Source organism: Paenibacillus sp. IHBB 3054 (assembly GCF_051594305.1).
Taxonomy (GTDB): domain Bacteria; phylum Bacillota; class Bacilli; order Paenibacillales; family Paenibacillaceae; genus Paenibacillus_AQ.
The window spans coordinates 1-57,671 of the sequence record NZ_JBOFBG010000009.1; the positions used below are offsets into that span (position 1 = coordinate 1).

Below are 57,671 nucleotides of genomic sequence, written 5' to 3' on the forward strand. Positions count from 1 at the left end.
ATTCTGTACAACTAAATAAGAGGATTTTGGCATGCTGTAGGCGTTAATTGTATTCCGTACAGCTATAAATGAGGATTTGCGTCTGTAACGGCCTTTCTTGCGATTATAATTGCTGGAAGTGCAACTAAACCGTGACAAGAGGTGATTTCTGCCTATTTAGTTGTACGAAGTACAATTATGGGTCCAGAGTCTAAGCTGAACCCCGGTCGCAGCAGTCAGCACCAACCCGGAAAGCAGCCGCAATAACCAGTGCCAACTGGCCCGCACCGCGGGGGCAACGCAGTGCAATAAAAAAACACCCTGTAGGTTAAATAGGGTTTTGAAACGAATTATTTCTGTTTCAAAACCCTATTTGCTTTGTCAAATTTATTGTGAACCTGTTTTAAAATCATACTATATTCCCTCCAGTCGTGTATTGGTTATTTAATCAATTATTTTGACAATGTTGAAATAGAAACAAAAATATACTATATTATATTGTTAATGCACTGAGCGGGTGGGAGGACAGGCCATGAACAAAGAAGAACAGGTCATAATGGGCTTCAGGGACGTATATAACAAGATGGTTTGGCTTAATAAGGATAAGATGGAGGACAGTCTTAAGGGTTATAAGTCTTCTGAAGTACATTGCATCGAATACATTGAAAGAAATGTAGATTCCAACGTAACAAAACTTGCGGAGTCCTTTTATATGACCCGCGGTGCCATAAGTAAAATGACTAAGAAGCTCATAAAAAAAGGCCTTATCGAAAGCTACCAGAAGCAGGATAACAAGAAAGAAATCTATTTTAGGCTTACTGAGCAAGGGAAAGTAATTTATAAAATCCATGAGGACCTGCACAAAGAGTTTCAAGAGCGGGATAAAGCCGTATTTGAGCAGGTAACCGAGGAACAATTCGACAGCATGCTTAGCTTCGTGGAAAAGTATAGTAGGCATTTGGATGCAGAAATAAAAAAACTGGGTATAGATTGTAAGTCGGAATAACTTTGAATAATGAAAATGAAACCACAGGCAGCCGGGCTCTATTGAGAAAGGGCTGCCTTTTTTTGCTGTTTAATTTGTTGACAAGGAAACAAAACGGGGATATTATTTTGTTGACGAGGAAACGAAATAACAGCTTTTGAGGAGAGAATTTAATGTCCATATTTAGATCACACAATGAACAGAACACAGAACAAACCGTAGATAAACACGCTTTAATATTCGGTCTTATCTCTGTGTTTCTTTGCGGAATAGGCTTCAGCATCATAATGCCTGTCGTCCCATTCTTAGTGCAGCCTTATACAAGCAATCCGGGAGAGCAAGCTATAGTTGTTACGCTGCTGACCTCTGTTTATGCCCTCTGTGTGTTTTTTGCGGCCCCCGTACTTGGGGCTTTGAGCGACAAATATGGCCGTCGTCCATTGCTCTTAGTATGCCTTTTGGGTTCCGCAATCGGGTACTTCATTTTTGGCATAGGCGGAGCTCTATGGGTACTATTTGCCGGGCGCATAATAGAAGGTATAACAGGCGGGAGCATAAGCACGATTTTCGCATATTTTGCAGACATCATTCCTCCAGAGCAGAGAACCAAATACTTTGGATGGGTAAGTGCGGTTGTAGGTGTAGGCACCGTTATTGGCCCAACTCTAGGCGGATTACTTGCCAAGTTTGGTTATGCTGTACCCATGTATTTTGGAGCAATAATAACTTTATTGAATGTTGTTTATGGATTCTTTTTTATGCCTGAGAGCCTTGGCAAGAATAATAGACTGAAAGAGATTACCTTTGTTAGACTGAATCCATTTACACAGCTTGCTAACCTGCTTTCCACGAAAAACTTAAAAAGGCTACTTGTCTCGGCGTTCTTACTTTGGATACCCAACGGATCTTTACAGGCAGTTTTATCCCAATTTACAATGGATACTTTCAGTTGGAAGCCTGCACTAATCGGACTTGTGTTTTCAATTATGGGCGCTCAAGACATCATTTCACAAGGGTTCATAATGCCAAAGCTTTTGACAAAACTTAGTGATACACAGATAGCAGTTCTTGGAATGATTTCAGAGATTGTAGGCTACAGTTTTATTGCGCTATCTGCTTTGTTCTCACTCTATCCTCTTTTTATCGCTGGCATGTTTATATTTGGTTTCGGTGATTCGATCTTTGGGCCTTCATTTAATGGGATGCTCTCCAAGTCTGCCGATTCTAGTGAACAAGGAAGGATTCAAGGGGGGAGCCAATCTATTCAGGCTTTAGCAAGAATGATTGGGCCTGTCATTGGAGGTCAAATCTATGTATTACTTGGTCATGCCGCACCCGCTTTTATGGGTATGATCCTTATAGCAGCGGCAATACCAGTTTTATATAAGAGAACGCAGGTGAATATGTGAAAAAATATATAATAGGGTTTCAGAACTCAGGGACAAGTTCTGAAACCCTATTGGTCTACAGTCTGAAACACCCTGCACGTTAAGGGTGTTTTTCTTATTTTGGCGCTCAGGCAAGCCCGGCAGTTTGAGTATACGCCGTCTGTTAAGTCTCGATCAGCAACAGGATGATCGAGGACAGCGACAGGCACACGCTGACCAGATAAAGCACGGCAACAACCTGCTTCTGGTTAAGACCGGCCTTGAGCAGGCGGTAATGCACCTGGGTGGCGTCGGCCTGATAGATCGATTTGCCTTGGATGAAGCGTTTGACGACGACAAAGATATTATCGAAAATCGGCACGCCAAGCGCTAAAATCGGGATGAACAACGACAGTACCGTTGCCTGCTTGAACGCGCCGTCCAGCGCAATCACGGCCAGAATGAAGCCGAGGAAGGTGGCGCCTGCGTCGCCCATGAAGATTTTGGCTGGTGCCTTGTTGTAGCGCAGATAGGCAAGTGTAACTCCGACGAGAGCAATAGCCATGATTGCGGAAGTAGATTGCCCTTTGGTCACAGCGACAATAAACAGGGTGACTGCCGAAATGGCCGTGAGTCCCCCGGCTAATCCGTCCATGCCGTCAGAGAAGTTAATGACTGTAGTTACGCCGAAGATCCAGATGATCGTCAGCACGAACTGCAGAATAACCGGCAGGGAGATGTAATCCCCGGAGAACGGATTAATGAACCCGGTAAAGGCATTACCCGAGAGAAAAACAAGGATCGCCGCTGCAATCTGTACGATAAACTTGGGCAGTGCCGGGAAATCCTTGCCCTTGGTTTTGTACCAGTCATCAATGGTGCCTATAGTCAGTAGCAGCACACCGCCGATGAACAGGGCTAGTGTCTCCAATGAGAAGTCACGGGCAAACAGCAGATATGTAATGAAAAATCCGATAAATATGGCATAGCTGGCTGTCAGAGGGATGGGCTCCCTATGTATTTTGCGTTCGACATCCTGACGGGGCTTGTCCACAAAATCAAGCCGAAAAGCCAGTTTGCTAAGCGGAGGAATCAGCCAATAGACGATGAAAAATGACACCAGAAACGATAAAACGTATAAAATGACAATCACCACCGTTGATTTTTTTAAGCAGGTCTGTCTAAATTATATCGCAGAAGCAGATCGTTTGTCGACGAAACATAAAACAGGAGGGGAATTATGAAATACGAGGTTATTTTATTTGATGCCGATGATACGCTGTTTGACTATGGAATGGCGGAAGGACAGGCTTTTCTAAATGTGTTTGCCCATTTCGGGCTGCCGACGGGGGCGGAGGAATATGCGGCCAGCTACCGCGAAATCAATCAGGCGCTGTGGAAGGATCTGGAGCAGGGGCGGATTACCTCGGCGGCGCTCAGGGTGGAACGGTTCAACCGGTTGTTTGCGCACCACAAGCTCGAATACAGTCCGGAGGCCTTCAGCGAAGTCTACTTGCGCTTTTTGGGTGAGGGGACCTATTTGATTCAGGGGGCGGTGGAACTGTGCGGCGAGCTTACCGGCTGCAGACTTGCGATTATCACGAATGGAATCAAAGATGTGCAGTTGTCCAGAATTCAAGGTTCGCCACTCTGCAATACGTTTGAGCAGATTATTATTTCCGAGGAGGCAGGCTCGCAGAAGCCGGAGCCCGGGATTTTCGATTATGCTTTTGCCAAACTTGGGATTACGGATAAAAGCAAAGTATTGATTGTGGGCGATTCTTTGACATCGGATATCCAGGGCGGGATGAATTACGGGATCGACACCTGCTGGTTCAATCCGTTGGAGAAAGCCAATGAAGCGGGGATTAAGCCTACATATGAAATCCGGGATCTGTCCGAGCTTCTTGGAATTATCGCCTGAAGTTGGAGACTTAGCAGGTTGAAAAGCTCTCCCGGTGTTAAATAGTATTAAGACGCAAAATTCAATTCCACATCATTCTAATATACGGGAGAGGATTGCTATGAATAAAAAATGGCTGATTGCCACAATTGTAGCCGGCATGGCCGTAACCGGTTCTGCTGGCGTATACGCAGGAAGTAAATTGCAGCAGATCAAGGCTTACTTGAACCATGGACTGGGTATTGTCGTGGACGGCACTCCCTACTGGCTGAAGGATGCCAACGGCAAAACCTTGGCTCCGATCACCTATGAGGGGACGACGTATTTGCCGATCCGCTCCATCGCAGATGCCCTGGACGTGCCTGTTGCCTATGATGCGGTTAATTCCAAAGTGAGAATCGGCAGCGGGACCGAAACTGGAGCAGCGTCAGGAAGCTCTGGAAGCACCGAAGGTACTGCGGGTTCCGGGAACTCCGGCAGCGGCACAAGTACTCCGGCGGCGGGTGTGAAACGGCCTGCTAATCTGCCGAAGGATTTTCCGATTCCGGCAGATGCCGTGGTTACAACAACAGTGGATACGGATTCGGGCGGAGTCATGAAGGCCTCCTTTACTTATATGACCCAGGAGACATTGGCTACGATGGGGTTCGTGTATAGTGAATATGCCCGGATTAAAAGGTCGGAGAATGCATCAGAGACGGTAACTGCAACAACTGTAAAGATTACCGGCAAACTGGGCGGAATCAGCCCGGTCTCCATCTCGGGCCGAGCTTCGACAGCACAGCCCGGCTATAACGTTTTCACCGTTACCTGGTCGGAAATCTAAATATCCAGCTGCAGAACTCAGCAGTATGAACAAAGCCGCATTCACAGAGAATGCGGCTTTGTTATATAAGAGGCGTGCCTCAGTATTTAAAAACTAACAGACAGCCGGATTAAGACTGCTGGCGGGTATCAAGCGGCTTCAGATGGGCTTCAATCTGTGCACGCTTCGATTCCAGAAACGGCGGCAGGGCAAGCGATTCCCCCAGGTGCTCAAGCGGTTCGTCCGTGGCAAAGCCCGGACCATCCGTAGCCAGCTCGAACAAAATGCCATTAGGCTCGCGGAAGTAGAGGGAGCGGAAGTAGAAGCGGTCAACGAACCCGGAATTGGGCAGCTGTACTGTGCGGATGCGCTCGATCCATTGCTTTAATTCCTCTTCGTTGTCCACGCGGAAGGCCACATGGTGTACACCGCCCCGTCCGAGGTGTTCCTGGGGAAGGTCATTGCGTTCCTCCAAATGCACCTCTGTGCCGGAACCGCCTTCTCCGGTTTCATATACAATGATGTCCGGCTGCCCGGCTGCGGGCGAAGGATAGCTGCCTTTGCGGCGGAAGCCAAGCAGATCTTCCAGCACCAAGGCGGTGTGTTCTGCTGTTTCGACGGTTAAATGTGCGGGGCCCAGACCGACAATGGCATGCTCTGCCGGAACAGGACTCTTATCCCAGGGCTTGCCGCCGGGCACGCCCTGATTGTTCTCGTCCGAGACCAGATTGAAACGCTGTCCCTCAGGATCACGGAAGGCCAATGTCTTGCGGCCGCCCCGCTCGGTGATTTCATCATGCTCTACGCTGAACTCGGTTAAACGCTGTTTCCAATAATCAAGTGCCTTATCATCCGGCACACGCAGTGAAAGGGCAGAGATGCTGTTATTGCCGTCACGGTTGCGTCCAGCATTCGGAAGCTCGAAGAAAGTCAATTCTGTCCCCGGATTGCCCAGCTCATCCCCGTAGAACAAATGATACACGGAGATGTCATCTTGGTTTACGGTCTTTTTAATCAGGCGCAGACCAAGCACTTCGGTGTAAAATTTGAAATTTTCCGGTGCTTTCTTTGTAATCGCGGATACATGGTGAAGTCCTTTTAATGTTAAACTCATGGTATATTACCTCCTGTTAGTTGCCTAAGCATGTATTGGAATCGTTCGGTTCATATGAAAATCGGATAGAACACAACGGCGAGTATACAGATTTGAACCTTTATGAATATTATTAAGTTACTATAATTTTATCAGTTAATAACCTAATTTGCAATAGAGGATTTATGATCTGTAAAATTTCGTGAAGGAGAGAAGCGAAAATGCATACCAAAGCAGGCTTGTTTGAACAGTTGAAGGCACTTGAAATCAATCCGTCAGGGACACTGCTCGTTCATTCTTCGTTAAAAAGCATCGGTGAGGTGCAGGGAGGCGCGGACACGGTACTGGATGTGCTCAGTGAGTATATGAAGGACGGGCTGCTTGTGCTGCCGACACATACCTGGTCGTATATTAATGCCACTAATCCGCGATTTGATGTATTAAACTCCCCTGTCTGCGTCGGGATTTTGCCGGAATTGTTCCGCCGCCGTCCGGGAGTAATCCGTTCCTGGCATCCGACCCATTCCGTGGCCGCCTTGGGCAAGGATGCGCAGGCGTTCATTGCCGGAGAGGAAAGCCGGGATACGCCTTGCTCACGGGATTCAGTTTATGGCAAGCTGCTCGACCGCAAAGCCGACATTATGCTGCTTGGCGTCGATTTACGGCGGAATACGTTCATCCATGGCATCGAGGAATGGGTGGATATTCCCGGCAGAATGACAGATGACCATGAGCTGCTCTACACGGTTACGCCCGAAGGCGAAGAAATCGCCGTGCCTTCCCGCAGACATTGCGGACTGTCCTGGTCGCAGCATTTTTGGAAGGTGGAGCAGGTGCTTCAAGAGGGCGGTGCTTTACGCAAGGGCAGCTTTGGGGATGCCGTGGCAATGATCTGCGGCACAGTAGAAACAACTGAAATCCTAAGCCGGATGCTGGCTGTGAATCCCGATCTCTTCTCGGATAACGAACCGCTGAACGGCGAAGCAGTGCCAGAGGCGCTGCCGAAGACCAAGCGTCAGATACCTTGATGACTGTATAGTGGCTGGAAAACCTTTGTTTATGGAGTTCAACAGCGATCTTAAGTTCAAACTATATAGCGGTTGACATCATCTGGAATAACATGGTAAGCTGGCAACAAATTTACGGGTCGGAATGGGCCAGGGGGTGTAGGAACAATGATGATACTAAATCGCTTTGAACAGAATGATCAACCAGGCTTCAGCGAGAGAATTCTATCCGGTGATGAGCCATCATTTGTCTCCTATAGTGACGATACGATTGTATTGCGCAGCTCCCCCTTGCTCGGCAGTATGCAGGCATAACCTGCAACTGTTCAGAGAGTTTTTGGGAACCCAGGCTGCGTATCTCGCAGCCTTTTTCTTGTGCGCCTTTTGACGGCTGAAGAAAGAGGCGGCGGGACGCAGTCTTTTTGTAAATATAAAAATTTATATGCTTCACGCTATACATTATCCTTCTATTTCTCGCTGAAACGGATACCGTCCTTTTGAGGACGGCAAAGCCGTTTCCACTTGTGTATGAGCTAGCTTTCCCTAAATTTAAGCATTCCAGCACGGTTGAACCCATTCGTGAAAGGAGAGAGAACCATGAACGCAGAGATGAGTTGGCATGAACAATTTATAAAAAAACAGAGTCAGGAAAAGAAACAGGAGCAACCGCAACCGCTACAGCTATTGCAGCCGCAGGATCCCGCCTGCCCGCTATATGCTGTTCATCGAGATGAGCGTTATGTTTACTTGTCCGGCGACATCTATCTTCCCGGTATCTCTCCTGCGAGGCGTAAGGCAAGGGGGATTCCAATTGCAGAGCGCAGCATGGCTGCGCCGCTGCAGCTATGAGGAACAAGAGATGAGACTGCCGGATTACGCTGGATTTTGCTGCTCCTGAAGAGGACGGCGAACCGCGTGAACCGGCAGTTTTTTTTAGGATCAAAAAATAAGCTTTGTGTTCAGGAGGAGAATGAAATGAATTGGAACAGCAAAACCCATGGCGGCAATCATTATGAACTGGAGCTTCCGCACGGAGCGCTGCATGTGTTCGCCAACAAGGAAATTTACGGATCATTTGAAGACAAAATCTTTGAGATGGCTGATAACAACCTGCGGATTCCGCGCAATAAGTATATGGGTTACACCCCTGATGCGCATGTGGGCGTAGGAACCTGCATCGGCACCACGGCAGTCTGGAATATGAAGGACGGTATGGTCTCCCCTTCGATTGTCGGCGTGGATATCGGCTGCGGGATGCGGGTCCACACCACACCGCTGCACAAGAAGGATTTGCAGGACAAAGCGGTCCGCTGCAAGCTGATTGAAGCGATTGAAAAGTATGTGCCGACGAACGAGCGCGTCAACAGCAACTATGCCGACATCGACATTATGGAGGTTGTGCGGAACGGCCTAAATGGCCTGCCCGGCAAATATATTCCTTCGCCGCAGTGGATCACACATGTGGAGGAAAGTAATTTCCGCTATGACCATGCGGCGCTGGAGCAGCTTCCGCCCAAAATCCGCAAGAACGCCCACGGACAGCTTGGCACACTGGGCAGCGGCAACCACTTTTGCGAGATTCAATATCTGGAGATTGCCGAGGAGCATAAGGAGCTGGCGGCGAAGTGGGGGCTGTTTGACGGCGGGGTTGTCGTGATGATTCATTCCGGCTCCCGGGCCTGGGGCGCAACGGTGGGCCGGGAGCATACGAAAACCATTAAGGAAGCGATGCATCTGTGGGGCGTAAGTAATCCTGATCCGAACCTGAATTACGCGCCGATCAGCAGCCGGGAAGGGCAGGCCTACCTGAACCTGATGTACTCTGCGCTGAATTTCGCCGTAACCAACCGGCATATGATCGCTTTCGGGGTGCAGGAAGCTTTCCGGGAACTGTACGGGCCGCAGTTTGAAATGCCGGTGCTGTATGACCTGATGCATAACTACGCGCTGAAGGAGTTCCACCGCGGCCAGCCGATGCTGGTGCACCGTAAAGGGGCAACCCGTGCGCTGCCGCCGGGCCATTTCCTTAACACACCTGTGTATAAGGAAACAGGACATCCCGCACTGATTCCCGGCTCCATGGGTACCTCCTCGTACATCATGCTCGGGCGGGAGGAAGGCGTGAAGAACTTCTACTCCATCTGCCACGGCGCGGGAAGAGTGCGCTCCAGAAGAGCTACCCGGCTGGCAGTGACAGTTGATGAGTTCAGCCAGTCACTGAAGGTGGGCACGGAGGAGGAGATCATCGTCAACCACCGTTCCCTAGAGACGATTCTGGATGAATGCCCGCAAGCCTATAAGGATGTGGACCAGATCATCGACAGCATTACGGGGGCGGCTTTAGCCGATGTGGTCGCGAAGTGCAAGCCGATGGCTGTGATTAAAGGAATTTAGCTTTATTAATGAGGTACTTACAAATTATAATAGATTTGGGTATTTACGATCTGCGTGCTTAGCGGGGATTTCTGATGATCCCGCAGTGCCCGCCATTGTATGGCCGGGTATACTGCAGAGCAGATCCGGGACTTATCCTCCTTCGGGGTTCGAATCCCCATCGCCTTTTAAGCGACTTTGGTAAAATTTGAGCATTGCACATGAGTAGACCTTTGCCGGAGATTCTCGGCCTGTCCTTCGGGCAGGCGCCGGAAGCGCTTCTATGCAGCCGGCGGATACCGGAGCCGGGAACGGGCACGGATAGAGGGTCAGGCATTGCATAACTTTTCAGGCTGCAGGCGGGCCAAGATGTTATGCCGTGAACCTTTCCTTCGAGAACTTGCCTCTCCCGCTCCTTAAGACCGGCTCCGCAGCCGCAACCGGGAGAATCTCCTTGCCGGGGTCGACGATCAGAGGAACCGTCTCAAGTCAGAGAATCAAGGCGGATTCGGGAGGAACTAATGTTAAATAAAATCACGATTGCTGCCGATGAACGCGGACTACTGTTCAAGAAAGGCAGCTACGACAAATATTTAGAGCCCGGTACATACTGGTTGACAGGTTTTACGGATCAGGAAATCAAAAAGTTGAAATTAAGCGAGCCGTTCAGCGTCCCCGGCAAAGCGTTGAAAGTTTTCATGCAGGACGAAGCGCTGCTGCATGACCTGGAGATTGTGAATGTAACGGATTATGAATATGTGCTGCATTATGAGGACGAAAGATTCAGAACCTTGCTTCCTCCCGGCCAGCATGCTTTCTGGACGAAGCTCAGCACACACCGGTTCATCCGCGCCGATAGCCGCCAGCCGGAGATTCCGGCGGAGATTGACCGCTCCATCCTGCCGTGTTTTCCATATGCGATTCAGAGCTTTGAGGTAGCCGCACATGAAATCGGCATTCTTTATTTCAATAACATGCTGCAGCGGGAGCTGCCGCCGGGCAAATATGATTTCTGGAGAGGTCCGGTGAAGGTGGCGGTAAAAACCGTTGACCTGCGCCAGCAGCAAATGGATATGACCGGTCAGGAGATGCTGACAGAGGATAAGGTTAGCCTCCGGCTCAATTTTGTCTGCCAGTATTCGATTGTGAATCCGCAGCGGACGCTGGCGATCAAATCGGTGGAGGAACAAATGTATATCAGCCTGCAGCTCTTGCTCCGTGAATACGTCGGCAGTCTGAAGCTCGATGATCTGCTGCGGATGAAGCAGGAGGTGGGGGCCTTTGTACTCTCCCGGCTGCAGGAGCAGAGTGAAGGGTATGGCGTACAGTTCCACTCCGCCGGAGTGAAGGATATTATTCTGCCAGGAGAGATCAAGGATATTCTCAATACCGTGCTGCTGGCAGAGAAGAAGGCACAGGCCAATCTGATCACCCGGCGCGAAGAAACAGCCTCCACCCGCAGTCTGCTGAACACGGCAAAGCTGATGGACGAGAACAAAACGCTATACCGTCTGAAGGAGCTTGAATTTCTGGAGAAAATCAGTGAGCGGATCGGCAATGTCTCTTTGGTCGGCGGAGGTACGCTGGCGGAAAGGCTCGGCCAGCTGCTGATCCATGACGGTGACGGGAAGCAGTAGTACGGCATTTTTATTCTGCATTTTCATTTCAAACTTAAGTTCTGCCGCACAATCTGGCTAGTCCCTATCAATGTATGGTATATTATTCTCACAAAAAACAAAGTAAGGAGATTGGAAATGGAAAAAACATTGATCTTTGGACACAAAAATCCGGATACGGATACGATTTGTTCAGCAATTGCTTATGCGGCACTGAAAAAAGAACTGGGCTGGGATGCCGAGCCGGTTCGTCTGGGAGAAGTAAGCGGCGAGACGCAATTTGCGCTCGATCAATTTGGAGTGGCAGCTCCGCGTCTGGTAGAGAATGTGGCAGGCGAAGCTAAACAGGTTATTCTGGTTGACCATAATGAACGGCAGCAAAGCGCAAATGATATTGATCAGGTGCGGGTTGTCGAGGTTATCGACCATCACCGGATCGCCAACTTTGAAACGGCTCATCCGCTGTATTACCGTGCCGAGCCGGTTGGCTGCACAGCAACAATCCTGAACAAGCTGTACAAAGAAAACGGAGTAGCGATTCCGAAGGAAATCGCCGGTCTGATGTTGTCCGCCATTATCTCCGATTCTTTGCTGTTCAAATCGCCAACCTGCACCGGAGAAGATGTGGCAGCTGCGCGTGAGCTGGCTGAAATTGCCGGTGTGGATGCAGACAGCTACGGACTTTCCATGCTTAAAGCTGGAGCAGACCTCAGCGACAAGAGCATTGCACAGCTGATTTCCCTGGATGCCAAGGAATTCAAAATGGGTGAATACAAAGTGGAAATTGCCCAGGTAAATGCGGTGGACGTGAACGATGTGCTCTCCAAGCAGGTAGAGCTGGAAGCCGCGCTGAACACGATCATTGCTGACAAAGGACTTGATCTGTTCCTGTTCGTCGTTACAGATATCCTGAACAACGACTCCGTAGGTTTGGCTCTGGGCCGCGTTGCAGGTGCTGTAGAGCAGGCTTATAATGTAAAGCTGGATGATAACAAAGCCATTCTGAAGGGTGTAGTTTCCCGCAAATCGCAAATCGTGCCAGTGCTTACTGAAACGATTGCCAAGCTGTAACAATTGCATGAAAGACTGGACGTTGTCCTGTTCCTAATCATATGATTTCAGAGAAACCGGCTGTGCCATCCTTAACAGGACGGGTGCAGCCGTTTTTTTTGGCAATGCACATCTGCCGCCGTTTGGATCTACCAAATGTTCGGCTATACTGTTTTCTAATATTATGCAACTAATTGCCCTCTGAAGGGTATAAACAGCATAGTCACAGAGAGGGGGAGCAAGAATGGGGAAGATGAAAAAGAGAGTTTTGGCAGCACTTTGTGTAACGATGATTTCAGGCGGAACCATGCTTTATGCCGCGCCCGGCAAACCGGATATAGCGGTCTATTTGAACAATGTGCTGCAAAAACAAGCAGGATTATCAGTTGAAGGAGAGACCTATCTGCCTGCCCAGCAGCTGATTGGGGGACTGCAGGCGCTTATGTTCTGGGACGAATCCGCCAAAGCTGTCCGTGTCTATAAGCCGAATGTTAACATAGCGTTGCTTGATGATCAGGGGAAGATCTTTGGAAAGGTCAGAAGCGGTGTCAGCAATAAATTTTCGGTCTTGGTGCAGGTGGACAGCCTGAAGACGGATATATCGGATTTGAAAATAATCATCAGCGATCCGGAGGGCAAAACAGAAAATATTGATGCCGCGTCGGTCAAGGACAAGAAGGACAGCTTCTGGTTCAAATCCGCTGAATTCTCCAGCACATTTAATGCAAAGGGAAACTATAAGATCCAGGTGTATCTGAAGGATACTACTTCCAAGGAATGGGCGGTTGTTTCTGAAATCCAAATCTCTACAATCTAAACGAAACGTACCGATATCAAGAAATTCCGGTTCCGCGAACGGCCAAGCTCTCCCGAGATCGTATTGCGATGCCGGCAGGGCTTTCTCTTTGCCAAAATTGGGGATGGGCTCTATACTAAGCTTACATGAATGTGCCGAAAGGAGCGGGAATAATGACAAAAACACGAAACAGCGGAGCTCTTCAATATAAATCGTTTGGATTGGTATTGCAGGCGCTTGTGATCCTGGCGAAAAAGGGCGACACCTGTTCAAGCTGCGAGATCGCCGAGCTTCTCTCGTCGGAGGCAACGCTGTTGAGACGCACGATGGCGAAGCTGACCAGAGAGCATATCCTGGTGACCCGGGAAGGCAGGGATGGCGGATATTTGCTGAACCGTGCCCCGGAGGAGCTAACGCTCGCGGAAATATACCTGGCGCTGGAAGTGGGGGAATCCCGCAATAAAGCGGTAAAAGATACGATGTGCATCAATGCTTTTGGAGAGCAGATGAAGGCGGCCTGCGGAGATGTTTTGGAGGAAATGGATCGCAGTGTGCTTGGCGTGCTGGAGCAGTATACGCTTGCCGATATGGTGCGCAAAGCAGGTTGTTGACAGGATTCATTTATTTGAATTATACTGTGCATATTAAAATACAGTTAAATGCGTCATGATGAGTTGGCGCAGGGAGAGTATATTTTTTTGCTTTTAACTGTGTGTTAATAAACACAGAATATAAACCGGATTAGGAAGAGGAGGAGTAGTGTGATGTCAACGGAATTGAAAACGGAAGTGGAATTTAACAAGGTGATCCGCGAACGGCATTCGGTGCGCAAATATGATCCATCCTGGAAGATTTCCGAGGAGGAGCTCAAGGAGATTCTAGGAGAGGCGGTTCTGGCACCATCCTCCTCCAATCTGCAGCCATGGCGGTTCATCGTCATTACGGATCAGGAGCTGAAGGCACAACTGCTGCCTATCGCCAACAACCAGCAGCAGACGGTAGAAGCTTCTGCCGTTATCGCCGTGCTTGGCGATTCCGAGGCATACCGCAATGCAGAGGCTATTTACGAGTACGCGGAGGCTGCCGGATATGTGACTCCGGAAGTGGGAGCTGCCATGGCGAAGAGAAGCCGGGATGGATATTCCAGTATGCCGGTTGAGGTGCTGAACAACATCGCGCGTGTTGACGGCGGCCTGGTATCCATGCAGCTTATGCTTGCAGCCAAAGCGAAAGGCTATGACACTGTGCCTATGGGCGGCTTCAACCCCGATGGCTTCAGAGAGCTGTTCCAGATCCCTGAGCGTTATATAACAGTGATGCTGATTGCTCTAGGCAAGGCAGCGGTGGAAGGACGGCCAACCGTCAGATTGCCGCTGGAGCAGGTTACCCATTGGAACGGATTTCAGGGTTAAATAGCATCACCTGTCAAGGGAAGCAGGGGCTGGTCAGCGTAAGCTGGCTGGTTTTTTTGTTTTGCGGTGCTTTCTGCTAAAATATTGTTAGCAGATGCTTTCGAAGTCAGTTTTGTCCGAAGCAGATCTTTGAAGGAATGCTCACAAAACTTTCAGGAGGGGATCACATGATTCAAGTCTATCCGGCACAATCCGCCCACCGTTTTGATCACGGCTGGCTGCAAGGCAGCCACAGCTTCTCATTCGGTGATTTCTATGATCCTAATAATACCTCGTTTGGTCCGATGCGCGTCTGCAACGATGATACCATCGCGCCGGGCAGGGGCTTCGGTGCCCATCCGCACAGCGACATGGAGATCGTCTCCATCGTGCTTTCCGGCAGGCTGCGCCATGAGGATAATCTGGGCAATGTAGCAGAAACAACCTTTGGCGGCATTCAGCGCATGTCGGCTGGAACTGGCGCTATTCATACGGAGCATAATCCTTCGGACAGTGAGCCGGTACGGCTGCTGCAGCTGTGGTTCATGCCGCGTACCCGCGGAACGGCACCTTCTTACAGCACCGGCCGCTTTGATCCGGCGAAGCTTGAAGGAAAACTGCTGACTGTGGTGGCTGCAGAACCTTCGGAAGAGGTCGTGGGTATTGCCCAGGATATGACGATTTATCTCGGCCGGGCGGAAGCCGGTCAGGTATTATCTTTTCAACAGGAGCCGGGACGGCGCATTTTTACATATCTAATTGAAGGACGGCTGAAGCTGCAGGGGGATGTCGAGCTGCAGCCAGGGGATTCGGCGCGGATTGAAGAGGTCAGTGCATTAAGTCTTGCCGCTGAAGAGAATACCCTGGTTATGGTGATTGATCTACCGTAGCTGCTTGCGAAGTACAGTTACAAGGAGGGACATATAATGGCGCAGCAGGAGAGAGTGCTGGTTAAGCATTCGGTAACAGGACGTTTGCTGGTCAGCAGCACGGACGGCCCGACCTATACGTTTGATCCGCAAGGCGAATTGACGGTAATTACGATCTGCGGGGTAGCTTCCGATAAAGGGGCAGCAGTGGTGGAGTTGAAGTCCGAGCTCAATGTGTTCCGCTTCGAGGAGCCTGCGGAGGGGCCGGTTATCAAGCATTGGTATTATGTAGGCGACAACGCTGTTCATTACGACGCTTCTTCAGGATGTCTAACGATAGCGGTCCAGTCCGAGATTGAGTACCGGCCCGACCAATACTGGGAATAGCAGAGTCAATTCTGCTATTTCTTTTATTAATATCACATCGCAGGTGAAGTTAGTGTTTGAAAAAGTCTTTTTTATCATGAAATCCATGGTGTGAGGACAAATGATATTGACAATCCGCTCCTGGTGTACTAGCTTTGTTATGAAACGTAACACGACCAAAGAGATGAGATAGGAGAAATGAACAAAATGGAATTGTTTGCAGCAATGCAGCGGGACGATTACGAAGAGCTGTTGTTTTGTCAGGATCAGGCATCAGGTTTAAAGGCGATCATTGCGATTCATGACACAACACTGGGGCCCGCACTGGGCGGAACAAGAATGTGGACTTATGCTTCCGAGGAAGCGGCGATTGTCGATGCGCTGCGGCTGGCCAAAGGCATGACGTACAAGAATGCTGTGGCAGGGCTAAATCTCGGCGGCGGGAAGACGGTGATTATCGGCGACCCCAAAAAAGACAAAAACGAGGCGATGTTCCGGGCCTTCGGCAGATACATACAAGGTTTGAACGGCCGTTATATCACAGCGGAGGATGTAGGCACCACGGAAGAGGATATGGATATTATTCATCAGGAGACGGATTATGTTACCGGGATTTCGGCGACTTACGGTTCCTCCGGCAATCCTTCACCGGCTACAGCTTTCGGTGTGTATCAAGGGATGAAGGCCGCAGCCAAGGTGGCTTTTGGCAGTGATTCGCTGGCTGGCAAGACGGTGGCAGTACAAGGTGTAGGCAACGTGTCCTTTACACTGTGCAAATATCTTCACGAAGAGGGAGCACAGCTTATTGTAACGGATATTAACAAGGAAGCTGTGGCCCGGGCAGTAGAGGCCTATGGGGCCAAAGCGGTTGATCCTGCGGACATCCTCTCGGTAGCGTGCGATATTTATGCCCCTTGCGCACTCGGTGCAACCATAAATGATGAGTCGCTGCCGCTGCTTAAGGCGAAGGTTGTCGCAGGTGCGGCCAACAATCAGCTGAAGGAGCCGCGTCATGGTGATGCCTTACACGCTAAGGGCATTGTTTACGCGCCAGACTATGTCATTAACGCCGGTGGCGTAATCAACGTTGCTGACGAATTGAACGGCTATAATAAGGAACGCGCCTATAAGAAAATTGCCAAGATCTATGGCAGCATTACCCGTGTGCTAGAGATTTCACAGGCCAATGGAATACCGGCTTATGCCGCAGCAGACCGGCTGGCAGAAGAGCGGATTGCTCTGCTGCGCACAAGCCGCAGCACTTTCCTGCGGAATGAGCATCACGCCATCAGCAGAAGATAGCGGTTGTTCTATATAAATAAGCAAAAGCCCATTTCCGGTTAAGCGGAGGTGGGCTTTTGGCTTTCAGAGCAGATGAACCATCAAAGGCTACTGTACCTTCTGCGGTTCCGGATAAGTGACGCCGAGCGTATCTACGGTAACCTTTTTCATCACCGGAGGTGCTTCCGGACGGTCCGAATCGTCACGCGGCAGGTTGACGATGGATTCCACTACCTCAAGGCCCTCTGTAACTTTGCCGAAAGCTGCATAGCTTCCGTCCAGGCTCGGATAAGCGGCTGCCATAATAAAAAATTGCGAACCTGCAGAGTTGACATCCTGGCTTCTGGCCATCGAAAGAACACCCTCTGTATGCAGCAGGTTGTTGGTGAACCCGTTGCCGGAGAATTCGCCGGAAATGCTGTAATCCGGTCCGCCCATGCCTGTACCGTCAGGATCGCCGCCCTGAATCATAAAACCGGGAATCACCCGATGAAATATGGTTCCGTCGTAAAATCCCTTTTTAATGAGGGAGATGAAATTATTGACGGTATTTGGAGCGACTTCCGGATAGAGCTCTGCTTTGATAATGCCGCCGTTATCCATCTCTATAGTTACGACCGGGTGGCTGGCTGTTGCAGAAGGGACGCCTTCGGTAGCCGCAGCAGCATCTTCTTTTTGCGGAGCGGGGCTGGCTTCACTGTTTGCAGTATTGCCTGACGTTTTGTTGTTGCCGGAATTAACTGCTTCATTGCCGTTAGCTGGTTTGTTGCCGCATCCGGCTACAATGATCAGCAGCAGTGTCATCATCAGAAGGATGACGGGTTTTTTTCTTGTTAGCTTCACGTTCGTAATCTCTCCTTTTTCCTTGTTCATCTCATGTTCTTCTTCATTATCATACCTTCTTTGTCCCACTTCTTGCAAAGTGAGATGCGAGGGTCGGGATTGGCACAAGTTCAAAAGAGGGGTAGAATAGGTAGATGCTTCCAAGGTATAACAGAAGGGATGTGTGCTTCATGCAGTTTTCGTGGAAGCGGAACCTGATCGTGCTTTGGGTGGGTGTTTTCTTTTGCAGTACGGCCTATTCGATCTCGATTCCGTTCCTTTCAATTTTTTTGAGTGACCAATTAGGGGTCACGAGTCATTTGGAGATTTGGTCGGGGGTCAGCTTCGGCATCACCTTCCTGGCCAGTGCACTGATTTCGCCTTATTGGGGTTCACTGGCTGATAAATATGGCCGCAAACCGATGCTGATCCGCTCGGGCTTCAGTCTGGCGGCCTTATACTTAATTAATTTCTTCGTCCATGACCCATATGTATTTCTGATCGTACGGATTTTTCAGGGGCTGCTGGCAGGCTTTGTTCCGGCAGCCATCGCCATGGTGGCCACCAATACGCCCGAGGATAAGACCGGTTATGCGCTGAGCATCATGTCGACTGCGGGAGCTACCGGCAGCATCATCGGACCGCTCATTGGCGGCGTGGTGAGTTATTATACCAGCAACCGCAGCGCTTTTTTGTTCTCGGCGGCGATCGTTCTGGTCTCGGCCCTAATCGCTACTTTCTTCGCCAAAGAGGAGAACTACGACCGCTCTGCACCCAGATCACGGGTCAGGGATGACATCCGGGAGGCGAGAAACAACCGCGCCTTTATTACCCTGCTGTCACTGGCCGGCATCAGTACTTTTTCGGTAATGATCCTTGAACCGCTGCTGCCGATTTATTTGCTTGATATGGGCATTTCCAAAAGCACCGCTACACTAAGCTCGGGAATTGTATTCTCCGCCGTAGGGATCGCTACTGTGATTATGGCACCGCAATGGGGGAGAATAGGCAGCCGCAAAGGCTTCGGACTTGTCCTGTTTATTGGCCTGATCGGCGGGGGGATTGGGAACATCCTTCAGTATTTTGTCTCAGGTTATGTAGAGTTTGCGGTACTTCGTTTTGCCTATGGCCTGTTCTATGCCGGGGTGCTTCCTTCGGTTAACGCAATGATAGTCCAGACCATTGAACCGGGATTCCGCGGGCGGGCATTCGGACTGAATCAGGCGGCTTCGCAGCTGGCAACGATGGCCGGTCCGATTATCGGCGGTTTGCTCGGCGCGTTCATTCCCATCCGCTGGGTGTTTGTCATCAACGGTGTGATGCTGCTGGTAGCGGCGGTGCTGGTGAAGACCCGTAAGCTGGAGGCGAAAGTCATCGCAGCCCGTCATTCTGGAGAACCGGCAGCGATGCCGAAATAGCAGCCGGATTACGCTGCCGTGAGATGCGGATTAGGATAAGCTGTCGGCTTGGTCCATTTTTAATGGAAAAAGCGCCGCCGGAACAAGTTCCGGCGGCGCTTGGCGTCAGTCCTACATTACTCTTCTTCTCCGTTTGATCCGTTCAGGACATCGGTCCCGGGCATTACATCCAGGGGAGGTGAGGCAGGGTCCACAGCGGTTCCGGGCTGAAGCTCGTCGGCGTCGGGAATATCCTCCAGTGGCAGATCCTCCTCCTTATCGTCCAGGATTTCGTCGTCACCGGCATAATCAATGACGCTGCCCGTCAGTCCTGCAACTCCGGCGGCGAAGACGGCATCGGATTCAAGCAGCTCATCTCGCCCGCTTCCCGGTGAAGCAGCTATCTCTCCGTGCCGTTCAGCCCGCGGACGAAGAGCAGGTTCAGGTGCACTGAGGCCAATGTCAGCAGCCAGAATGTGGTCTTCTACGAGCGCCGGATCGGCACCGTCATCCACTACGCCATCGAAATCAATGGGAGCGGCACCGACGGGTTCGTGGCTGGTGAATGCAGATTCGAGCGGCCGTCTATCTTCCTGATCCGTGCCGCTGCCGCTTGTGCTCTGTTCAGTAATCGTGCCGAGCGGCCGTAGTTCTTCCAGCGGAATATCCTGCTCCGGGGAGATTTCTCCCATCTTTGTATAACGCTCATATGCAAAATCGGCTTCAGTTTTATTAAATTCATTACCCATAGCCGTTCAACTCCTTTGCTTAAGTCTGTCCCTTTTTAGGAACAGCATGGTCAATTGCTGCTTGCTGGTCGTCGTCCGGCAGGGCGCCGGGAAATGACCCTTCCTGAAACAGGCCGAACTGTTCATCGATATCCCGCTCGGTTACCAGCCCCTCCGCGTCAGAGGGTTGGTCTGCAGTGATGTCTTCCTTCTTGTCCATAGCCTATCCTCCTCGACTTCTATAATAGTTCTTTACCCGTTTATCCGGCGCCGAATCTGTACACCCCGGCGCAGCCTGTCCATTAGAAATCAGAACGGGTATAGAGGAGATTCTCAGCCTGATCTTAATATATTCAATCCAGGCGCCATTTAACCGTGTAACCAAGGGTAAACTACTTATTTCGAGGTTTTTTGCAAGATTAGGCAGGTATAGTGCGAAGGTTGTCGAAAATAAGAATCATATGAACTATATAAATACCACTAATGATTTATTGAGGAGCCAAGATGAAGTTGCCATCACCAAAGAGAGTAGTTGCGATATTCATGCTGCTGCTTTTGATCGCTATAGTGCCTATCGGTATCGTCATGGAGTGGGACGAGCGGTCAGGCGTTGCCTTGCCGGAATGGGAGCTGAAGTGGGGAAGTTCAAATATACAGGATGTTGAAGAGGCTGCGTCTGCACCTGATGAGGATTGGATAAAGCAGACAGCAAGTTCATCCAGGCCGCTCACCTTTGAAGGGATGACGGGAGCCTGGATGCGCTTCACTTTACCTCCGACAGCGGCAAATTCGGCACTGCTTATAGATAAAGTGTATGGAAATACGCTTAAAGCTTACAAGAATAACGTTCTTATTTACGATTCGACAGATATGGTCAATTATAATGGCAGCAAAGTGCTGATTCCTTTGCCGGCAGAAGATAAAAGCGGCCAGCTTTATTTGTGGAGCAGCGGCGGCAGCAAAGGTTTCGGTATAGAAGGCGGGATCAGGGTAGGGAGCTATGACAAGCTCCTTGCCCATTATGTTAAACAGGATCTGATCGATCTTGTCATTGGTGCGGCCCTTATATTTATGGCTGTTGCGCTGCTGATGTGCCTGCTGTTTTTCAGGCTGGAATTTTTCTCGGGCGGCTTATGGCTTGTGCTTGTTATTGCTTCCTTCGGCATGCTGCTGATCACCTACTCACCTTTTCTGCAGCTCGTCTTGCGCGGCCATGACCAATGGATTGAGGTTTGTTTTGATCTGGCCTTACTCACACTGCTGCCGGCATTTACATTGTATTTTGAACGGATATTCGGACGTGGAAAAAGCCTGTGGCTGGTCCGGTTTCGTAATTTTCAACTGGTTTATTCGGGATTCTGTCTCGGCTTTCTGCTGCTGAATACATTACTTTCCTACCGCTTGGACCACCTGTATAGACTGATGAGTGTTCAAGTGATCGGCATCATGATGATCCTGCAATTCTTTTACTTGCTGGTCCTTGCGGTTATTCATGCTCTTAGAGGCAATCGGGAAGCTCTTATCTTCACGATAGGCTTTGTTATTTTCGCGGTTCCTTCGCTTAGTGAGCTGATCCTGTACTTTTCATCCACACATAGATACCACTTGTATTGGTGGAAATGGGGAGTGGTTGGGTTCCTGCTTTCTCTGATCATTATCCTCGGGAGAAGGCTGGCCCGGAATTATGAACAGACCGTGGAATATTCCCGGGATCTGGAGAAATTCAACAACGACCTGCAGCGTTCGGAGAAGATGGAGATCATCAGTGAGCTCGCTGCTTCGGTTGCCCATGAGGTTCGTAATCCGCTGCAGGTAACCCGGGGGTTTCTGCAGATTCTGGGTGAACGCTCCGGCAAGAAGGAAAAGGAGTACCTGGAAATGGCCATGGAGGAGCTGGACCGGGCTTCCTTGATTATTACGGATTTTCTGACCTTCGCCAAACCGGGGCAGGAAACCGTGGATGTATTTGAGGTTTCGGAGGAACTGAAGCATGTGTCCGGCATTTTGATGCCACTGGCTAATCTGCAGGGTGGTGAGATAGAGCTCCGCCTGCAAAGCGATCTTCAAGTGAAGGGCAGCGCCTCCAAGTTTAAACAGGCTTTTATCAATTTGATCAAGAACAGCATTGAATCGCTTCAGGAGGATGGGTTGATTCAAGTAACCGCCTGGAAATCAGGTCAGCATATTATTATCAGTGTGCAGGATAACGGGGAAGGCATGAGGGTTAGCGAACTTGCCCGGCTGGGAGAGCCGTACTATTCGAACAAAACCAAGGGAACAGGGCTCGGGCTCATGGTTACCTTCCGTATTATAGAAGCGATGGACGGGTCCATTCAATTTCATAGTACAAAAGATGAAGGTACCGAAGTGATTGTTAAATTGCCATCAGCCGGAAGAATTTAGAATTTTTTTGGTAAATTTCGTTTTTATGAAGGGATAGGCAACGGCCAGCGCGAAATAATACCAATACAGAACACTTTGTTTCTGAAACTTTCTTCTGAGGTGCTTACATGCGCTTGATCGTCAAAAGTTTACATATAATAGCAGCATTTTTTTTGCTTTTTATGATCTGCGGTTCGCTCACGGTATCAGCGGAAAGTCATTATGCTTCTAAAGAAATCACAAATTGGCAAATCAAATGGGGCAACAAGGCAGGGGACAAAGGGTATATGGTTCCTGTTTCGGTTAAAGAAGGGTGGCTGAGCGCCGGGTCCGGCGGGAAAACAACGGAGCTTCCAGACGGTATCTCTTCTATATGGACACGAATTAAGCTTCCGGAATTCAAGTATGTCTCACCCTCAGTCTATATCGATACGTTATATGCACTGCATGTTAAAGTGTACGTGGAGGATCGCCTCCTATTTGAAGCTGACCGCAGTTATATTAAGGATAATTATTCACTGCTTGTGCCCCTAAGCAGCGGGGACAACGGGAAGAATCTGTACATATGGACTGAAACGCTTAAGGATCGAATCGGGATCAAGGATCAAGTGATCATCGGGGAACACGGAGTTCTGATTAAGGACTATATCAAAAACGGGCTTATCGACGTTATTCTGGGCGGTGCCTTTTTGTTCGTGGCGATAGTCCTGTTTGTGTGCGCTTTTTATCTCAACAAGGATTACTTTTCGATAGCGGCCTCTTTATCTATCGTCATTGCCTCCACCGGAGTGCTGTCGATCACCTATTCCCCGTTTATTTATACCTTTTACAGCTATTTCGGTCCGGTAAGCATAGTCTTTCTGGATTTGGCATTACTGTCGCTTCTGCCTGCGCTGACCTATCTGTTTGAGAAAATATTCGGCGGCGGAAGGTTTGGCATCATCCGTAAGTTCCGCAAATTCCAGACAGCCTATTCTTTATTCTGCATCGTTTGTCTAGTGATCAATGGACTGTCGGATAACCGCTTTGTTGAACTGTACTATTTTATATCTGTCACTATCATCGGATTTCTAATGATCCTTCAATTCATTCTCCTCATTGCCTGTGTCATTATCTATTCTTTGAAGGGAAATAAGGATGCGATCATTTTTGCCATCGGCTTCGGAACTGCAGCCTTTACTGGAGTAGCCGAACTGGTGTGGTATTATATCCGCCAAGGCAATTATGATCTGTTCTACTGGAAATGGGCGCTGGTTGTGTTCATTCTCTCGCTCATAATTATTCTCGGCCGCAGGCTGGCCCTGAACCATCAGCAGGTGGTCAAATATTCCCGGGAGCTGGAGCTGTTCAACAATGAACTGCAGCGTTCGGAAAAAATGGAAATTATCAGCGAGCTTGCCGCATCCGTAGCGCATGAAGTCCGCAATCCGCTTCAGGTTACGCGAGGATTTTTGCAGCTGCTGATGGAGAAATCGAACGGAGATGAAGAGAGGTTTCTGTTCATGGCCCTTAGCGAGCTGGACCGCGCAGCGAACATCATTACGGATTTCCTGACCTTTGCCAAACCGGAATTCGAGCAGGTCTCGATCCTTAATGTTCATGATGAATTTAAGCATATCGAGAGCATCCTGCTTCCGTTATGCCATTTGAACGGGGGAAAGATGGTGCTGGACGTGAAGGAGCATTGTTGGGTGAAGGGCAACTCCTCCAAATTCAAGCAGGCTTTTATTAATATCATCAAGAATAGTATCGAGTCTCTCGGGGAGGAAGGGACCATCCATATGTCGGTATATGCCAAAGGGGACAGGGTGTATATTCATGTGAAGGATAACGGGGAGGGAATGGAACCGGGCGTATTGAACCGGCTTGGCGAGCCGTATTTCTCGAACAAGTCGAAGGGCACAGGCCTGGGACTTATGGTCACTTTCCGCATCATTGAGGCCATGAATGGTGAAGTCCGCATTATAAGCAAAAAAGGAGCAGGAACCGAATCCATCATCATTCTGCCGCTGGCAGAAGCTCCGGATGATTCCAACTCCTTATGAAGTCTTAAACCTGATGTTCTACCAAGAACCGAGTGTAGTAACGTCGGTCTTCAGTATGCCTGAAGAAGGACTGGGAGGAATGACCAGATAGAACTCATTGGAGCCTTCCTCTACCGTCTTGAGCGTAATATGGTCGGGAAGATTGATGCCTAGTGCTTCTTTGAGGGCTGCTTTTGGGTCTGAGAGCAGTTTCTGCTTGAAACTTGGATCTTCCCATGCTTTCTGAATCACTTGATTTCTAAGAATTGCTTCTGACAAAATAATCATCCTCCCTCAAAATGGTTATATTTACCTCATGAGCATAACATAGGATTTTGTATAAATCTATTTCTATTTCTATGAAAATAATAGAGTTGGAGACTTCTTATGTATTCCTATTTTTGGATGATAACCAGTAACTGAGCCCTCCTCCCTGCAAAAGCTGTTTCTCCGCTTCGATAGCTGCTGCGATATGCTGGAGATTCTGGACCAGCACATGGTGGAAGGCTACCAGATGGGGAGCCTTCAGCCGGTATTCTGCGAGTTTGCTGTGGTTGGCGAGTGCTGTTTCAGCATAGGACGCCAGCCCGCCTTCCGTAAAGATGAAATCTTTGACCTTCCCCGCTGTAAGCGGGCCTTGACCCTCCTGAAGCTGGCAACGGGCCAGAGACAGCAGGCAATTATAGCTGCCCTCCGCCAAATCCTGCTCCCAATCCTCGTAATCATCAAGCATTTGCAGTGTAATCAGTACCTTATGCAGCATCTCTTCCGAATCCGCAATCAGAAAAGCATGATCCGAGAGCAGCAGGACGGCTGTACTGCAGAGCTTAAGCGGACTGGCTTTGTGGGCAATTTTGACACGGTCGTTCAGGAAATAGTCACTGCTGGCCTCGCCTGCCACACTGTCTGCCCATTCAAAAAGATAACGTTTGAAATAGGACCAGAACGAGGAGTCCGGGGCGAAAAGAGGCCGGTAAATATGGAGGAATTCCACGTACAGCAGGTTCGCAAGCGGCAGCTGCTCTGCGGCGGCCGGCTCTTTGCTGTCCATCAGATCATCCTGCAGGAAGAAATAGAGCATAATTAAGACGTTCCCCAGAGACATCTGACGCACTTGCTCTGACGTAAGACCGTATTCTGAGCGCAGCCAGAACGGGAGTAAATAACATATGTAATTTTTGTGGCTTCCTGCTTTAAATACGTTAAACTGATGAAGATAGGCCAAACCTTGTGTACGAAGCGGTTCCGGAAATCCTGTGATGATGACACTGGCATCGCCAAATACCGCGCGGAGCTCCTCATCGTACTCATGAAGCCAATCCATAGGCTGCCCCCTGTCAATATTTTATTTTTTTAGAAAAAATGGGGTTATCCGTCATGATTATAGTCCTACTAACCTGGGATTTCAATGACAATTTATGGAGCGATATAGTAATGGAGTACTATAATTCATCTTATCCACGGATTGAGAATTGCTAAAGGGGGATGGACATGGAGAAGATTGTGTTTGGGCTGGTCGGCGGCGGCTGGCGGGCGGAATTGTATCTGCGTATTGCCAAACAGTTGCCGGATCAATTCGCTGTGGGCGCCATGTTTGTGGCAATAAGGAGAAAGCCGATGTCCTAAGCAGGGAGTGGGGAGTGAAGGTCTACACTTCAATTGAAGAGTTTATCTCAGCGGATACTTATTCCTTTGCGGTAATTAGTCTGAAACGCGAGGTCAGCAAAGCGTATATCATCCGGCTGGCGGAAGCGGGTATTCCGGTGCTTGCGGAGACGCCGCCAGCGCCAGATCTGGAACAGCTGACGGAGCTATGGAATAGGGTGGGCCGTTCCGCCGTCATCCAGATTGCCGAGCAGTATCTGTTCCAGCCGATGCATGCGGCAAGAATCAAGCTGGCCGCTTCCGGCAGGCTTGGCCCGATCAGCCAGGCCCAGGTATCGGCTGCACACGGATATCACGGAATCAGCCTCATCCGGCAGCTGCTGGGCATCGGCTTCGAGAATCCAATAATTCGTGCACAGAATTTTTGTTCTTCTATTATAAAGGGACCGCAGCGGCGAAGCGGACCTCCGGTTGCCGAGGTGATGGTTCAGACCGGGCAGACGCTGGCCACTCTGGATTTTGGAGCCCGGCTAGGCGTGTTCGATTTCACCGGCGACCAGTATTTTTCATGGATCCGCAGCAACCGGATTTTGGTGCGCGGGGAGCGGGGGGAATTGTTGAACGATGAGGTGTCCTGGCTCCAGAGCTATGATACGCCGCTCTACTGCAAGCTGCGGCGGATGGATGCCGGGCATGGCGGAAACCTGGAGGGCTTTTATCTCAAGGGGATTATGGGAGACGGCGAATGGCTGTACCGGAATCCATTTGCCCCGGCCCGGCTCACGGACGATGAAATTGCCATTGCAGAGAGCCTTGTCCGAATGCAGAGACATGTTCAAGGAGGACCTTCTTTCTACAGTTTGGCCGAAGGATGCCAGGATCAGTATTTGGCACTGCTGCTGGAGCAGGCGGCGGCGAGCGGAGAAACGGTGACTTCCCATAGTCAGCCGTGGTCAGAGCAGGGCTGAAGCAGCGGATGTAATTCAAAAGCACGGCAGGGCGGAGATGCTTATCGCCTGCCGTGCTTTTTGGCATGTGATCGTACGAGCTTACAACGGCTGCGAACCGGATAGTTGTGCAGCTAATTGTGCATACTCGCCGCGCAGCCGGAGAAGTTTCGCGACACTCTTCTCCAAGCCGCCGAGCCGGTTGCGCCGGGTCCATAATTGCCGGTATTGATGCAGCAGGAGGTCGAGATCATGGATCTGATGGTCCACCAGTGCCGGATCAATCCCGGCAGGTTCCGCAGCCAGCAGCTGTTTGATGCGGCCAAGCTGCACGGCATGCTTTACAAAATGAATGCCGTTCTCAAGCTCTTGGATGACAAGTTCGGCATCCGTGCATTCCAGCGCAAGATCTTCAAGCTGATCCTCAATACGGCTGATGTACTGCTCCAGATTATCGAAATGCTCAGCGGTGAGTTTATTTACGATCCCCATGTTGTCCAGATTACTGCGCATCAGCATGGACATTTCTGAATCATTGGGGCGGGAGATGCCGGATTCAAGCTTGTAGTAATTTCCAAGATCGAGCAGCAATTGCCCAATCTTCCCCGAACGGTCGTGAAAGACCGAGGTATTGAGATATCCTGCAACATCGGCATCAAGATTGTTGTCGACATTCCAGGCCAGCGCAGCGCCGTAGACAAATCCGGCATAACTCACCGGAAGATGCTGCCAATGTCCGAAATCACCCCAGTCCGTAATGAGGTAGCCGATAGCCCCGTTGTTTTTGCCGTGTACAGCAGCGTTATGCAAGTTGGCGAGCATATTGCCGGTGCGTCCGGTAAGGGAATTCCAGGAGCTGGTTCCCGGGCAGACATAGAACGGGATTTGCGCGTCGCGGAATTTCAGTGTATCCGCTTCGAATGGGTGGTCTGCGCTGTAACCCCATTCCATGGCAATAATGTCTTTTGGCAGCTGGGGGATCAGCTCAGGATGCTGGATGATGATATCACCCCAGAACTGCATCGTTTTGCCCCGCTGCACAACGAGCTCATGAATCTTCTGCAGAAATGACAAGTAGAGCGTGCCTTTGCCTGCTGCATCTGCCGCGGCTTTGCTTTTGCCAAGTCCCAGTTCATAAGTCTCGTCGCAGCCAACATTGAACTGATTCGAGGTGAAATAAGGAAGAAGGTCATCATACATTGTGCCCAGCAGCTCGAGTACTTTAGGGTCTTCAGTATCGAAGGTTCCCGGCTCCATGAAGAGCCCATCCGGATATAAATCACTGTCATACATATGGTCTGGCAGCATGAACCCCTCAGGACTTTCGGCCAGTGCGTTGAATTCCGGCCGGGTCAGCCATCCTTCCATATGGCCGAAGCTGTTCTGGTTGGGAACCAGCTCGATATAACGTTCGCGGCAGTAAGCATCCAGCAGCAGAATTTCTTCACCGGTTATAGGCGTTTCGAGCTCCCAAACCTGGGGAAACGACTCATAGGCAAAAGGAGAACCTTCTATATATAACTGCAGTTGGTTCAGCTTCAGATCGGCCATAAGATCAACGATCCGGTAAAGGGTTTCGAGCTTGGGCGTTTTGTTGCGGCTGATATCAATCATCAGTCCTCTTGCGGCAAAGTCCGGTTCATCCTGGATATGCAGACAGGGCACGTTTCTGCCGGATTGTTCCAGAATCTGTTTCAGGGTTGCCACTGCATAATAGGCCCCTTCAGGAGAGCTGTAAGTAATGAAGATTCCATGCTCTTCGATGACAAGCTCATAACCGCTTGCAGGCAGCAGGCGGTTGTAGCTAAAGCTGCATGCGGAGGAAACGGCCGGACGTGTACCTACTGACAAAGGCAGGCTGAGCTGAAGAACTTGAGAAATGACAAGCTGAAGCTTACGGGCTGCAGGGAGAACGGAACGGTTCGCCTCACCGGAGAGAACAATGCTTGCTTTGGCCGGAAGGCGGAAGTAGCCTTCTGAGCGCGTGATTGTCCGTGGATGGGGAAGCAGCTGTAAAGTGCGAATTTCAGGCATAGTGTGGACACCTCTTATTCATGTAGAATATGATCATCTTCCTAACAACCATATCACCCCTAAACAGAGGAAGGAATGCAAAGTATGTCCAAGGTCATGGATTATATAATCAGTCCTTACCCATTACAATACGTCGATCGCAAGGTGACACGGTAGAGGGACTTTTGGAGCAAAGGTAATGTTTAACTATGTGCTTTATAATGATCTTTTTTATTTCTAAGCAATTCTAAGTATCTATATATAAGACGACATATTTCTTCTTTTGTTGCGGACGAATGTCGGATCATGCAGCTTTATGTTGACACTCACAAAAATCAAATGCTATTATTTAGATAATATTAGTAATTTTTATGATAGTTCTTAAAGACTATGTTATGCCGGAGATGAAGCCATGAGAGAATTTTACTGCATCAGTTGCCGCAGTCTCCATAAGGTGGACGTACAAACAAACCGCTCCGTACGCATTCTGTCCACCGGGTATCATATCGTTGGCGAACAGCGCTATCAAATTTGTATCTGTAATCTAACTGAGTTGCATACATCCTTCCCAGCTGCAGCCGAATATAATACGGAATGACTGGTCTAATGATGCACCTGATTCATATATCAGCCGAACAGCCTGTCCACTTAGCGGACAGGCTGGTTAACGTGCCCGTCCACCCATTTTTGAAAGTGAATACGCTATCTTTTGGGAATATGGATATATCTGAGTGAATCTTCGAAAAAAAATGAATGATATTCTGTTATTTATTTGAAAAGAAAACGCTGTCAGTAAATAGTGAAACTTGTTATTGTGATTTTTCTCATGTATGATGCTTTTAACAAAGCTTAAATAAGCTCGAATTTTCCAAAAAATGGAGAATAGGGTGGTGGGATGAAAATCAAAACAACTGCGGAAGACAAGATGATAGCATTTTACAGATACTTTTCTTTGTCCCTCACATCTCTGATGTACCTCCTGGACCATGCGGGACCTTCCGTAATTAATAAATCCCTTTTAATAATAATTTTGTTCTTAATTGCCCAACTGTTCACTATGTATTACCGGAGGTTCCGGAATAAACCGCGTGTCCTTATGGTAGCTGTAAGTGTAGAAATGGCGGGTATTATTGCACTGACGCTGTTAACCGGTGCATATGACAGCTCCTTCAGACTGTACGTGCTTAACCCTGTGCTGATCGCTGCGGGTTCGTTATCCATCTATTTCGGATGGAGTTTGCTGCTTGGATATATTGGCATATTCGCTGTATTTTGTTATGTTTTTCTTAATTCTGCCGGAAAAACTTTAGCTGAAGCTGCATTGGCAAATGGCAACCTGTTTCTAGCACTGGTACTTACGGTTATAATTATGCAGATGGTTAACAGGATCAAGCGGCAGCGGGAAGAAGCAAACGCGCGGACCAATGAAACCATGGAGCACATTAAATCGCTCTATCATATCGTAGAAACATCAAGCCAGCATGACTTCATGAACATAGGCCAGGTTATTACGGATTATGTGGTAAAGCTTACCAAACTTGACAGAGCCTTGTTCTGGTTCGCCAAGAAGAGCGGTGAGCCTGCACCGCAGAGCCGGCAGACCGGCTGGCAGCAGGAAGAGGAACGTTTTCTTTTCTCGGAGCTGGAGAAGCATGAGCATGAATGGAGATTGCAGCGCGAGCCTGTATTCAAGAGCCTGCCGGGGCTCGGAGATTTTTTGCTGATGCCGGTGAGAATGAGCACCCGCTTTGTTGGCATGATCGGCGTGAAGCTGGAGTCCTCGGAAGGCCTTGAAGGCCGCCGGTGGTATATCCAGCAGTTGATGTTTCTGTCGGAGCTTAGTGCAATTATTCTTGAACGCCATGAGCTGGGTGTCATCGAGAACCGGCTGATCATCACGAATGAGCAGAACCGGATTGCGGATGAAATGCATGACAGTGTCTCACAGAGTTTATTCGGCATCGTCTATGCCACACACTCGCTGAAGCAGACCTGGCCGAAAATGTCTGATTCCGAGCTGGAGGAGCAGATAGAGCTCATCCATGATTCGGCGACCAAGGTGGCCAAGGAGCTGAGGATTACAATCTACAGTCTTAGCTCTAAGAAGAGCGGCGGTCCAACCTGGCTGGGTATGGTAAGGTCTCATCTGAAGAGCTTGTCCAGACTGAATGATGTGGAGATTGAACTAAAGATCACGGGCGATGACTTCAGTCTCCCGTATCCCTACCACAAGGCGCTTTTCCGGATTATCTCTGAAGCGACCGGCAATGCCATTCGTCATGGTGCGGCCAGCCGGGTGGATGTTGAATTGTCACTTAAGCCAAAATGGATAAGACTTTCCATAATCGATGATGGAGTAGGTTTTGATACGAGTCTGCTGTTGACGGAGTCTGAGGATAACACAGGCGGACTGGGTATGAAGAATATGCAATATCTGGCGCAGTCTCTTGGGGGCGATTTTCAATTGTCCAGTAGTGAGAATGCAGGCACAAAAATTTTAATTTCGATACCTGTCGGTGTGGCTGAATTAAAAAATGCATAAATTTTAGGCAGGAGGTCGTTCTAGTGAAAATCGTCATTGTTGATGATCATCCTTTGGTGAGAAGAGGATTGGCAGCTGTGATTTCGATGCAGCCCAATTTGCATTTTGCCGGCGAGGCAACGAATGGCCAAGAAGCTCTTCTTGTAATTGAGGAGACGCAGCCTGATCTTGTGCTGATTGATCTGAAGCTTGCCGATGAATCGGGACTGGACGTAATCAAAGCAGCGCGTGCACACGGTTTGACCAGCAAGTTTATTCTGCTGACCTCATCGGCAAGCCGGGAGGATTTCCTGAAGGCAGAAGAAGTGCTGGTTGATGGATATGTGCTGAAAGAAGCGCTGCCGGAGGAATTGCTGTTTGCGATTCAACTGGTCCATAAGGGCAGAAAGTATTATGACCCCGGCCTAATGGAAGATAAAATGCGGATGAGCGGCAGCAGTCCGACAGATGAATTGACACCGAAAGAGAAGGAAGTGCTGATTGAGCTGGGTCAGGGTGCCTGCAACAGGGAAATCGCCTCGCGCCTGTTCATCAGCGAATTTACGGTCAAGAAGCATGTGAGCCAAATTTTGGCGAAGCTGCAGGTTGCCGACCGGACGCAAGCAGCATTGTATGCCAATGCAGTCGGGCTGACCAAATATGAAATGTCATATGATTAAGATAAGCTATGATGGCTTAAAGAATGGAGCACGGACTTAGAGGTCCGTGTTTTTTTTTGCGAATTATTATTTTTCAGGTTCCGAGCTGCAGATGAACCGGGATACTTTACACGGAAACGGCTGAGCCTTCCTTTTGAAAAGGACGGTGAGGCCGTTTTTTCTTGGACGCTTTCAGCAAATTTGATGACTTGGTGTAGGGGTTCCTTCCATAAGTTGTTACAATTTACCAAGCATATACTACTAAAGTATACCATAGAGGTACACTTAAGTGCCAATAGGACTCACACGAAAGTGAAGATTAAAGTGATGGTATGACCCATGTGGCAAGTCGTATGGATTGATAGAATAAAAGTAAGATATCTGAAACTTTCATGATTGCTTTCAGAATTAATGCGGAAGGAGGGTTACTGTGGAAAAGACGATTTTGGATTACATTAACCTGATAAAGAAAAGGTTATGGTTAATCATGGTGTTTGTATTAATCTCCTGCGCCACCACCTTCTACGTCAGCAAGAACTTCGTCGTACCCGTCTACTCCGCCTCCGGACAGCTGCTGGTCAATAACACCGCAAATGTACCCGAGAGCAACAATCTAAACAATCTAAACTTCAGCCTTAACCTCATCGAGAGCTATAAGGAAATCATGAAATCGCCCACGATTATGAAGAATGTTGTAGCGGATCACCCGGAATTCAATCTGACGGAAGACCAGCTGGCGTCGAAGCTGCAGGTGAAATCTTCAGAGAAAAGCTCGGTCATCAATATCAGCGTGCAGGACGAAAGCTACAGCAAAGCAGCTGGGATAGTAAACGCGGTTTCACAGTCGTTCATCCGCAGCTTGCCGACACTGATGAAGCTTGATAATGTAACATTCCTGACGCCTGCTGACCCAACCGATGTTCCCGGACCGATCAACGGTGGCGCCAACATGAATATCATCATCAGTTTTGTAGTTTCGCTGATGGCTGCAATAGGGATCATCCTGCTGATGGAAACACTCAATGGAACGCTCCGGAGTGAGAAGGAAGCCGAATTCGACCTGGGTCTGCCGGTCATTGCAAGCATTCCTACCATCCGCAAACGTGATTTGGGTAAAGCAGCAAATGCTAATTCGAGAGTAGGGGAGGGCGCTTATGTTGCGGCTGAATAAAAGTTTGATCACGGACTTGAATCCGTCCTCGCATATCTCCGAATCCTTCCGCTCGCTGCGCACCTATATCCGCCAGCTGGGACTGCTTGGCGGAAACGCAGGCAAAGTGCTGCTCTTCACTTCAGCGGAAGGCGGAGAAGGCAAGACGACCATTCTGGCCAATCTGGCGGTTTCTTTCGTTCAGGATGGCAAGAGGGTTGCCGTTGTGGATTGCAACCTGAGACATCCCGGACTGCATTCCGTGTTTGAAGTGGAAGGCAGCCATGGGCTTGCCGCTTATCTGGGCGGCACTGAGGAAAGCAAAGATGTCGCAGTTTACGGAAATTTGGCGAATCTGGCCGTGATCCCTGCCGGTATTACCGCTGTCAGTCCGCCGGATCTGCTGGGTAACGACAAAATGGCAGCTCTGCTGGAAGAGCTGAAAACAAGCTTCGATCTTATCCTGCTCGACTCGCCGCAGGCAGTGGAGTTCAGTGATGCAAGAATCCTGGCCCCGCTGACGGACGGTGTCATCATCGTGGCAAGGCACGGCAAATCGAAGCGTGAAGCGCTCCGCAAGCTGAAGACGCTCATGGATCAGACCGGAACCAAAATTCTTGGCATTGCCATGAATCATAGTAAATGAGCTCACAAAACTTTTAGGAGGTAAGTGCGATGAAAAAGGTAAAAAAGGTAATTATCCCTGCTGCTGGGCTAGGAACGCGCTTCCTTCCCGCGACGAAAGCAATGCCTAAGGAAATGCTGCCGATCATCAACAAGCCAACTATTCAATACATCGTAGAGGAAGCTATCGCTTCCGGTATCGAGGATATCATTATCGTTACCGGTAAAGGCAAACGTGCAATTGAGGACCATTTCGACAATGCGTTCGAACTGGAATCCCGGCTGCTGGAGGACGGCAAGCTGGAACTGCTTAAAGAGGTTCAGCGTTCCTCTAAAGTAGAAATACACTATATCCGCCAAAAGGAACCAAAGGGATTGGGCCATGCGGTATGGTGCGCAAGACGTTTTATCGGAGACGAGCCCTTTGGCGTTATGCTCGGTGATGACATCGTAACCGGACAGGTTCCTTGCCTGAAGCAGCTGATCGACCAATATGAAGAAACACAGAACTCAGTGATTGGTGTTCAGGAAATTCCGGATGAATTCACTAACCGTTACGGGATTATTGAACCGGATCTGCAGGATGGAAGACTCTACCGGGTTAACAACTTCGTCGAGAAGCCGGCACTGGGTACAGCACCTTCCAATCTGGCCATTATGGGCCGTTATGTGTTCACTCCTAAGATCTTCAAATACCTGGACCTGCAGGAAAAAGGTGCTGGCGGCGAGATTCAGCTCACGGATGCGATCCAGAAGCTCAATCAAAGCGAACGGGTATATGCCTATAACTTTGATGGTACGAGATACGATGTCGGCGAACGCCTTGGATATATTTTAACTACATTGGAATTTGCCCTGCAGAGTGAGGACTTGCGCTATCCGGTAATGGATGCCATGTCGGAATGGCTCAGCAAGGCCGGACAAACCACGCTTAGCTAAAAATGAGGAGAACCACAAAACCTTTAGGAGGATTGAGGAGAAATGAGCATGCAAAAACTGCCGGAAGACTATGAGGCCGTCCTGCCGAAACTTTACATGCTACATGCCAAAGAAGGAAATAAAGGTATGGATTCCTATCTGGTGATGAAGCGGATTATCGACATTTTTTTCTCCGCTCTTGGCCTTCTCGTACTGCTGCCGCTATTCACTCTTGTTGCTGTCCTGATCAAGCTGGAGGATCCGAAAGGCAAAGTGTTCTTCCGGCAAACCCGGGTAGGCAAAGAAGAGAAGCTGTTCCCAATGTATAAGTTCAGATCTATGGTGTCTAATGCTGAAGAGCTGAAGGCGAATCTGATGGCTTATAACGAAGTGAGCGGCGCAATGTTCAAAATCAAGAATGATCCCCGGATTACACGGACGGGAAGATTTCTGCGCAAGACGAGCATTGATGAACTGCCTCAGCTCTGGAACGTGCTGATGGGCCATATGAGTCTGGTTGGCCCCCGTCCTCCGCTCGTTGAAGAGGTGGCGCAGTATTCGGAATACGACAAGCAGCGGCTCATAGTTACACCGGGCTGCACAGGTTATTGGCAGGTAAATGCCAGAAACAGCGTCGGCTTCGACGAGATGGTGCAGCTGGATTTAACCTACATCCAGATCCGGAGCACGATGCTGGATCTCAAAATCATTGCGAAAACCGCCCTAATGCTGCTCGGGTCCAAAAATGCTTATTAAAAATATGGAAATTGGGTGAATGCCGATGCTTGAATACGGAGATGTACCTAAGATTTCCATCATTATCTGTACCTATAACCGATCGGTTTTGCTAGTCAAGACCCTTCAATCGCTGCTGTCATTGGAGAATCTGCATCAGGCAGAGATCATCGTGGTGGATAACCACTCCAAGGATGATACGGCGTCCGTCACCAAAAGTTTTATGGAGACGGAAGGAGCAGAGATGGATATCCGTTATCTTCTGGAACCGGTACAGGGGTTGTCGGCAGCCCGAAATACGGGGATTCTGGCTTCCAAGTCGCCAATCATCGCCTTTCTTGATGATGATGCGATTCCTTGCCGAACCTGGATAACAACGATTGTTGACAGCTTTGAACAACATCCGGAAGTGATGGCCATGGGCGGAAAAATCGCTCCGATCTTTGAAAGTAAGCGGCCTGAATGGCTCATTAAGCCGTTTGAACTGCCTTACACGATTGTAGATCTGGGCGACCGGGTGAGGGAATATCCGAAACGGCTGCATCCCTGCGGAGCCAACATGGCTATGCGTAAGCTTGTATTTGACATCAGCCTGTTTCCTCTGGAGCTCGGAAGAAAGGGAGATTCACTTCTCTCCGGTGAAGAGACCTGGTTATTCGGTCAAATACAGGGAGAAGGACATTCCATTCTCTATCATCCTCAGATGGCGGTCGATCATTTCGTACCGGCAGGCCGTCTGACTGAAGATTGGATTATGAAAAGATATTACAGTCAAGGCATATCCAACGCTATGAAAAGCGAAGGTGTGAAGGGCAATCTGATCCTGCTGGTCAAGACGGCCGCCAAAGTAGTCTATATCATGGCGGATTCGATCCTCTCCAGAAGCAAGGGAAGAAAGCTTCTGAACAGATGCCGGCTGGAGAGCATTCGGGGAACTCTTCATATGATTTGGAACCGGAAGAGGCAATCTGCAGCGGGGTGAGGGAAGACAATGACTAATTTTGGGTGGGGCTCAAAAATCAACGCTTTGCCATACGGAATGCTCTACCTGGTGTCTGCCCTGTTCCTCGGAACAGCGGTCATTTACCAGCCGGCAATTGCGGTAGCTGCCGTACTCCTGATTATATTGCTGGTTGTCTCTCTCTCTCGTCCTGAACTGATCAGTTATTTCGTTCTGTTGACGACGGCGATCTCCATTAACTTCTTGTATAACGGCAGCATGTTCGGGATTGAAATTCTTTCCCTCTATAAGCTGGTTATCCTGATGCTTCTGGTGCCTTGCATTCTGGTCAATGGCCTGAAGTTCCGTCTCAGTCCTCCGCTCTGGGCCATGGTGGCACTGGTGTTCATCACCTTTGGCTTCTCGATCTGGTTGCCGGAGATGAGCTCATCCATTGCCATAAAAGCCTTTATCGGTCTGTCGCTTCCCTTCGTGTTTCTCCTGATCAACTGGAAGAAAGAAGTGGCTGAGAAGCAAATCCGCATCATCACTTTGCTGCCGCTGGTCAGCGTGCTGGCTGGAGTGGTGCTGCAGGCGGCTCATATCCATTCATTTCTCGATATCGAGTTCACGGGCGCTATACGGATACAGGGGGCGAACATTCCAGCGCATCTGGCTATGCTGGCTTTTATGGGAGTGGGCATCGCATTTATTGAGGTGAAACGGAGCCCGCAGCATATCAAGTTTTTCTACACCGTGCTGGCGCTGAACTTTCTAATCCTGATCGGAACAGGAACGCGGGGACCGATATTAGCCCTGGTTTTGATGGTTCTCTACTATTTTTACGACATTTCCCGTCAGTACTTAAAGGGGAGAACGCAATATCTGATTCCGCTGCTGTGCTCGTTTCTCCTGATTGTCTCGGCTGTCTATCTGCAGCTGGACAACATCAAGAAGCGCTCCTTCGAACGGACGACCGAAACGGGTGTTGATTTGTCGGGACGGGCGGAGGCCTGGGAATATTTCCTGCACAAAGCGGAGGATTCGCCCCTTGCGGGCAGAGGACTCGGTGCAGTGACTGTAGCCAATGACGGGTCGCTGTACAAAGGCTTTGTGGTTCCGCACAACGAGTACATCCGGTTTTATTTCGATGGAGGATATATCGGCGCCATCCTGCTGTTGCTTTCCTTATTGGCTGTGTTTCTTCTGGTTTACAGAGCTTTGGCACCGCCGGTCAAACCTTACTATCTGCTCTTTATTGCAGCGTTCCTAATTTATTCTTTTTCCGACAACACGCTGTCGACGGTCCAATCCATTATTCCGTTCTGTTGGTACCTGAACTGCCTGTATCGATCTTCACAGCCAACCGATTCCCCACAAAAAGAAGTGATACGATGAACCAAGTGAATATGTTCGATGTCAATTTCGATAACTACGATTTCATGGATCTGCTTGAATACATCGACAAGACCATTAAGGAAAGGAATCAATCCTACATCCTGACCTGCAATGTCGATCATGTAATCAAGCTTCGCAAGGACAAAGAGTTTAGGGCGGTGTATTCCGAAGCAGGCGCCGTAGTGGCGGATGGAATGCCGCTGATCTGGGCTTCGAAGATGCTGGGCAAGCCGCTGAAGCAGAAGGTATCCGGATCAGATCTCTTCAGCCGCCTGGGTGACGCCTTCGAGCAAAGAAAGTACCGGCTGTTCTTTCTGGGCTCGGCGGAAGGTGTGCCTGAGCGGGCGACAAAGAATTTAAAGGCGGCTTATCCCGGTATGAACATTGTCGGCTGTTATTCTCCCTCCTACGGTTTTGAGCACAACGAGGAAGAGAATCAGCGTATTATCCAAATGCTGACCGAAACCCAGCCGGATATTGTATTCGTCGGTGTGGGCGCACCGAAGCAGGAAAAATGGATCTACCGGCATTACACCTCCTACCGGGCGCCGATTTCCATCGGCGTGGGAGCGACTTTTGATTTCCTCTCGGGCTCCGTCAAACGGGCGCCGGACTTTATGCAGAAAACAGGGCTTGAATGGTTCTGGCGTCTGAGCCAGGAACCGGGGCGCTTGTGGAAAAGATATCTTGTCGATGATGCCCAGTTCCTGGTCCTGCTGCTTAAAGAGCTGCGCAAGCGGGATAAGATCAAGGGCGGAAGATTTGAGTAAATATACGAATTTTGGATGGCCGTAGGGCGGAGGTGGGGAAATGAAGATGATGAGCCAGAATGAAAGCAACCGGACATTGCCATCCCTCACTTCGGTGAAGTCAGGCGTCATGATGACGCTGATCTGCGTTATGTGCCTGGGGCTTCCGCTGCTGATCGGCTTCGCCAGTGCGAAGCTCAGTTCTTCCAGCAGTCTGCAGGGGGTCATTCTGGCAGGGATTCTATTCCCCGCCTTCCTGCTGGCGCTGCTGAAGCCGAAACACCTGATCGCCTATACTCTGCTGATCTGGGCGGTGGCCCCGGAGCTGCGGCGTATCGCCGACTGGTACGAAGGGGTATACCACTCGGTATCCCTGCTCAGCCTGGCGCCTCTGCTGACGGGAGCAACACTTGCGATTCCGGTGCTGAAGGAAATCCACAGAATCCGGAAATCCTCCACGCGGATCATCCTGCTGTTCTCGGTAGCGTTGGCCTACGGCGCATTGATCGGTCTGGCGAAGAACGGCATAGGCTCGGTATACGATTTGGCTAACTACATCGTACCGCTGCTGCTGATTCCGTTCTTCGCGGTAACGCGTTTCAAGCCTAAGGATATTGACCGGCTGCTGTACGCTTTTGCCAATATCGCAGTCCTGGTGGCGATCTACGGCATCATCCAATATCTGACGGTTCCTCCCTGGGACGCTTTCTGGATGAGGAATGCAGATATGATGTCCATCGGAACACCGTATCCCTTGGAAATCCGCGTCTTTTCCACTCTGAATTCTCCCGGACCGGCGGCGACCTTCCTGGTATTCGCCCTCGTCCCGATGATTCTGGAGAAAAGATGGCAAGGCACGCTGCGCTGGATCGGTGTCCTGCTCGTTGTGGTCTGTCTGCTGACCACGCTGGTGCGTTCCGCCTGGCTGGTACTGCTGGTTATGCTGCTGGTGTACATCGCCTCTTCTCCTTCCAAAGGGAAGTGGAAAACCCTGCTTCAGCTGGGATTTGTCGCCGTAGCGCTGATCTGGATCGTTCCCAAGCTGCCGGGAGCAGAGGGGCTGGTGGCCCGCATGGAGACACTTACCTCCGTACAGGAAGACCACTCCTATAATGAACGGCTCAGCTTATGGCAGAACATGCTGCCGATGGTAGCCGCTAATCCGGTTGGCCAGGGAATCGGCAGTGTAGGCCAAGGAACAAAGATTGGCAACGGCGGGGAGCTTGGAGAGTACGGCAACATGGACAACGGCGTTATCGCACTGCTGCTTACCTTTGGAGTACTGGGCGCCTTATTCTTCTTCGGCGCACTTGGGGCCGTCATTAAACAGATTGTGGTCAGAGTCACCAGCAAGGACAGTCTTCAGCCTTATGCCCGGCTATCGCTGGCAGCATGGATGGGGGCGGTAGTCAGCCTGGTGTCTGACAACGGATTCCCCGGACTCAAGGGATATCTGATATGGATGCTGATCGGCCTTGGGCTAAGCGCCAAAGAGATTATTGAGAGCAGAAAGAAGGGAACACCACATGCAGCAGTTGAACGCGAAATCACTTCCCACTAGCACAGTCTGGTCCTCGCTGAAGAAATTCACGAAGAGCAAGGACAACAGCTCGGCAGCCGTAAAAACCATGTTCGTCAGTGTGTTGATTCTGCTGGTTAACATGCTGACGGGTGTGCTGACTGCCCGCTATCTCGGGCCGACAGGCCGCGGGGAACAGACAGCTATGGTGAACTGGTCCCAGTTTCTGGCGTTCAGTATGAGCTTCGGTATTCCCTCGGCGCTGATCTACAATGCCAAGAAGAATCCGGATGAGGCCGGGGTGCTCTACCGGGTGGCGCTGATGATCGGCCTTGGGTTTGGCATGGTGGCCATGACAGTGGGAATCTTTGTCCTACCCTACTGGCTGGAGTCCTTCAGTCCGGAGGTGGTGGTTTTTGCGCAATGGTCGATGATCCTGTGTCCGCTGATTGTGATCTCGCAGATTAACAACGCGGCATTTCAGTTCAGAGGGGATTACAAGACCTTTAACTGGATGCGATATCTGGTTCCTCTGCTGACGCTGGCGGCCATTGGCATTCTGATCCTCACGGATCATATGAATCCATTTACTACGGCACTGGCTTACTTGGTTCCATCAGTACCGCTGTTTATCGGAATGACAATCTTGCTGCTCCGCACCTACAGGGTGAAGCTGAAGGATGCATACCTGAATTTCAAAAGATTATTCACGTATGGCCTCGGCTCTTACGGAAATGACCTGCTCGGCCAATTCTCCGGCTATATCGACCAGATCATTATTGCCGGTCTGCTGCGGCCAGCCGATTTGGGACTGTATGCAGTAGCAGTGAGTTTGTCACGGATGGTCAACTTCTTCTCGAACTCGATCACCGTGGTGCTTTTTCCAAAGGCCTCTGAGCTCTCGAAGGAGGAGGCGATCGCCCTTACCTTCAAAGCATTCCGGATCAGTACGACCTGCACCCTGCTCGGCGCGGTGTTCCTGATGCTGGTGGCCCCCTTCGTTATTCCGTTGCTGTACGGGAAGGATTTCAATACGGCGCTGACCGTATTCCGCCTGCTGCTGCTGGAAGTTACGATCAGCGGAGGCACACTGATTCTGGCTCAGGTCTTTATGGCGCTTGGCAAACCGAAATTCGTATCCATTCTTCAGGGAGTGGGCTTGATCTTGGTGATCCCGATGCTCTTCCTGCTGGTGCCAAAGTTCGGATTGTTCGGAGCAGGGGTGGCGATGTTGTCATCGGCTGTACTGCGGTTCTTGTTCATTATTCTCAATATTAAATACAACCTGAAGGTCAAGCTGCCGCGGCTGCTGATCAACGGGGACGACATTAAGTGGATGAAGACGACGATGAATTCTTATATTCATAAAAAACCCGCGGATACGAGCAGTTAGAGAGCAGAGGTACGATGCGAGCTGCTTAGCTGCTAAATAAACAAGGGACGGTGTAAGAGGAGTGGAGAGAAAGTTTGGAGCTGTAGAAGCGTTAGCGTTCGCCTTTGTTCTCTGATTTCAACCGCAGCTGGCGGTTCAATCATAGAAATCAGAGAACAACAGCGATCGAAAGCCCAAACATTTCTCGTAATGACGACAACCACCGGACCATCAAAGCAAAGGAGGAAACCTTCATGGATTCAGTGACAAGCGTGCTTGGCGGCCCGGGGAGTTACCCGATATCTGCTGTCATCATTGCTCAGGATGACGAAATTCGAATATCCAAAGCAATTCAATCCTGCCGACTTTTCGCCGACGAGGTGGTTGTAATCGACGGAGGAAGCAAAGACGGGACGGTGCAATTGGCCGAAAGCCTGGATTGCCGGGTATACGTCAACCCATGGCCCGGATACGCGAAGCAAAGAGAATTCGGAGTGGAACGCGCCGTCCATGATTGGGTCTTCCTGATTGATACCGATGAAGTGGTCAGCGATGAGCTGGCCAAGGATATTCTTGAGCGCAAGCCGGCGCTGACGGACCGGGGCGTAGCTTACTCGCTATACCGGATCGGTGATTTTCTGGGCAGATGGCTGGATAAGGGCGAATATCTGGTGCGGCTGTACAACCGCAAGGAGTACGGCATCCGCAACTCCCTGGTGCATGAAATGCCCGAGGTGTTGGAGGAACGGACGGTTCGCTTGAACGGAACGCTTTGGCATCAGGGCTTCCGCAGCATCAATGACCATGTAACCCGGTTTAATAAATACACCGACCTGGAAGCGCAGAGCGCTTATGCGAGCGGCAAGCCGTTTAAGCTGAGAAATCTGCTGCTGCGGCCGCCGGCACGGTTCCTGCAGAAATATTTTCTGCATGGTTTGTTCAAGAAAGGCATTGCAGGGTTCGCGGTATCCGTATTTTGGGTGATGTATGAATTCATGGTCGGCTTCAAGCATTACGAATTGAACAGCTCCGGCAAGCTGGCCCAGCATAATGCACAGGGGCAGGCCGAGAAAGAAAAGAAAGGGGAGAGAAGCTATGCCGTACAGTGACGGATTAAACATTATGACGACAGGCCTCAGTTGGCCTTCGTTTCAGCCCGGCGGGCTTAACACTTATTTTAAATCCGTTTGCGAGCAGCTCTCCTCACGCAACCAGGTGCATGCGCTGATCTGCAGTCAGGAGACGCCATCCACCTCGAAGGAACTGATTATTCATAACGCCGGAGATCCCAAGGAAACGATCTGGAAGCGTAAGGATGCCTTTCAGCGTAAAGCAGCAGATTTGATGGGCAGCGGGAGCGGGCGCATTGATATTCTATATACCCACTTCGCACCCTACGGCGTTGGGCCGGCGATGGAAGCGAAGAAGCGGGGGATTCCGGTGGTCATGACTTTTCATGGCCCATGGAATGAAGAGATGAAGATCGAAGGCCAGGGCATTAAGCACCGGGTCAAAACAACGATTGCCAAATCTATTGAACGCAAGGCCTACAAGCTGGCCGACCAGTTCATTGTACTTAGCGAGTATTTCCGTGACATGCTGCACAGTCTGCATGGTGTGCCGCTGCACAAAATCATCGTAATCCCGGGTGCAGCCAATGTGGAGCGGTTCATCCCTGCCAGCAACCGGCTGGCTGTCCGCCGGACGCTGAATTTGCCGGAGGGAGCAACGACGGTACTGACGGTCCGGCGGCTGATGAACCGGATGGGGCTATTGCAGCTTTTGGAAGCCTGGAAGCAGGTATCCGAGCGGTTCCCGAACGCGATTCTGCTGATCGGAGGCAAAGGTCCGCTGCGCGGAGAGCTGGAAGAAAAAATCTCCGATTATGGTCTCAGTAACAAAGTCAGGCTGCTTGGCTACATTCCCGATCATGAACTGGCTTCGTACTACCAGGCTGCTGACATGTTCGTGGTTCCTTCACAGGCACTCGAGGGCTTTGGACTTATTACCGTTGAAGCACTGGCTTCCGGTCTTCCGGTTATGGCTACTCCGGTCGGAGGCAACAAAGAGATTCTGCAGGGCTTCCGTCCGGAGCTGCTGTTCAAGGGTTCGACCAGTGATGATATGGCGGAGGGCATGATTCATATGCTCAGCAACCGCAAGCTGCTTCCCGGCCGTGACGAATGCAGAAACCATGTGCTGGAGAAATACACCTGGCAGCATGTGGGCGATCAAGTGGAATCGGTATTCCTTCAAACATTGGGAAAGGGTGTGGCTGCAGGATGCTAAAAGTCGCTTATATTGATCACACCGCCAAGTGGAGCGGAGGAGAGGTTGCACTGTTCAACATTCTCACCAACATCGGCAAAGAGATTCAGCCGCTGGTCATCCTGGCCGAAGAAGGGGCGCTGGCTGAACGTCTGCGGGAAAAAGGCATCGACGTCCGCATCATCCCGCTTGATGAGAGCATCCGCAGCCGCGGCAGAAATGCCTTCAATTTCGGCGCTCCGGCTGCGGCGTTCAAGCTGCTGGCTTACGGCCGCAAGCTGGCGCCTCTGCTCAAACAGGAAAAGGTGGATTGTGTGCACACCAACTCCCTGAAATCTGCCTTCTACGGTGCAGTTGCCGCGAAGAAAGCGGGAGTGCCGCTGATCTGGCATATCCGGGACCATATCGGTGCCCCGTACCTGAAGCCGGTTGTCGCCAAGGCGATCCGGCTGCTGTCACGCCTGCTTCCCAATGGCGTGATTGCCAATTCCCATTCCACGCTGAATGCGCTGGAGCTGCCGCGCTCGAAGAAGACACTGGTGGTCTACTCCGCTTTTGCCAAAGCAATCGGTGAAAGCATCGGCAGACGGGACCAGAAGGATTTCAACGTCCTGTTGGTGGGCCGGCTGGCGCACTGGAAAGGCCAGCATATCGTGCTGGAGGCTGCCAAAGCGTTCAAGGACGACAGCCGTGTCCAGTTCTGGCTGGCCGGTGATGCCTTGTTCGGGGAAGAGGAATATAAACAGGAATTAATTCAGAAGATGCAGCAGGATGGGCTTACCAACGTCAAACTGCTGGGTCATGTGGATGACATACAAGGCCTTATGAAAACTGCTGATTTGCTGATTCACACTTCGATTACCCCCGAGCCATTCGGCCAGGTTATCGTCGAAGGCATGGCGGCTGGACTGCCGGTAATCGCCTCCAATGAAGGCGGCCCGGTAGAAATTGTGGTTCCCGGTGTAACGGGACTGCTGATCCAGCCTGGAGACCCAGTCGTACTTGCAGATTCCATCACCTGGATGCTGAACCATCCCGAAGAGCGAAGAAGGATGGCGGAAAGTGGAATGAAGCGGGTAAAAGAGCATTTTGTCATCGAGAATACGGTCAAGGACATCGTCGCTTATTACAAAGGATTGCTCGCCGCAACCTGAGCTGTTTTTCCGGACAATGCTAAAGCTTAAGGGCACCGTTCCTTCCATGCATTCACTACTTGATGATGCTGCTCCATAAAACTTTGAGGATGATTTACATGAAAATTGCGATAGCGCACGATTACTTAATCCAAATGGGCGGAGCGGAAAGAGTTGTGGAGGTCTTTCACCACATGTATCCGGAGGCTCCGATCTTCACGACGGTTTTTAACGGAAGCCGCCTGACCGACAACCTCAAAGATGCGGATATCCGGGCCTCCTGGCTGCAGAAGATCCCGGGAGTGAAGGCCAATTTTAAAGGGGTACTGCCGCTTTATCCGATGGCCATTCGTGATTTGGACTTTAGCGGGTACGATATTGTCCTGAGCTCCAGCAGTGCTTTTATGAAAAGCATAAAGGTTCCCGAATCCACGTTTCATCTATGCTACTGTCATACGCCAATGCGCTTTGCCTGGGATTATGACACGTACATGGAGCGGCAATCGAATTCCGGACTGTTCAAAAGACTGCTCAAGGTCTATATGCAGCGGCTCAAGACCTGGGATCAGCGGACATCCAAAAATGTAAACCAGTTCGTGGCCAACTCTTCCGTAGTGAAGACGCGGATTCAGAACTATTACCATAGGGATGCCGATGTGATCTTCCCGCCGATCAATACAGCCCGCTTCACCAGTTCCAGCTCTATCGGCGACTATTACCTGATCGTCTCCCGGCTTGTATCCTACAAAAGGATCGACCTGGCAGTGGAGGCTTTTAGCCGGAATGGCCTTAAGCTCTATATCGTCGGCGACGGGCCGGACCGTAAGCGTCTGGAGGGAATGGCCAAAGATAATGTCACTTTTCTGGGCCGGCTGGAGGATGAAGAGGTTACTGGCCTGATGTCGAAATGCCGGGCGTTTATTTTTCCGGGAGAAGAAGATTTCGGAATTACGCCCCTGGAGGCGAATGCTGCAGGAAGACCGGTCATTGCTTATCAGGCCGGAGGGGCGCTGGATACCATAATCCCTTATGTCAATGGCGTATTCTTTCAGAATCAGGAAGTGGATGATCTGCTGAAGGCTATCCACGAAGTGGAGTCCTATGCGTGGGACATCAGCAAGATTATGGGGCATGCGCATAAATTCGATGAACAGACGTTTATGGTTCAGTTCAAGCAGTATGTGGAACAGGCCTACGTTAATTTTCTTAAAGGAGGATGATTATATGAAGCTGGCAGTAATCGGTACCGGCTATGTCGGTCTTGTATCTGGCGTATGTTTTACACTTAACGGGAATCATGTCATCTGCGTCGATAAGGATGAGGAGAAAATCAATAAATTGAACCGGATGGAATCCCCCATCTATGAGCCGGGTATTGAGGCGCTGATCGAAATGAATCTCCGTGAGGGCAGATTATCCTTTTCGGCAGATCTGCAGGAATCGGTGCGCCTTTCTGATATCGTCATCCTCGCTGTAGGAACGCCTTCCCTGCCGGGCGGCGAAGCAGATTTAACGTATATCGAGGGAGCAGCCACAGAAATTGCGCAAGCGATGGAAGGCTATAAAATCATCATGACCAAGTCGACCGTACCGGTTGGCACAAATGAGAAAATCCGCAATCTTATTGCTTCCCACACGAATCATCCCTTCGATATCGTCTCCGCTCCCGAATTCCTGCGTGAAGGCTCGGCGATCCGCGATACGCTTCATCCTGACCGGATTGTGATTGGTCTGGATAATCCGCTTTTGGAGCCAACGATGCGCCAGCTTCATCAAGGCTTCACTGAAAATATCTTCGTAACAGATATCCGTAGTGCGGAAATGATTAAATATGCATCGAACGCTTTCCTGGCAACCAAAATCTCCTTTATCAACGAAATTGCCAACATTTGTGAAAAAGTGGGAGCTGATGTAACCGAAGTGGCGGAAGGCATGGGGATGGACCGGAGAATCGGCTCAAGCTTCCTGCAGGCCGGAATCGGTTATGGAGGCTCCTGTTTCCCGAAAGATACCAATGCGCTGATCCAGATCGCCGGCAACGTGGACTATGAGTTCAAGCTGCTGAAATCGGTGGTTGAGGTGAATAAAGGGCAACGGTTTATGATTATTTCCAAACTTCATGAGTCGCTCGGCAGCCTGCGCGGCGCGGTTATCGGAATTTGGGGGTTGGCCTTCAAGCCGAACACCGATGATGTACGCGAGGCTCCTGCCCGGGAAATCGTCGAAGCGCTGGTAGCGGAGGGAGCTACAGTGAAGCTCTATGATCCTATTGCCGCCGATAACTTCAAAATGCAATACGATCATCCGCAGCTCCGCTGGTGCGGCCTGCCGGAAGAAGCGGCAGAAGGCAGCGATGCCGTATGCCTGCTGACCGACTGGAGCCAGTTCAAGGATATCGACCTGCATCGCTTGGCGGGCAGTATGCGCCGCCAGGTTCTGATCGACGGCCGCAACGTCTACTCCAAGGAGCAGATCGAAGGCACCGGCCTGGAGTACCATTCCGTCGGACGCCCGCAAATGGGCGGACTGAGCGGGTATTCGGCCAGTGTGGCTGGCGCGATCTAAGCCTTAAGCTTGCTCTGCTAAGTTCCCAGCTCTGTAAAGCACTTCGCTCTTACCTGCCGCCAACCAGGCGGCAATGCCGGATCTTTAGCAGAGAGCTTCGCCTGCGGGTGAAGCAAGCGAAAGGTGTGATGCTTTCAGAACGCTTGGCCCGGCAAGAGTTCTTAACCGGTAAGCTGTTATGGAATGGAACGGAGAGGAATTTTGGAACTGTAGGAGCGAATGCGTCCGCCTTTGTCTGCGGATTTCCACCGCGAACAGCGGTATAAATCATGAAATCTGCAGACAACAGCGGCCGAAAGTCCAAACATTCCTTGCAGTGACTCTAATAACAGCCCAAGCTGTTAGAATTCTTGCGCAGCCTGCAGTGCTGCCCGAAGCAGTCTGTCTTTTGCATTAGCCGAACTGCAGCTCACAATAACAATCCGATATTTTCGCGTCACACATAATGAGGAGGGTTCCATATGAAACTGGTACTTCTATCAGGCGGTTCAGGAAAACGTCTCTGGCCATTGTCCAACGATTCACGTTCGAAGCAATTTCTGAAGGTACTTGAGAGCCCGACGGGTGAACCAGAATCCATGGTGCAACGGGTATGGCGGCAGCTGGAGGAAGCTAATATGTCGGGTTCGGCTTATCTGGCTACCGGCCGCAGTCAGGTGGAAATGATTCAAAGCCAGCTTGGCAGCGAGGTACCTATCATCGTTGAGCCGGAACGCCGCGATACGTTTCCGGCGATTGCCCTGACAGCAGCCTACCTGTATTCCATGGAAGGCGTTTCGCCAAGCGAGACCGTGGCCATCCTGCCGGTCGATCCTTATGTGGAAGCCGCCTTCTTCGATACAGTAGTGCAGCTTGAGCAAACGATGCAGGAGAGCGGAGCGAACCTGGCGCTGATGGGTGTAGTACCCGAGCATGCTTCAGAAAAATACGGATATATCATTCCTACCAGCGCAGAGGCGGGAGCAAGCGGTTATCTGCAGGTAAGCCACTTCCAGGAGAAACCTGACCGTGAGCAGGCCGAGGAACTGATCAGCCGGAATGCCCTCTGGAACTGCGGCGTGTTCGCGTTCCGCTTGGGCTATCTGCTTGATATTCTGCAGCGCAAGGGATTGCCGCTGAACTATGAGGAACTGCAGAAGCAGTACAAACTGCTTGCTTCCATCAGCTTTGACTATGAAGTGGTGGAAAAAGAGGAGAAAATCGTAGTTCAGCCTTATGCCGGATTCTGGAAGGATCTGGGCACCTGGAACACGCTGACCGAAGAAATGAACAGCAACCATGTGGGCAAAGGGTTCGTGACGGCCGATTCCGAAGGCACATGCCTGATTAATGAGCTGGATATTCCGATTACGGTGATCGGCGCGAAGGATCTGATTATCGCTGCCAGCCCGGACGGGATTTTGGTTACCCATAAAGCGGAGAGTCCGAGAATCAAGGAAGTGCTGAAGTCTTTTGAACAAAGACCGATGTACGAAGAACGCCGCTGGGGCCATTACAAAGTCATTGATTATGTGAAATACGATGAGGGAAATGAAGTGCTGACCAAACGGATTTTTATCGAAGAGGGTAAAAATATCAGTTACCAGCTGCACCATAAGCGCAGTGAAATCTGGACATTTGTCAGCGGTGAAGCAAGCATTGTGATTAATGAGAAGATGCATAATGTGAAGGCAGGAGATGTGGTGCGTATACCGGAAGGCACCAAACATGCGATCCTTGCGCTGACGGATGTAGAGTTTATCGAGGTACAGACCGGTTCGGAACTGGTAGAAGAGGATAACATCCGCATCACCTTGGATTGGGAAGATATAGCTTTGCAACAGTTTATCTCTTAGGCCTAAATAATCTATTTAACCAATTGTTGCAAATCTAAAACAGGCATTTAGAACCATTTATTAGTTTATTTTTATTAATGCTCTAAATAAAAACTTCATAGGGACGATACTTACGGTAAGAGGGATAAATCCTTCCAAAACGACAAAGGCAAACCTAATCGAAAGATAGGGACGCAAAGCCATAGGGCCTTCGCAAGAGTGGCAGCCTGGCTACCGAAAGGAAGATAATTTTGAAAACTTACCGTAAGTCTCGTCTGCTGTCCACCTTGCTGTCTCTTGCCATATTGTTCACCGCAGTGCCTTTAGGATTAGGGCTGTCGCCTTCATCCGCAGAAGCCTCATCAAGCACAGGAGTGCCGGTTAATCCGGACGCTTCAGCCGAAGCTGTCAAGCTGCTTAGTAACCTCTATTCCATTACCGGAAAAGGGATTATCACTGGACAGCACGATTATTTGGAGAGCCCGGATGAATTCAGCAACAAGTTGAAGGGAACAAGCGGAGAACATGCTGCTCTTCACGGATATGAGCTTGGCGTAATTAGCGGCCAGTCGGAGAGTACGGCTGCTTCGCAGCGCAAGAATGTGGTGAACAGCGCGATCAACTGGTACAAGAACGGCGGCATTGTCACAATGACCTTTCATCAGAATCTGCCCGGGACGGCTTACCTCTGGTCCAATGTGCAGAAGCCGCTCACCCAAGCGGAATTTAACAGGTATGTAACGCCGGGCACGACAGAATACGCCAGCCTGATCACGGATCTGGATAAAGTGGCGGTGTCGCTCAAAAGCTTGCGGGATGCGGGAGTTCCTGTACTTTGGAGACCTTATCATGAAATGAACGGCAACTGGTTCTGGTGGGGGAAGAAAAGTAATTTTGCTGAACTGTGGAATATTATGTATGACCGTTTCGTGAACGTTCATCAATTAAACAATCTGTTGTGGGTATGGAACCCCAATGCACCGAATGCCTGGTCCGATCCTTATGCGCTGACCTATCCGGGAGCAAGCAAAGTGGATGTTCTTGCAGCAGATATATATGATAACGACTATATGAATAAGTATTATGATAGTTTGCTTAGTCTGGCTGCCGGTAAACCGATAGGTATTGGTGAGAACGGTGAGATGCCCAGCACGGCCAAACTGAAGCTCTCCCAGAAAAATTTCGTTTTCATGATGAACTGGGGAAAAATGCTCTATGAGAAAAACAGCACAACTACGATTAAGAGTTTCATGAGCGATAGCTATACACTGACCCGGGATAAATATAAGAGTTGGAGTGCACCAGCCGCTGCGCCGACGGCAACACCGACACCAACACCAACGGCAACTCCAACGCCGAAGCCGACGGCAACACCGACAGCAACGCCAACGGCAACACCGACACCAACGCCAACAGCAACGTCGAAGCCGACGGCAATGCCAACGCCTGACTCTAATGATTCAGTGGAAGCGCCTGTGGTGAGCGGACTTAAGGGAGAGTACTTCAAAAATATGACGCTTTCCGGTACGCCCGCCTTGGTGCGCAACGATGCATTGCTTAACATTAACTGGCGCCAGGGTTCGCCGGATCCTTCAATCGGTGTAGATTCCTTCTCCGTCCGCTGGACCGGTCAAATCAAGCCAACGTATAGTGAGACTTATCAGATTTCCACCACTTCGGATGACGGTATCCGCGTTTATATTAACGGTAAAGCTGTCATTGACAGCTGGATGAAACAGAGCGGAGCCGAGCGTACCGGAAGCATCGCTTTAACAGGCGGTCAGTTGTACGACATCAAGGTCGAGTATTACGAGAATGCCGGCGATGCGAATATCCGCTTAATGTGGCAAAGTCAAAGCCAAGTCAAAGGGACGGTTCCGGCCAGCGCATTGTTTGTGAATGCCGGGGCAGCTGCTGCCAGCCTGGAGGACAGTACACCCAGCCTGGTTGCAAAACCGGCTTTAGCGGCGACAGCAGCACCAGCCGCAACGGCAACAGCAACGCCGACACCTGCGTCGGCGCCAACGGTAACACCGACGCTTGCACCAACACCGGTGCCAACAGCAGCACCAACGCCAACACCGGTGACAACGGCAACACCGACGTCGGCGCCAACACCAACACCAACAGCAGCACCAACGCCAACACCAGCACCAATACCGGTGCCAACACCGACAGCAGCACCTGCTGAGAATGGGCTAAAGGCAGAATATTTCAATAATATGCTGCTGTCAGGCACTCCGGCACTTGTACGTAACGACGCCATTCTTGATTTCAATTGGCGTCTAGGCACTCCGGATGCTGCAATCGGCATCGATTTCTTCTCCGTACGCTGGAGCGGCAAGATTAAGCCGCTCTACAGTGAAATGTACACAATCTATACTACTTCAGATGACGGCATCCGCGTTTGGGTCAATGACAGTCTTGTGATTGACAGCTGGATGAAACAGAGTGGAACCGAACGCATGGGAAGCATCAGCCTGAATGCCGGGCAGCTATATGATATTAAAGTGGAGTATTACGAGAATCAAGGGGATGCCAGAGCGCGTCTAATGTGGGATAGCCCAAGCCAAGTAAAGGGTACTGTTCCTGCGAGCGCCCTGTTTCTTCCTTCCGCTTCCTAAGCAGAGCGACTGGTTAGCTTCTGTATTCACCGGCGGGTGCTGGTTAAGACGTTACAATTATAATTCCTAAAGTCCACTCTTAGTGGCCCTGCTTATCAGCAGGGCTACTAAGCTATAGCCCCCATTTGGCCTCGGGATGTATGAACCTGCATAGGGAACTCATCCTGTGTGCCGTGGCGGCATTTCGCTGGAGAAAGGAGATTACGATTTGAACACTTACCGCAAGTACCGCCTGTTTAATACGATTTTACCTCTTATATTAATATTTTCCCTGCTGCCCTGGTCAGAAGCGAGGAGTCTTCCGGTTCCCCGGACGATAGTTACACCTGCTGCTGCCATCACTCCCATCAATCCCTCAGCTTCGGAGGAGGCTGCCGATCTGCTCAGCTATCTGGTTGATCTTGGAGGCAAGGGAATGATATCCGGCCAGCATGACTATTTGGAGACCCCGGATGAATTCAACAATAAGCTGAAGCATGCAAGCGGACAATATGCCGTATTGCATGGTTATGAGCTGGGAGCGATTAACAACCAGCCGGAGGGCACCATCGTGAAGCAGCGCCAGAATGTCGTGAAGAGTGCGATCAAATGGCACCAGGGCGGCGGAATTGTGGCGATGACCTTCCATCAGAATTTGCCGGGCACCTCCCCGGAATGGGCTAATGTGCATATGAGCCTGAGCCAAGAGGATTTTGATGCTTATGTTACGCCGGGCACCCCGCAGTATAAGAACCTGATCGCTGAGCTTGATGAGGTAGCCGAATATTTGGGAGACCTGCGCGATGCGGGAGTGCCTGTGTTATGGCGCCCTTATCATGAGATGAACGGCAACTGGTTCTGGTGGGGGCAGAAGGACAACTTCACCGAACTTTGGGACATTATGTATAACCGTCTGGTGAATGTTCACAAGCTGGATAACCTCCTGTGGGTATGGAATCCGAATGCGCCTAATGAGTGGTCGGATGGCTATGAGCCATATTATCCGGGTGCCGGGAAGGTTGACGTTCTGGCGGCGGATATTTATAACAATGACTATAGACAGTCTTATTATGAGAAGCTGCTGAAGCTGGCCGACGGCAAGCCGATCGGGATCGGTGAAAGCGGAGAACTGCCAGACCCGCTCATATTGTCCCGAACGCAGAGTAAATGGGTATATACCATGACATGGGGAAAAATGCTGACCGAGAAAAATAACCTCGAGCAGATTAAGAGCTTTATGAGCGATGATTATACCGTGTCGCGGGATGATTATAAATTAACGCTGGTCGGTAAAAACAATAACCCGGCCCCGGTATCCCGAACCGGATTGACGGGAGAATATTTCAATAATATGGAGCTGTCGGGCAAAGCCGTCCTGGTCCGCAACGACAATAAGATCGACTTCAACTGGCATGGAGATTCACCGTCTTCAGGAATTGGCAAGGATGCTTTCTCGGTGCGCTGGAGCGGCAAAATCAAGCCGGTTTACAATGAGAAATATAATTTCATAGCCTCCTCGGATGATGGGATACGTGTATGGATCGACGGCAAACTGATCATCGACAGCTGGAAGAAGCAAAGCGGTGTCAGCCGTGAGGGAAGCATGGTCCTGGAAGCGGGAAGCTCGTATGACATCAAGGTTGAATATTACGAGAACAGTGGAGATGCCAGTATTCGCCTTATGTGGAAGAGCCCAAGCCAGAAGCAGGCGGTTATTCCCAAAGGCGCGTTGACTTCAAAATAATGAAATGAAAGCAATAAGTCATTGTGAGGCAGGCACCCCGGAAGAAAGCGAGGACAAGGAATGAGGACTAGAACTAAGAAGAACAAGAATAAACCTCTACATCTACTGTTAAAATTCGCAGCTTTAACCCTCTTGTTTCTATTGTCTGTTTCTATCTTCGGAGATGACGGGACGAAGAGGGCCGAGGTGGAGGTTGACATGTCCAAATTGTCCGCAGCGAAAGATGCAGGACCCGCATTGCCGGACGGAACTGTGCTGTGGCAACTGGGCAAGCACGACGGAACAGCTGGTGAATTTGCGGCTGCCGGCTCTTCGGCCGCTAAGGAGGCATTTAAGGTTGCCTCCGTTTCGGCCAAGACTGCGGAGCTCCAAAGTGTGCCCTCCGGTCTTAGAGGCGACACTAATCCTGAGCTGAGGATTATGTATAAGCTGGATAAGATCCCGGTCAACGGGGTCTTATTTCGCGTAAGCATCATAGATGCCTATAAATCCATTCCGCAAATGAGCGTATTCTCCAACCAGCAGCTGTCGGGGATTATCCAGATTGCTGGTGTTGCCGGTACAGACAGCAAATATACGTTCCGCAAAACGTATGAGCTATATATCCCGAAAGAGCAGCTGGTGGCCGGAACCAACGAACTAAAGCTGCAGGCGGCCCGCGGGATCTATTCCTCCGATTTGGAGGATAAGTACAACTGGTGGACCTGGGATGACCTCAGCCTGGAGTCGCTGAATGCCCCAATCAAGGAGCCGATTCATGGCAGCTACACACTGACGGGCACCATGGTGAACAACAAGCAATTTTATTTTGACGAAGGTGCAGTTACGCATCTGCCTTATATTATGAAATGGCTTGGAGTAGCTTACAGCGGCAATATTATGCGAACCAGCTGTGCCAGCGATGTCGGCCGCTCCTGTTCGAATATGGAGGAGTACTACAAGGTGCTCAAGGATTACAACATGCAGGCCGTTGCGCTGTATTTGTATACCGGTGATATTAAGCTTAAGGCGGATGGCTCACTGCCGGATGACGCCGAGAAGAAACTGACTGATTATTTCCAGAAGTACAGCCCGTACTTCCAATATTATGAGGTGGACAATGAACCCGGTCTGTTCAATCGTTCGAAGGCAGTGAACCTGGCGATTGCCAACTGGCTGAACGAGAAAGGCAAAACTATAGCTTCCCATCTGCAAACCGTGGCACCGGGTTGGGCCTATTGGCCGAGTTATAGTACGGATTCCTGCGGCAACCAGAAAGGCACACTTAAACAGTGCGGCGATCCGGACGGTTGGGAACGTGATTCGGAGCAACGCAACGAGCTGGAGGAAGTGACGGATTTAACGAATGGACATTCTTATGGTGAATCCTATATTTTCAGCCATGGAGGAAGCTTTACCGAGAATCTGAAAACCTTTGGCGGAACTGCGGACGGCCTCGGCAAAAAAATGCTGACGACGGAGTTCGGTACTTCAGACACACATGTAGATGCCTACCAATACGGGGCGGCTGAACGGACATCGGCGGTCTTCGACCGGATTATGCGCGGTCATATCGGCTACGCGGATATGTTCATCCAGCATGCCGCCTTCTTCAAGAATTTCAGTCTGTTCAAATACGGATTCAATCTGGAAGAGCATGATCCGGCCAAAACAGAGATCTACTATACCAAAGAGGGCGAGGATTCCCGGGTCAGCATTATGAGAAGGCTCAGCCTGGCTTACGCTACCCACGGAGCTCCATTAAGTTATGAAATCACCAATAAGGATGAACTAGCCGACAAGCTGTTATATGTACGAGCTGTAGATACCTCAACACTTGAGCCTCAACCCGGAAGCAAAGCCACCTCCAACAAGGTGCTGGTCAATTTCGTCAACTTTGAGGATACACCGCAGACGGTTCATGTGAAAATAAACATGCCGAAGAAAACTGTGTATGAAGGTGAACGGTTCGGCAGCGGTGATTCATACGAGGCGGCACGCAGCTATGTATCCGGCAAAAGCGCTACACCTGTACTGGAGTTTACCGAGACTTTAGCTCCGGGCGAAGCGGTGCAGTATATCCTGCAGCCATCCTCCGAGGTGGCGGATACTGCACCGCAGAGTTTTAAAGCTGCTGCAGTCAAAGGTTTGTCCGTAAAATTGAACTGGCTGGAGGCCCCTGGAGCAAGCTATGAAGTGCTCCGGGCCGACGGCTCAGGCACAGACCTGAAGGTTATCGCAACGGGGATAAAGGATACGGAATACACCGACAGCAAGCTGCAGGAAGGAACATTATATACGTACGCGGTTAGGGTACCTGGTTCCAGCGTCATGTCGGAGAAGACACAGATTACAGCAACAGGGCTGGTTCCTTTGGACCGTTCGCAGTGGAAGGTATCCTCCAACGTCAATACCGAGGCGTCCTATCCCGGAAATGCGATTGACGGAGACCGGCGCACACGCTGGGATACGGGTAAACATCAAGCCTCCGGAGAGTATTTGCAGGTCGATCTCGGGAAGGAACATAGTATAGAAGCGGTGGAAATGGATTACACATTATCTTCTTATGATTATCCACGGGGATATGAGCTTTATGTATCGGATGACGCCAGCAATTGGAAGCGCATAGCTTCCGGAAAAGGGAAGCTGGAGAAGACCAAGATAGAGTTTGCCAAGGTGAATGCGCGGTACATCAGGATTCTGCAGACCGGCTCGGGAGGAAATTACTGGTCCATTCAGGAGCTGCAGATTTTTTCAAGAGAATAGAGAAGCTGGGATTGGGCTGGCCGCATTTTTAAGAGAACTGATGAGGGCTGAAGTTATAAGAAATTTATAAGGAAACCGAGGACTGCCCTGTTCCGTTCTTATCGAAATTGCGGCAAAGATTTATGAATTCACTTTCGGAGATATGTCCGTGTTTATACAACGCGTGGAAGCTTTCTTTTAGGTCTATTGTGCCTTCGTGCTTCATTCCTAACTGGTTTAGCAAGCTGCGAATAGAAAATTCTAATCTCATCAACTAAGCTCCTCCGCGAATATCTAAAATTAGGTAATTCATGTAAGCCTACTTTACTACTATTTCAAAAAAAAGAATGTCACTATGTGTCGGTGATAAAACTAATATTTTAAGTACTTTTGACTCATTTTACTCGTTTTTGACTAGGCTGCAGAGGAATATGTTGAAATGTATTCAGCAGACTAGAGAAGTATACATAAGAATTGCAAGAGGAGCAGGAATAAAAAATAATCACGACAGCTCCCTTAACTAGCGGAACCGCCGTGATTATGATGGATATTGATTCATTGTTGACCATTGTCGCCAGAACCGGCGGCCGCCCTGTTCTGAACTACCCGCTCCAGCAGCATGCGCACAAGCTCCAAATCCTGCTCTTCCAAAGGAACGCCGTCCCAATGCAGCTGATGCTGGTTAAGGATCTCTCTGGCATTGTTCGTGATTTCCATGGGGTCGGGGTTATCGGTAAGGCCGATGAGATAATCTGAGGTAGTATGAAGCTTCTTGGCAATCAGTTGAGTATTTTCAAGGGTAGGCTGACGGTATCCGGATTCATACCCGGCATACGTACTTTTGGCGACGCCAACCGCTTCAGCAACCTCCTGCATTGAGAATTTTCTTGTTTTTCGTAGCTGTTTCAACCGTTTAGCAAACATCTGCATGCCTCCAATTGCGGGTTCCAACATGATTGGATATAGGCGTAATTCGTATTGAATCATTTTTGGATATTATACCATAAACATAACTGAACGAACATCCATCCCTTTTCCAGCCGCCAACCCGCTTGGGAAACTCCCCCGCACATCCCTCGGTACTTTAAGAGTGTTCTATTTTCAAGGGAGAAATATAGAATTAACAGTGGTCACCTGTTTGCTTACGGTTTTGCTCTGGAACGTGGAATTGTATACGGTGATTGTTCCCCCCACAGGCAAATCAGTATTATAAATAGCCAATTTGCTGTATCCAACGGTAGAGGCCATAAATTTGCTATTGTACACTTTCACCTTTGCGTTCGACAATACCGCGATATCCGCTTTGGGATCACCGGTATAATTGGCGGAGCCGTTGTTTTTAAAGATTGAATTGACAATCGTTACCTCCGCATAATCTTCAACATGAACACCTTGTCCCCGGATATGAATAAAGCTGGAGTTTTTGATGACAATGT

General features: G+C 50.0%; 52 protein-coding genes and 1 riboswitch (1 of these 53 running past the window's edge). Of the genes, 42 read left to right on the forward strand and 10 right to left on the reverse strand.

Features of this window, described 5'->3' with window-relative positions; genetic code table 11:
• The first annotated feature begins 511 nt into the window (after positions 1 to 511).
• Together ACQ76X_RS12495 and ACQ76X_RS12500 are read left to right on the forward strand one after the other, a co-directional pair.
• Positions 512 to 985, forward strand: a complete 474-nt coding sequence (locus tag ACQ76X_RS12495; protein ID WP_438494190.1) for a MarR family transcriptional regulator — start codon at positions 512 to 514, stop codon at positions 983 to 985.
• Between the two features lie 152 nt (positions 986 to 1,137).
• Positions 1,138 to 2,373 carry an MFS transporter gene (locus tag ACQ76X_RS12500; RefSeq protein WP_438494192.1) on the forward strand — a complete coding sequence of 412 codons (1,236 nt, stop codon included), beginning with the start codon at positions 1,138 to 1,140 and terminating at the stop codon, positions 2,371 to 2,373.
• Positions 2,374 to 2,515: 142 nt separating this feature from the next.
• Here the strand turns inward: ACQ76X_RS12500 and ACQ76X_RS12505 are convergent, their stop codons facing one another.
• Positions 2,516 to 3,475, reverse strand: coding sequence for an MraY family glycosyltransferase (locus ACQ76X_RS12505; RefSeq protein WP_179091714.1), 960 nt, complete (start codon positions 3,473 to 3,475; stop codon positions 2,516 to 2,518).
• A gap of 96 nt (positions 3,476 to 3,571) precedes the next feature.
• Here ACQ76X_RS12505 and ACQ76X_RS12510 point away from each other — a divergent pair, with 96 nt between their 5' ends.
• Complete coding sequence (locus tag ACQ76X_RS12510) at positions 3,572 to 4,255, forward strand: YjjG family noncanonical pyrimidine nucleotidase (protein ID WP_438494194.1); 684 nt, start codon at positions 3,572 to 3,574, stop codon at positions 4,253 to 4,255.
• A 100-nt stretch (positions 4,256 to 4,355) separates the two neighbouring features.
• The gene (locus tag ACQ76X_RS12515; protein ID WP_438494196.1) at positions 4,356 to 5,060 is read left to right on the forward strand and encodes a stalk domain-containing protein; all 705 of its coding nucleotides are present in this window, start codon (positions 4,356 to 4,358) and stop codon (positions 5,058 to 5,060) included.
• Positions 5,061 to 5,169: 109 nt separating this feature from the next.
• Here the strand turns inward: ACQ76X_RS12515 and ACQ76X_RS12520 are convergent, their stop codons facing one another.
• A complete protein-coding gene (locus ACQ76X_RS12520; RefSeq protein ID WP_076110018.1) occupies positions 5,170 to 6,153 on the reverse strand; it encodes a ring-cleaving dioxygenase in 984 nt (327 codons plus the stop codon).
• A gap of 200 nt (positions 6,154 to 6,353) precedes the next feature.
• Here ACQ76X_RS12520 and ACQ76X_RS12525 point away from each other — a divergent pair, with 200 nt between their 5' ends.
• The 13 genes from ACQ76X_RS12525 to ACQ76X_RS12585 all read left to right on the forward strand — a co-directional run bounded on the left by ACQ76X_RS12525 (position 6,354) and on the right by ACQ76X_RS12585 (position 16,902).
• Entirely contained in the window at positions 6,354 to 7,160 is an 807-nt protein-coding gene (locus ACQ76X_RS12525) for an AAC(3) family N-acetyltransferase (RefSeq protein WP_438494198.1), read from the forward strand.
• 147 nt (positions 7,161 to 7,307) lie between these two features.
• Entirely contained in the window at positions 7,308 to 7,454 is a 147-nt protein-coding gene (locus ACQ76X_RS12530; RefSeq protein WP_438494200.1) for a hypothetical protein, read from the forward strand.
• Between the two features lie 282 nt (positions 7,455 to 7,736).
• Entirely contained in the window at positions 7,737 to 7,988 is a 252-nt protein-coding gene (locus ACQ76X_RS12535) for a hypothetical protein (RefSeq protein WP_438494202.1), read from the forward strand.
• Between the two features lie 126 nt (positions 7,989 to 8,114).
• Positions 8,115 to 9,533 carry an RtcB family protein gene (locus tag ACQ76X_RS12540; protein ID WP_438494204.1) on the forward strand — a complete coding sequence of 473 codons (1,419 nt, stop codon included), beginning with the start codon at positions 8,115 to 8,117 and terminating at the stop codon, positions 9,531 to 9,533.
• 200 nt (positions 9,534 to 9,733) lie between these two features.
• Positions 9,734 to 9,856: a hypothetical protein gene (locus tag ACQ76X_RS12545; RefSeq protein ID WP_256718072.1), complete on the forward strand. Its 123-nt coding sequence runs from the start codon at positions 9,734 to 9,736 to the stop codon at positions 9,854 to 9,856.
• A gap of 177 nt (positions 9,857 to 10,033) precedes the next feature.
• Complete coding sequence (locus ACQ76X_RS12550; RefSeq protein WP_438494205.1) at positions 10,034 to 11,149, forward strand: slipin family protein; 1,116 nt, start codon at positions 10,034 to 10,036, stop codon at positions 11,147 to 11,149.
• Between the two features lie 117 nt (positions 11,150 to 11,266).
• Positions 11,267 to 12,199, forward strand: a complete 933-nt coding sequence (locus ACQ76X_RS12555) for a manganese-dependent inorganic pyrophosphatase (protein WP_038586438.1) — start codon at positions 11,267 to 11,269, stop codon at positions 12,197 to 12,199.
• 223 nt (positions 12,200 to 12,422) lie between these two features.
• Complete coding sequence (locus ACQ76X_RS12560) at positions 12,423 to 12,995, forward strand: copper amine oxidase (RefSeq protein WP_438494208.1); 573 nt, start codon at positions 12,423 to 12,425, stop codon at positions 12,993 to 12,995.
• 152 nt (positions 12,996 to 13,147) lie between these two features.
• Entirely contained in the window at positions 13,148 to 13,585 is a 438-nt protein-coding gene (locus ACQ76X_RS12565) for an RrF2 family transcriptional regulator (RefSeq protein WP_038586441.1), read from the forward strand.
• Between the two features lie 153 nt (positions 13,586 to 13,738).
• Positions 13,739 to 14,386 carry a nitroreductase family protein gene (locus tag ACQ76X_RS12570; RefSeq protein ID WP_379144067.1) on the forward strand — a complete coding sequence of 216 codons (648 nt, stop codon included), beginning with the start codon at positions 13,739 to 13,741 and terminating at the stop codon, positions 14,384 to 14,386.
• Between the two features lie 167 nt (positions 14,387 to 14,553).
• The gene (locus tag ACQ76X_RS12575) at positions 14,554 to 15,255 is read left to right on the forward strand and encodes a pirin family protein (RefSeq protein WP_438494211.1); all 702 of its coding nucleotides are present in this window, start codon (positions 14,554 to 14,556) and stop codon (positions 15,253 to 15,255) included.
• A gap of 36 nt (positions 15,256 to 15,291) precedes the next feature.
• Positions 15,292 to 15,621: a hypothetical protein gene (locus tag ACQ76X_RS12580; protein WP_438494213.1), complete on the forward strand. Its 330-nt coding sequence runs from the start codon at positions 15,292 to 15,294 to the stop codon at positions 15,619 to 15,621.
• Positions 15,622 to 15,807: 186 nt separating this feature from the next.
• Positions 15,808 to 16,902 (forward strand): Glu/Leu/Phe/Val family dehydrogenase, encoded by a 1,095-nt coding sequence (locus ACQ76X_RS12585; protein WP_438494444.1) that lies wholly within the window; start codon positions 15,808 to 15,810, stop codon positions 16,900 to 16,902.
• Between the two features lie 87 nt (positions 16,903 to 16,989).
• Here the strand turns inward: ACQ76X_RS12585 and ACQ76X_RS12590 are convergent, their stop codons facing one another.
• Complete coding sequence (locus ACQ76X_RS12590; RefSeq protein WP_052092445.1) at positions 16,990 to 17,754, reverse strand: peptidylprolyl isomerase; 765 nt, start codon at positions 17,752 to 17,754, stop codon at positions 16,990 to 16,992.
• Between the two features lie 140 nt (positions 17,755 to 17,894).
• Here ACQ76X_RS12590 and ACQ76X_RS12595 point away from each other — a divergent pair, with 140 nt between their 5' ends.
• Complete coding sequence (locus ACQ76X_RS12595; protein WP_076110006.1) at positions 17,895 to 19,121, forward strand: MFS transporter; 1,227 nt, start codon at positions 17,895 to 17,897, stop codon at positions 19,119 to 19,121.
• Positions 19,122 to 19,237: 116 nt separating this feature from the next.
• Here ACQ76X_RS12595 and ACQ76X_RS12600 read toward each other — a convergent pair whose 3' ends face one another.
• Both ACQ76X_RS12600 and ACQ76X_RS12605 read right to left on the reverse strand, forming a co-directional pair.
• Positions 19,238 to 19,849: a hypothetical protein gene (locus ACQ76X_RS12600; RefSeq protein ID WP_438494215.1), complete on the reverse strand. Its 612-nt coding sequence runs from the start codon at positions 19,847 to 19,849 to the stop codon at positions 19,238 to 19,240.
• Positions 19,850 to 19,868: 19 nt separating this feature from the next.
• On the reverse strand, positions 19,869 to 20,048 hold the full coding sequence (locus tag ACQ76X_RS12605; RefSeq protein ID WP_438494217.1) for a hypothetical protein: 180 nt from the start codon (positions 20,046 to 20,048) through the stop codon (positions 19,869 to 19,871).
• Between the two features lie 290 nt (positions 20,049 to 20,338).
• Here ACQ76X_RS12605 and ACQ76X_RS12610 point away from each other — a divergent pair, with 290 nt between their 5' ends.
• Positions 20,339 to 22,231, forward strand: coding sequence for an ATP-binding protein (locus ACQ76X_RS12610; protein WP_438494218.1), 1,893 nt, complete (start codon positions 20,339 to 20,341; stop codon positions 22,229 to 22,231).
• A 161-nt stretch (positions 22,232 to 22,392) separates the two neighbouring features.
• On the forward strand, positions 22,393 to 24,255 hold the full coding sequence (locus ACQ76X_RS12615) for an ATP-binding protein (protein WP_438494446.1): 1,863 nt from the start codon (positions 22,393 to 22,395) through the stop codon (positions 24,253 to 24,255).
• Positions 24,256 to 24,273: 18 nt separating this feature from the next.
• On the opposite strand, the gene ACQ76X_RS12620 is transcribed toward ACQ76X_RS12615, so the two are convergent.
• Positions 24,274 to 24,522, reverse strand: coding sequence for an NHLP leader peptide family RiPP precursor (locus ACQ76X_RS12620; RefSeq protein WP_438494220.1), 249 nt, complete (start codon positions 24,520 to 24,522; stop codon positions 24,274 to 24,276).
• Positions 24,523 to 24,619: 97 nt separating this feature from the next.
• Complete coding sequence (locus ACQ76X_RS12625; protein ID WP_438494221.1) at positions 24,620 to 25,558, reverse strand: hypothetical protein; 939 nt, start codon at positions 25,556 to 25,558, stop codon at positions 24,620 to 24,622.
• Between the two features lie 167 nt (positions 25,559 to 25,725).
• Here ACQ76X_RS12625 and ACQ76X_RS12630 point away from each other — a divergent pair, with 167 nt between their 5' ends.
• Both ACQ76X_RS12630 and ACQ76X_RS12635 read left to right on the forward strand, forming a co-directional pair.
• The gene (locus ACQ76X_RS12630; RefSeq protein ID WP_438494223.1) at positions 25,726 to 25,860 is read left to right on the forward strand and encodes a hypothetical protein; all 135 of its coding nucleotides are present in this window, start codon (positions 25,726 to 25,728) and stop codon (positions 25,858 to 25,860) included.
• 14 nt (positions 25,861 to 25,874) lie between these two features.
• The gene (locus ACQ76X_RS12635; protein ID WP_438494225.1) at positions 25,875 to 26,807 is read left to right on the forward strand and encodes a gfo/Idh/MocA family oxidoreductase; all 933 of its coding nucleotides are present in this window, start codon (positions 25,875 to 25,877) and stop codon (positions 26,805 to 26,807) included.
• 81 nt (positions 26,808 to 26,888) lie between these two features.
• On the opposite strand, the gene ACQ76X_RS12640 is transcribed toward ACQ76X_RS12635, so the two are convergent.
• A complete protein-coding gene (locus ACQ76X_RS12640) occupies positions 26,889 to 28,820 on the reverse strand; it encodes a beta-N-acetylhexosaminidase (RefSeq protein WP_438494227.1) in 1,932 nt (643 codons plus the stop codon).
• Between the two features lie 1,096 nt (positions 28,821 to 29,916).
• Here ACQ76X_RS12640 and ACQ76X_RS12645 point away from each other — a divergent pair.
• The 20 genes from ACQ76X_RS12645 to ACQ76X_RS12740 all read left to right on the forward strand — a co-directional run bounded on the left by ACQ76X_RS12645 (position 29,917) and on the right by ACQ76X_RS12740 (position 56,256).
• Positions 29,917 to 31,341 carry a sensor histidine kinase gene (locus ACQ76X_RS12645; RefSeq protein ID WP_231578377.1) on the forward strand — a complete coding sequence of 475 codons (1,425 nt, stop codon included), beginning with the start codon at positions 29,917 to 29,919 and terminating at the stop codon, positions 31,339 to 31,341.
• 23 nt (positions 31,342 to 31,364) lie between these two features.
• A complete protein-coding gene (locus ACQ76X_RS12650; RefSeq protein ID WP_038586479.1) occupies positions 31,365 to 32,000 on the forward strand; it encodes a response regulator in 636 nt (211 codons plus the stop codon).
• A 409-nt stretch (positions 32,001 to 32,409) separates the two neighbouring features.
• Complete coding sequence (locus ACQ76X_RS12655; RefSeq protein WP_076109997.1) at positions 32,410 to 33,150, forward strand: YveK family protein; 741 nt, start codon at positions 32,410 to 32,412, stop codon at positions 33,148 to 33,150.
• Complete coding sequence (locus tag ACQ76X_RS12660; protein WP_438494230.1) at positions 33,134 to 33,775, forward strand: CpsD/CapB family tyrosine-protein kinase; 642 nt, start codon at positions 33,134 to 33,136, stop codon at positions 33,773 to 33,775. The genes ACQ76X_RS12655 and ACQ76X_RS12660 overlap by 17 nt, the downstream gene beginning before the upstream one ends.
• A gap of 29 nt (positions 33,776 to 33,804) precedes the next feature.
• Entirely contained in the window at positions 33,805 to 34,692 is an 888-nt protein-coding gene (galU, locus tag ACQ76X_RS12665) for a UTP--glucose-1-phosphate uridylyltransferase GalU (RefSeq protein ID WP_038586488.1), read from the forward strand.
• A 42-nt stretch (positions 34,693 to 34,734) separates the two neighbouring features.
• A complete protein-coding gene (locus tag ACQ76X_RS12670; protein ID WP_038586491.1) occupies positions 34,735 to 35,427 on the forward strand; it encodes a sugar transferase in 693 nt (230 codons plus the stop codon).
• 19 nt (positions 35,428 to 35,446) lie between these two features.
• Positions 35,447 to 36,388, forward strand: coding sequence for a glycosyltransferase (locus tag ACQ76X_RS12675; protein WP_438494233.1), 942 nt, complete (start codon positions 35,447 to 35,449; stop codon positions 36,386 to 36,388).
• Positions 36,389 to 36,397: 9 nt separating this feature from the next.
• Positions 36,398 to 37,744: an O-antigen ligase family protein gene (locus ACQ76X_RS12680; RefSeq protein ID WP_438494235.1), complete on the forward strand. Its 1,347-nt coding sequence runs from the start codon at positions 36,398 to 36,400 to the stop codon at positions 37,742 to 37,744.
• Positions 37,741 to 38,514: a WecB/TagA/CpsF family glycosyltransferase gene (locus ACQ76X_RS12685; RefSeq protein WP_038586496.1), complete on the forward strand. Its 774-nt coding sequence runs from the start codon at positions 37,741 to 37,743 to the stop codon at positions 38,512 to 38,514. The genes ACQ76X_RS12680 and ACQ76X_RS12685 overlap by 4 nt, the downstream gene beginning before the upstream one ends.
• Positions 38,515 to 38,560: 46 nt before the next feature.
• Positions 38,561 to 40,054 (forward strand): O-antigen ligase family protein, encoded by a 1,494-nt coding sequence (locus tag ACQ76X_RS12690; protein WP_438494448.1) that lies wholly within the window; start codon positions 38,561 to 38,563, stop codon positions 40,052 to 40,054.
• Positions 40,020 to 41,405, forward strand: coding sequence for an oligosaccharide flippase family protein (locus ACQ76X_RS12695; RefSeq protein ID WP_438494236.1), 1,386 nt, complete (start codon positions 40,020 to 40,022; stop codon positions 41,403 to 41,405). Before ACQ76X_RS12690 ends, ACQ76X_RS12695 begins: the two co-directional genes overlap by 35 nt.
• A gap of 233 nt (positions 41,406 to 41,638) precedes the next feature.
• Positions 41,639 to 42,493, forward strand: a complete 855-nt coding sequence (locus ACQ76X_RS12700) for a glycosyltransferase family 2 protein (RefSeq protein WP_038586505.1) — start codon at positions 41,639 to 41,641, stop codon at positions 42,491 to 42,493.
• Complete coding sequence (locus ACQ76X_RS12705) at positions 42,480 to 43,673, forward strand: glycosyltransferase family 4 protein (RefSeq protein ID WP_438494238.1); 1,194 nt, start codon at positions 42,480 to 42,482, stop codon at positions 43,671 to 43,673. Before ACQ76X_RS12700 ends, ACQ76X_RS12705 begins: the two co-directional genes overlap by 14 nt.
• Positions 43,667 to 44,806, forward strand: coding sequence for a glycosyltransferase family 4 protein (locus ACQ76X_RS12710; RefSeq protein WP_438494240.1), 1,140 nt, complete (start codon positions 43,667 to 43,669; stop codon positions 44,804 to 44,806). Before ACQ76X_RS12705 ends, ACQ76X_RS12710 begins: the two co-directional genes overlap by 7 nt.
• A 98-nt stretch (positions 44,807 to 44,904) precedes the next feature.
• Complete coding sequence (locus tag ACQ76X_RS12715) at positions 44,905 to 46,005, forward strand: glycosyltransferase (protein ID WP_438494242.1); 1,101 nt, start codon at positions 44,905 to 44,907, stop codon at positions 46,003 to 46,005.
• 4 nt (positions 46,006 to 46,009) lie between these two features.
• The gene (locus ACQ76X_RS12720; protein ID WP_038586516.1) at positions 46,010 to 47,350 is read left to right on the forward strand and encodes a UDP-glucose dehydrogenase family protein; all 1,341 of its coding nucleotides are present in this window, start codon (positions 46,010 to 46,012) and stop codon (positions 47,348 to 47,350) included.
• A gap of 461 nt (positions 47,351 to 47,811) precedes the next feature.
• Entirely contained in the window at positions 47,812 to 49,185 is a 1,374-nt protein-coding gene (locus ACQ76X_RS12725; RefSeq protein WP_341090052.1) for a sugar phosphate nucleotidyltransferase, read from the forward strand.
• A 137-nt stretch (positions 49,186 to 49,322) separates the two neighbouring features.
• Positions 49,323 to 49,403: riboswitch (cyclic di-GMP riboswitch) on the forward strand.
• Positions 49,404 to 49,415: 12 nt separating this feature from the next.
• Complete coding sequence (locus ACQ76X_RS12730; RefSeq protein WP_438494245.1) at positions 49,416 to 51,788, forward strand: PA14 domain-containing protein; 2,373 nt, start codon at positions 49,416 to 49,418, stop codon at positions 51,786 to 51,788.
• 208 nt (positions 51,789 to 51,996) lie between these two features.
• A complete protein-coding gene (locus ACQ76X_RS12735; RefSeq protein WP_438494247.1) occupies positions 51,997 to 53,511 on the forward strand; it encodes a glycosyl hydrolase in 1,515 nt (504 codons plus the stop codon).
• Between the two features lie 198 nt (positions 53,512 to 53,709).
• Positions 53,710 to 56,256: a discoidin domain-containing protein gene (locus tag ACQ76X_RS12740; protein ID WP_438494248.1), complete on the forward strand. Its 2,547-nt coding sequence runs from the start codon at positions 53,710 to 53,712 to the stop codon at positions 56,254 to 56,256.
• A 534-nt stretch (positions 56,257 to 56,790) separates the two neighbouring features.
• Here the strand turns inward: ACQ76X_RS12740 and ACQ76X_RS12745 are convergent.
• Complete coding sequence (locus ACQ76X_RS12745) at positions 56,791 to 57,159, reverse strand: helix-turn-helix domain-containing protein (protein WP_076109989.1); 369 nt, start codon at positions 57,157 to 57,159, stop codon at positions 56,791 to 56,793.
• 177 nt (positions 57,160 to 57,336) lie between these two features.
• On the reverse strand, positions 57,337 to 57,671 hold the 3' end of the coding sequence (locus ACQ76X_RS12750) for a glycosyl hydrolase family 28-related protein (protein ID WP_438494251.1). The gene runs 748 nt beyond the window's last position; the window shows 335 of its 1,083 coding nt (coding positions 749-1,083); the start codon falls outside the window, past its right edge; it ends in the stop codon at positions 57,337 to 57,339.

Coding starts and splice junctions, on each gene's coding strand:
- ACQ76X_RS12575 (WP_438494211.1), top strand. CDS start 14,554: ATGATTCAAGTCTATCCGGCACAATCCGCCCACCGTTTTGATCACGGC.
- ACQ76X_RS12620 (WP_438494220.1), bottom strand. CDS start 24,522: ATGATTATTTTGTCAGAAGCAATTCTTAGAAATCAAGTGATTCAGAAA.
- ACQ76X_RS12565 (WP_038586441.1), top strand. CDS start 13,148: ATGACAAAAACACGAAACAGCGGAGCTCTTCAATATAAATCGTTTGGA.
- ACQ76X_RS12560 (WP_438494208.1), top strand. CDS start 12,423: ATGGGGAAGATGAAAAAGAGAGTTTTGGCAGCACTTTGTGTAACGATG.
- galU (WP_038586488.1), top strand. CDS start 33,805: ATGAAAAAGGTAAAAAAGGTAATTATCCCTGCTGCTGGGCTAGGAACG.
- ACQ76X_RS12695 (WP_438494236.1), top strand. CDS start 40,020: ATGCAGCAGTTGAACGCGAAATCACTTCCCACTAGCACAGTCTGGTCC.
- ACQ76X_RS12670 (WP_038586491.1), top strand. CDS start 34,735: ATGAGCATGCAAAAACTGCCGGAAGACTATGAGGCCGTCCTGCCGAAA.
- ACQ76X_RS12615 (WP_438494446.1), top strand. CDS start 22,393: ATGATCTGCGGTTCGCTCACGGTATCAGCGGAAAGTCATTATGCTTCT.
- ACQ76X_RS12725 (WP_341090052.1), top strand. CDS start 47,812: ATGAAACTGGTACTTCTATCAGGCGGTTCAGGAAAACGTCTCTGGCCA.
- ACQ76X_RS12710 (WP_438494240.1), top strand. CDS start 43,667: ATGCTAAAAGTCGCTTATATTGATCACACCGCCAAGTGGAGCGGAGGA.
- ACQ76X_RS12660 (WP_438494230.1), top strand. CDS start 33,134: ATGTTGCGGCTGAATAAAAGTTTGATCACGGACTTGAATCCGTCCTCG.
- ACQ76X_RS12530 (WP_438494200.1), top strand. CDS start 7,308: ATGATGATACTAAATCGCTTTGAACAGAATGATCAACCAGGCTTCAGC.
- ACQ76X_RS12675 (WP_438494233.1), top strand. CDS start 35,447: ATGCCGATGCTTGAATACGGAGATGTACCTAAGATTTCCATCATTATC.
- ACQ76X_RS12705 (WP_438494238.1), top strand. CDS start 42,480: ATGCCGTACAGTGACGGATTAAACATTATGACGACAGGCCTCAGTTGG.
- ACQ76X_RS12590 (WP_052092445.1), bottom strand. CDS start 17,754: ATGAACAAGGAAAAAGGAGAGATTACGAACGTGAAGCTAACAAGAAAA.
- ACQ76X_RS12680 (WP_438494235.1), top strand. CDS start 36,398: ATGACTAATTTTGGGTGGGGCTCAAAAATCAACGCTTTGCCATACGGA.
- ACQ76X_RS12520 (WP_076110018.1), bottom strand. CDS start 6,153: ATGAGTTTAACATTAAAAGGACTTCACCATGTATCCGCGATTACAAAG.
- ACQ76X_RS12555 (WP_038586438.1), top strand. CDS start 11,267: ATGGAAAAAACATTGATCTTTGGACACAAAAATCCGGATACGGATACG.
- ACQ76X_RS12580 (WP_438494213.1), top strand. CDS start 15,292: ATGGCGCAGCAGGAGAGAGTGCTGGTTAAGCATTCGGTAACAGGACGT.
- ACQ76X_RS12745 (WP_076109989.1), bottom strand. CDS start 57,159: ATGTTTGCTAAACGGTTGAAACAGCTACGAAAAACAAGAAAATTCTCA.
- ACQ76X_RS12500 (WP_438494192.1), top strand. CDS start 1,138: ATGTCCATATTTAGATCACACAATGAACAGAACACAGAACAAACCGTA.
- ACQ76X_RS12715 (WP_438494242.1), top strand. CDS start 44,905: ATGAAAATTGCGATAGCGCACGATTACTTAATCCAAATGGGCGGAGCG.
- ACQ76X_RS12685 (WP_038586496.1), top strand. CDS start 37,741: ATGAACCAAGTGAATATGTTCGATGTCAATTTCGATAACTACGATTTC.
- ACQ76X_RS12625 (WP_438494221.1), bottom strand. CDS start 25,558: ATGGATTGGCTTCATGAGTACGATGAGGAGCTCCGCGCGGTATTTGGC.
- ACQ76X_RS12535 (WP_438494202.1), top strand. CDS start 7,737: ATGAACGCAGAGATGAGTTGGCATGAACAATTTATAAAAAAACAGAGT.
- ACQ76X_RS12515 (WP_438494196.1), top strand. CDS start 4,356: ATGAATAAAAAATGGCTGATTGCCACAATTGTAGCCGGCATGGCCGTA.
- ACQ76X_RS12570 (WP_379144067.1), top strand. CDS start 13,739: ATGTCAACGGAATTGAAAACGGAAGTGGAATTTAACAAGGTGATCCGC.
- ACQ76X_RS12540 (WP_438494204.1), top strand. CDS start 8,115: ATGAATTGGAACAGCAAAACCCATGGCGGCAATCATTATGAACTGGAG.
- ACQ76X_RS12600 (WP_438494215.1), bottom strand. CDS start 19,849: ATGGGTAATGAATTTAATAAAACTGAAGCCGATTTTGCATATGAGCGT.
- ACQ76X_RS12545 (WP_256718072.1), top strand. CDS start 9,734: ATGAGTAGACCTTTGCCGGAGATTCTCGGCCTGTCCTTCGGGCAGGCG.
- ACQ76X_RS12690 (WP_438494448.1), top strand. CDS start 38,561: ATGATGAGCCAGAATGAAAGCAACCGGACATTGCCATCCCTCACTTCG.
- ACQ76X_RS12645 (WP_231578377.1), top strand. CDS start 29,917: ATGGCGGGTATTATTGCACTGACGCTGTTAACCGGTGCATATGACAGC.
- ACQ76X_RS12740 (WP_438494248.1), top strand. CDS start 53,710: ATGTCCAAATTGTCCGCAGCGAAAGATGCAGGACCCGCATTGCCGGAC.
- ACQ76X_RS12700 (WP_038586505.1), top strand. CDS start 41,639: ATGGATTCAGTGACAAGCGTGCTTGGCGGCCCGGGGAGTTACCCGATA.
- ACQ76X_RS12595 (WP_076110006.1), top strand. CDS start 17,895: ATGCAGTTTTCGTGGAAGCGGAACCTGATCGTGCTTTGGGTGGGTGTT.
- ACQ76X_RS12605 (WP_438494217.1), bottom strand. CDS start 20,048: ATGGACAAGAAGGAAGACATCACTGCAGACCAACCCTCTGACGCGGAG.
- ACQ76X_RS12495 (WP_438494190.1), top strand. CDS start 512: ATGAACAAAGAAGAACAGGTCATAATGGGCTTCAGGGACGTATATAAC.
- ACQ76X_RS12510 (WP_438494194.1), top strand. CDS start 3,572: ATGAAATACGAGGTTATTTTATTTGATGCCGATGATACGCTGTTTGAC.
- ACQ76X_RS12630 (WP_438494223.1), top strand. CDS start 25,726: ATGGAGAAGATTGTGTTTGGGCTGGTCGGCGGCGGCTGGCGGGCGGAA.
- ACQ76X_RS12640 (WP_438494227.1), bottom strand. CDS start 28,820: ATGCCTGAAATTCGCACTTTACAGCTGCTTCCCCATCCACGGACAATC.
- ACQ76X_RS12550 (WP_438494205.1), top strand. CDS start 10,034: ATGTTAAATAAAATCACGATTGCTGCCGATGAACGCGGACTACTGTTC.
- ACQ76X_RS12525 (WP_438494198.1), top strand. CDS start 6,354: ATGCATACCAAAGCAGGCTTGTTTGAACAGTTGAAGGCACTTGAAATC.
- ACQ76X_RS12720 (WP_038586516.1), top strand. CDS start 46,010: ATGAAGCTGGCAGTAATCGGTACCGGCTATGTCGGTCTTGTATCTGGC.
- ACQ76X_RS12585 (WP_438494444.1), top strand. CDS start 15,808: ATGGAATTGTTTGCAGCAATGCAGCGGGACGATTACGAAGAGCTGTTG.